At 62.4% G+C, this 57,671-nt stretch carries 53 protein-coding genes and 1 other RNA gene (2 of these 54 only partly in view); 16 read left to right on the plus strand and 38 right to left on the minus strand.

The genetic code is table 11. The features are described 5' to 3' along the window. A protein-coding gene (locus C5P05_RS12080) for a hypothetical protein (RefSeq protein WP_114970081.1) crosses the window boundary here: on the minus strand, positions 1-204 show its 5' end (the start). Its footprint begins 390 nt before the window's first position; the window shows 204 of its 594 coding nt (coding positions 1-204); it begins with the start codon at positions 202-204; the stop codon falls past the left edge of the window. A 56-nt stretch (positions 205-260) separates the two neighbouring features. Between C5P05_RS12080 and mpl the strand changes: the two genes are divergently transcribed. Next, complete coding sequence (gene mpl / locus C5P05_RS12085; protein WP_114970082.1) at positions 261-1,661, plus strand: UDP-N-acetylmuramate:L-alanyl-gamma-D-glutamyl-meso-diaminopimelate ligase; 1,401 nt, start codon at positions 261-263, stop codon at positions 1,659-1,661. 58 nt (positions 1,662-1,719) lie between these two features. Here the strand turns inward: mpl and C5P05_RS12090 are convergent, their stop codons facing one another. The 6 genes from C5P05_RS12090 to C5P05_RS12115 all read right to left on the minus strand — a co-directional run bounded on the left by C5P05_RS12090 (position 1,720) and on the right by C5P05_RS12115 (position 8,728). Beyond that, positions 1,720-2,859, minus strand: a complete 1,140-nt coding sequence (locus tag C5P05_RS12090) for a 3-deoxy-7-phosphoheptulonate synthase (protein ID WP_114970083.1) — start codon at positions 2,857-2,859, stop codon at positions 1,720-1,722. A gap of 208 nt (positions 2,860-3,067) precedes the next feature. Next, positions 3,068-4,528: a metalloprotease TldD gene (tldD, locus tag C5P05_RS12095; protein ID WP_114970084.1), complete on the minus strand. Its 1,461-nt coding sequence runs from the start codon at positions 4,526-4,528 to the stop codon at positions 3,068-3,070. 50 nt (positions 4,529-4,578) lie between these two features. Next, entirely contained in the window at positions 4,579-5,520 is a 942-nt protein-coding gene (locus C5P05_RS12100) for an NAD(P)-dependent oxidoreductase (RefSeq protein ID WP_114970085.1), read from the minus strand. Beyond that, on the minus strand, positions 5,520-6,674 hold the full coding sequence (gene rodA / locus C5P05_RS12105; protein ID WP_114970086.1) for a rod shape-determining protein RodA: 1,155 nt from the start codon (positions 6,672-6,674) through the stop codon (positions 5,520-5,522). The genes C5P05_RS12100 and rodA overlap by 1 nt, the downstream gene beginning before the upstream one ends. Positions 6,675-6,683: 9 nt before the next feature. Then, positions 6,684-7,907 (minus strand): sensor histidine kinase, encoded by a 1,224-nt coding sequence (locus tag C5P05_RS12110; RefSeq protein WP_114970087.1) that lies wholly within the window; start codon positions 7,905-7,907, stop codon positions 6,684-6,686. A gap of 128 nt (positions 7,908-8,035) precedes the next feature. Continuing rightward, positions 8,036-8,728: a response regulator transcription factor gene (locus C5P05_RS12115; RefSeq protein WP_232834465.1), complete on the minus strand. Its 693-nt coding sequence runs from the start codon at positions 8,726-8,728 to the stop codon at positions 8,036-8,038. A 227-nt stretch (positions 8,729-8,955) separates the two neighbouring features. Here C5P05_RS12115 and C5P05_RS12120 point away from each other — a divergent pair, with 227 nt between their 5' ends. The 10 genes from C5P05_RS12120 to C5P05_RS34470 all read left to right on the plus strand — a co-directional run bounded on the left by C5P05_RS12120 (position 8,956) and on the right by C5P05_RS34470 (position 18,664). Continuing rightward, the gene (locus C5P05_RS12120; RefSeq protein WP_114970089.1) at positions 8,956-10,455 is read left to right on the plus strand and encodes a hypothetical protein; all 1,500 of its coding nucleotides are present in this window, start codon (positions 8,956-8,958) and stop codon (positions 10,453-10,455) included. Positions 10,456-10,596: 141 nt separating this feature from the next. Continuing rightward, a complete protein-coding gene (locus C5P05_RS12125) occupies positions 10,597-11,193 on the plus strand; it encodes a YqiA/YcfP family alpha/beta fold hydrolase (protein WP_114970090.1) in 597 nt (198 codons plus the stop codon). A gap of 55 nt (positions 11,194-11,248) precedes the next feature. Next, the gene (locus C5P05_RS12130; RefSeq protein ID WP_114970091.1) at positions 11,249-13,321 is read left to right on the plus strand and encodes a ribonuclease catalytic domain-containing protein; all 2,073 of its coding nucleotides are present in this window, start codon (positions 11,249-11,251) and stop codon (positions 13,319-13,321) included. A 2-nt stretch (positions 13,322-13,323) separates the two neighbouring features. Next, positions 13,324-14,175: an energy transducer TonB gene (locus C5P05_RS12135; protein WP_114970199.1), complete on the plus strand. Its 852-nt coding sequence runs from the start codon at positions 13,324-13,326 to the stop codon at positions 14,173-14,175. Between the two features lie 29 nt (positions 14,176-14,204). Further along, positions 14,205-15,038 carry a shikimate dehydrogenase gene (aroE, locus tag C5P05_RS12140; protein WP_114970092.1) on the plus strand — a complete coding sequence of 278 codons (834 nt, stop codon included), beginning with the start codon at positions 14,205-14,207 and terminating at the stop codon, positions 15,036-15,038. A 15-nt stretch (positions 15,039-15,053) separates the two neighbouring features. Further along, a complete protein-coding gene (locus C5P05_RS12145; protein ID WP_114970093.1) occupies positions 15,054-15,821 on the plus strand; it encodes a transglycosylase domain-containing protein in 768 nt (255 codons plus the stop codon). 77 nt (positions 15,822-15,898) lie between these two features. Next, positions 15,899-16,510 carry a lysophospholipid acyltransferase family protein gene (locus C5P05_RS12150; protein ID WP_114970094.1) on the plus strand — a complete coding sequence of 204 codons (612 nt, stop codon included), beginning with the start codon at positions 15,899-15,901 and terminating at the stop codon, positions 16,508-16,510. 17 nt (positions 16,511-16,527) lie between these two features. Next, a complete protein-coding gene (locus C5P05_RS12155) occupies positions 16,528-17,517 on the plus strand; it encodes a phosphatidate cytidylyltransferase (protein WP_114970095.1) in 990 nt (329 codons plus the stop codon). A gap of 42 nt (positions 17,518-17,559) precedes the next feature. After that, positions 17,560-18,108, plus strand: coding sequence for a crossover junction endodeoxyribonuclease RuvC (gene ruvC, locus C5P05_RS12160; RefSeq protein WP_114970096.1), 549 nt, complete (start codon positions 17,560-17,562; stop codon positions 18,106-18,108). 115 nt (positions 18,109-18,223) lie between these two features. Beyond that, positions 18,224-18,664 (plus strand): hypothetical protein, encoded by a 441-nt coding sequence (locus C5P05_RS34470; protein ID WP_232834456.1) that lies wholly within the window; start codon positions 18,224-18,226, stop codon positions 18,662-18,664. 524 nt (positions 18,665-19,188) lie between these two features. Here C5P05_RS34470 and C5P05_RS34030 read toward each other — a convergent pair. The 27 genes from C5P05_RS34030 to dapF all read right to left on the minus strand — a co-directional run bounded on the left by C5P05_RS34030 (position 19,189) and on the right by dapF (position 48,454). Then, a complete protein-coding gene (locus C5P05_RS34030; protein ID WP_198674706.1) occupies positions 19,189-19,365 on the minus strand; it encodes a hypothetical protein in 177 nt (58 codons plus the stop codon). 41 nt (positions 19,366-19,406) lie between these two features. Continuing rightward, positions 19,407-20,330, minus strand: a complete 924-nt coding sequence (gene lpxC / locus C5P05_RS12175; RefSeq protein ID WP_114970201.1) for a UDP-3-O-acyl-N-acetylglucosamine deacetylase — start codon at positions 20,328-20,330, stop codon at positions 19,407-19,409. Positions 20,331-20,361: 31 nt separating this feature from the next. After that, entirely contained in the window at positions 20,362-21,603 is a 1,242-nt protein-coding gene (gene ftsZ / locus C5P05_RS12180; RefSeq protein WP_114970098.1) for a cell division protein FtsZ, read from the minus strand. 140 nt (positions 21,604-21,743) lie between these two features. After that, positions 21,744-22,973 (minus strand): cell division protein FtsA, encoded by a 1,230-nt coding sequence (ftsA, locus tag C5P05_RS12185; protein ID WP_114970099.1) that lies wholly within the window; start codon positions 22,971-22,973, stop codon positions 21,744-21,746. Between the two features lie 44 nt (positions 22,974-23,017). Next, entirely contained in the window at positions 23,018-23,806 is a 789-nt protein-coding gene (locus tag C5P05_RS12190; protein WP_114970100.1) for a cell division protein FtsQ/DivIB, read from the minus strand. Beyond that, a complete protein-coding gene (locus C5P05_RS12195; RefSeq protein ID WP_114970101.1) occupies positions 23,803-24,834 on the minus strand; it encodes a D-alanine--D-alanine ligase in 1,032 nt (343 codons plus the stop codon). The genes C5P05_RS12190 and C5P05_RS12195 overlap by 4 nt, the downstream gene beginning before the upstream one ends. Beyond that, a complete protein-coding gene (gene murC, locus C5P05_RS12200) occupies positions 24,831-26,264 on the minus strand; it encodes a UDP-N-acetylmuramate--L-alanine ligase (RefSeq protein ID WP_114970102.1) in 1,434 nt (477 codons plus the stop codon). Before murC ends, C5P05_RS12195 begins: the two co-directional genes overlap by 4 nt. Beyond that, on the minus strand, positions 26,261-27,316 hold the full coding sequence (gene murG, locus C5P05_RS12205) for an undecaprenyldiphospho-muramoylpentapeptide beta-N-acetylglucosaminyltransferase (RefSeq protein ID WP_232834467.1): 1,056 nt from the start codon (positions 27,314-27,316) through the stop codon (positions 26,261-26,263). Before murG ends, murC begins: the two co-directional genes overlap by 4 nt. Before the next feature lie 107 nt (positions 27,317-27,423). Beyond that, complete coding sequence (gene ftsW / locus C5P05_RS12210; protein WP_114970104.1) at positions 27,424-28,680, minus strand: putative lipid II flippase FtsW; 1,257 nt, start codon at positions 28,678-28,680, stop codon at positions 27,424-27,426. Continuing rightward, entirely contained in the window at positions 28,677-30,194 is a 1,518-nt protein-coding gene (murD, locus tag C5P05_RS12215; RefSeq protein ID WP_114970105.1) for a UDP-N-acetylmuramoyl-L-alanine--D-glutamate ligase, read from the minus strand. Before murD ends, ftsW begins: the two co-directional genes overlap by 4 nt. A gap of 2 nt (positions 30,195-30,196) precedes the next feature. Continuing rightward, a complete protein-coding gene (gene mraY / locus C5P05_RS12220) occupies positions 30,197-31,375 on the minus strand; it encodes a phospho-N-acetylmuramoyl-pentapeptide-transferase (protein WP_114970106.1) in 1,179 nt (392 codons plus the stop codon). 37 nt (positions 31,376-31,412) lie between these two features. Further along, positions 31,413-32,828, minus strand: coding sequence for a UDP-N-acetylmuramoyl-tripeptide--D-alanyl-D-alanine ligase (locus C5P05_RS12225; protein WP_114970202.1), 1,416 nt, complete (start codon positions 32,826-32,828; stop codon positions 31,413-31,415). A gap of 5 nt (positions 32,829-32,833) precedes the next feature. Next, complete coding sequence (locus C5P05_RS12230) at positions 32,834-34,393, minus strand: UDP-N-acetylmuramoyl-L-alanyl-D-glutamate--2,6-diaminopimelate ligase (protein ID WP_114970107.1); 1,560 nt, start codon at positions 34,391-34,393, stop codon at positions 32,834-32,836. Beyond that, a complete protein-coding gene (locus C5P05_RS12235; RefSeq protein ID WP_114970108.1) occupies positions 34,393-36,135 on the minus strand; it encodes a peptidoglycan D,D-transpeptidase FtsI family protein in 1,743 nt (580 codons plus the stop codon). Before C5P05_RS12235 ends, C5P05_RS12230 begins: the two co-directional genes overlap by 1 nt. After that, the gene (ftsL, locus tag C5P05_RS12240; RefSeq protein WP_114970109.1) at positions 36,132-36,473 is read right to left on the minus strand and encodes a cell division protein FtsL; all 342 of its coding nucleotides are present in this window, start codon (positions 36,471-36,473) and stop codon (positions 36,132-36,134) included. The genes C5P05_RS12235 and ftsL overlap by 4 nt, the downstream gene beginning before the upstream one ends. After that, on the minus strand, positions 36,470-37,411 hold the full coding sequence (gene rsmH, locus C5P05_RS12245; protein ID WP_114970110.1) for a 16S rRNA (cytosine(1402)-N(4))-methyltransferase RsmH: 942 nt from the start codon (positions 37,409-37,411) through the stop codon (positions 36,470-36,472). Before rsmH ends, ftsL begins: the two co-directional genes overlap by 4 nt. Before the next feature lie 9 nt (positions 37,412-37,420). Next, positions 37,421-37,849, minus strand: a complete 429-nt coding sequence (gene mraZ / locus C5P05_RS12250; RefSeq protein ID WP_114970111.1) for a division/cell wall cluster transcriptional repressor MraZ — start codon at positions 37,847-37,849, stop codon at positions 37,421-37,423. A 257-nt stretch (positions 37,850-38,106) separates the two neighbouring features. Beyond that, on the minus strand, positions 38,107-39,438 hold the full coding sequence (gene hslU, locus C5P05_RS12255) for an ATP-dependent protease ATPase subunit HslU (RefSeq protein ID WP_114970112.1): 1,332 nt from the start codon (positions 39,436-39,438) through the stop codon (positions 38,107-38,109). An 11-nt stretch (positions 39,439-39,449) separates the two neighbouring features. Continuing rightward, the gene (gene hslV / locus C5P05_RS12260) at positions 39,450-39,995 is read right to left on the minus strand and encodes an ATP-dependent protease subunit HslV (RefSeq protein ID WP_114970113.1); all 546 of its coding nucleotides are present in this window, start codon (positions 39,993-39,995) and stop codon (positions 39,450-39,452) included. Between the two features lie 74 nt (positions 39,996-40,069). Next, a complete protein-coding gene (locus C5P05_RS12265) occupies positions 40,070-41,845 on the minus strand; it encodes an STAS domain-containing protein (protein ID WP_232834457.1) in 1,776 nt (591 codons plus the stop codon). Between the two features lie 40 nt (positions 41,846-41,885). Beyond that, on the minus strand, positions 41,886-42,584 hold the full coding sequence (gene dksA, locus C5P05_RS34475) for an RNA polymerase-binding protein DksA (RefSeq protein ID WP_420130747.1): 699 nt from the start codon (positions 42,582-42,584) through the stop codon (positions 41,886-41,888). Between the two features lie 512 nt (positions 42,585-43,096). Continuing rightward, positions 43,097-44,152: a CobW family GTP-binding protein gene (locus C5P05_RS12275; RefSeq protein WP_114970115.1), complete on the minus strand. Its 1,056-nt coding sequence runs from the start codon at positions 44,150-44,152 to the stop codon at positions 43,097-43,099. Between the two features lie 58 nt (positions 44,153-44,210). Continuing rightward, positions 44,211-45,392, minus strand: a complete 1,182-nt coding sequence (locus C5P05_RS12280; protein WP_114970116.1) for a class I SAM-dependent rRNA methyltransferase — start codon at positions 45,390-45,392, stop codon at positions 44,211-44,213. A 42-nt stretch (positions 45,393-45,434) separates the two neighbouring features. After that, positions 45,435-45,746: a hypothetical protein gene (locus C5P05_RS12285; RefSeq protein ID WP_114970117.1), complete on the minus strand. Its 312-nt coding sequence runs from the start codon at positions 45,744-45,746 to the stop codon at positions 45,435-45,437. A 115-nt stretch (positions 45,747-45,861) separates the two neighbouring features. After that, the gene (locus C5P05_RS12290; RefSeq protein WP_232834469.1) at positions 45,862-46,848 is read right to left on the minus strand and encodes a tyrosine recombinase XerC; all 987 of its coding nucleotides are present in this window, start codon (positions 46,846-46,848) and stop codon (positions 45,862-45,864) included. A 47-nt stretch (positions 46,849-46,895) separates the two neighbouring features. After that, on the minus strand, positions 46,896-47,582 hold the full coding sequence (locus C5P05_RS12295; protein ID WP_114970119.1) for a DUF484 family protein: 687 nt from the start codon (positions 47,580-47,582) through the stop codon (positions 46,896-46,898). Continuing rightward, entirely contained in the window at positions 47,579-48,454 is an 876-nt protein-coding gene (gene dapF, locus C5P05_RS12300; RefSeq protein WP_114970120.1) for a diaminopimelate epimerase, read from the minus strand. Before dapF ends, C5P05_RS12295 begins: the two co-directional genes overlap by 4 nt. Before the next feature lie 127 nt (positions 48,455-48,581). On the opposite strand from dapF, the gene C5P05_RS12305 reads away from it, so the two are divergent. From C5P05_RS12305 to C5P05_RS12315, 3 genes are all read left to right on the plus strand, one after another. Beyond that, a complete protein-coding gene (locus tag C5P05_RS12305; RefSeq protein WP_114970121.1) occupies positions 48,582-50,261 on the plus strand; it encodes an MBL fold metallo-hydrolase in 1,680 nt (559 codons plus the stop codon). Positions 50,262-50,373: 112 nt separating this feature from the next. Beyond that, complete coding sequence (locus C5P05_RS12310) at positions 50,374-51,192, plus strand: zinc-dependent peptidase (RefSeq protein ID WP_114970122.1); 819 nt, start codon at positions 50,374-50,376, stop codon at positions 51,190-51,192. A 28-nt stretch (positions 51,193-51,220) separates the two neighbouring features. Further along, positions 51,221-52,009 (plus strand): RNA pseudouridine synthase, encoded by a 789-nt coding sequence (locus C5P05_RS12315; protein WP_114970123.1) that lies wholly within the window; start codon positions 51,221-51,223, stop codon positions 52,007-52,009. A 33-nt stretch (positions 52,010-52,042) separates the two neighbouring features. Here C5P05_RS12315 and nhaR read toward each other — a convergent pair whose 3' ends face one another. Further along, positions 52,043-52,939: a transcriptional activator NhaR gene (nhaR, locus tag C5P05_RS12320; RefSeq protein WP_114970124.1), complete on the minus strand. Its 897-nt coding sequence runs from the start codon at positions 52,937-52,939 to the stop codon at positions 52,043-52,045. Between the two features lie 234 nt (positions 52,940-53,173). Here nhaR and C5P05_RS12325 point away from each other — a divergent pair, with 234 nt between their 5' ends. Then, complete coding sequence (locus tag C5P05_RS12325; protein WP_114970125.1) at positions 53,174-53,710, plus strand: Rrf2 family transcriptional regulator; 537 nt, start codon at positions 53,174-53,176, stop codon at positions 53,708-53,710. A gap of 10 nt (positions 53,711-53,720) precedes the next feature. Here the strand turns inward: C5P05_RS12325 and C5P05_RS12330 are convergent, their stop codons facing one another. Next, a complete protein-coding gene (locus C5P05_RS12330) occupies positions 53,721-54,494 on the minus strand; it encodes a M14 family zinc carboxypeptidase (RefSeq protein WP_232834470.1) in 774 nt (257 codons plus the stop codon). A gap of 165 nt (positions 54,495-54,659) precedes the next feature. Then, positions 54,660-55,013: RNase P RNA component class A (gene rnpB, locus C5P05_RS12335), an RNA gene on the minus strand. A gap of 107 nt (positions 55,014-55,120) precedes the next feature. Here rnpB and cysK point away from each other — a divergent pair. Continuing rightward, positions 55,121-56,038: a cysteine synthase A gene (cysK, locus tag C5P05_RS12340; RefSeq protein WP_114970127.1), complete on the plus strand. Its 918-nt coding sequence runs from the start codon at positions 55,121-55,123 to the stop codon at positions 56,036-56,038. Here the strand turns inward: cysK and C5P05_RS12345 are convergent. Next, positions 56,027-57,671, minus strand: partial view of an EAL domain-containing protein gene (locus C5P05_RS12345; RefSeq protein ID WP_114970128.1) — the 3' portion only. 695 nt of this gene lie beyond the right edge of the window; the window shows 1,645 of its 2,340 coding nt (coding positions 696-2,340); its start codon lies off the right edge, out of view; it ends in the stop codon at positions 56,027-56,029. The genes cysK and C5P05_RS12345 overlap by 12 nt on opposite strands.

Consider the following 57,671-nt stretch of genomic DNA (forward strand, 5'->3'; position numbering starts at 1 on the left):
CAATTCACCCGGTTGCGACTCGGTACAGAAAACTGAGATGTACGCCATCACCGCGTCTTCTACCTCATCATTGCCAGGCAAGGCGGTGCGCCCCGGCAAACCCAATTGCTTGAGCGCGCGGCGCTTGGCCGGGCCGTATTCAAGTCCATCCTCCACGACCATGCGCGCGGCGACGGTAGAAATTTCTGATCTCAGGGTATCCATAAGCCTGCCATTTTGCCCGCGTTTCTGTCTCAAATGCCGCCGCCTAAAATCCAGCCATGCATATTCATATTCTTGGTATTTGTGGCACCTTCATGGGCGGCTTGGCCGCACTGGCACGCGAAGCCGGCCACAAGGTCACCGGTTGCGATGCCGGCGTCTATCCCCCCATGAGCGACCAGTTACGCGCCCTCGGCATTGAGCTGATGGAGGGCTTTGGCGCTGACCAGTTGACACTCCAGCCCGACATGTTCGTCGTGGGCAACGTGGTCAGCAGGGCCCACCTGGCCGATGGCACGCCGAAATTTCCCTTGATGGAAGCCATTCTGGACGCCGGCTTGCCTTACACCAGCGGCCCGCAATGGCTGGCAGAACATGTGTTGCAAGGCCGCCATGTCATCGCCATCGCGGGCACCCACGGCAAGACGACGACCACCGCCATGACCGCGTGGATACTGGACTACGCCGGGCTACAACCCGGTTTTCTGGTGGGTGGCGTGCCCATGAATTTTGAGGTGTCGGCGCGATTGGGAAAAGGAAAAACCTTCGTCATCGAAGCCGACGAATATGACACGGCTTTTTTCGACAAACGCAGCAAGTTTGTGCACTACCGCCCGCGCACCGCCGTGCTCAACAACCTCGAATTCGACCACGCCGACATCTTTGATGATCTGGCGGCCATCGAGCGCCAGTTTCATCATCTGGTGCGCACCGTGCCGGGCACAGGGCCGCATGGCACGGGCCGGGTGGTGGTGAACGGCCTGGAAGAAAGTCTCGCCCGCGTCCTGCATGCGGGCTGCTGGAGCGAGGTGCGCAGCTTTGGCGCGGCCGTGAGCGACTTCATGGCCGCGGGCGAGCCGCACGAATTTGACGTGCTGTACCAGGGCAAAACGGTGGGCCATGTGAAGTGGGCACTGACCGGGGTGCACAACCAGCTCAACGCATTGGCGGCCATCGCCGCCGCTGAACACGTTGGCGTGGCACCCGAGCTCGCCGCCACTGCCTTGGCCAGCTTTGAGAACGTGAAACGGCGCATGGAAGTGCGCGGCACCGTGACACGGCCGGGCGGCAGCATCACGGTGTACGACGACTTTGCCCATCACCCCACGGCCATCCGCACCACCGTGGATGGGCTCAAGCGCCGCCTCAAACCGGCTGAGCGCATCCTGGCGGTGTTCGAGCCGCGCTCCAACACCATGAAACTCGGCGCCATGAAAGCGCAACTGCCCTGGAGCCTGGAGCAAACCGACCTGGCCTTTTGCCACAGCGGCGGTCTGGGCTGGGACGCGCGCGAGGCGCTGGCCCCGATGGGCGAGCGGGCGCGGGTGGCCGATAGCATTGACGACTTGGTGACACTGGTGGTCGCCAGCGCCCGCCCCGGCGACCACATTGTCTGCATGAGCAATGGCGGCTTTGGCGGCATCCACCTGAAGTTGCTACAGGCGCTACAAAATAAATAGCTACTCACGCAGACAGTGCGAGAGCTAGAGGCCTAAAAGACCCCTAACCCTCGGCAAATCACGCTGCCCGCCGTGCCTTGACAGCCGCCGACAGCACCTCCAGCGACTCGCACGAATCATCCCAACCCAGGCAGGCGTCGGTGATGCTCTTGCCGTATTCCAGCTTCGTCGAGTCGTCCTTGCCCGGAGTGAACTTCTGGGCTCCAGCATGCAGATGGCTTTCCACCATCACGCCGAACACGCTTTTGGAACCACTGGCAATTTGGGCTGCAATGTCACGCGCCACGTCCAGCTGCTTCTCATACTGCTTGCTGCTGTTGGCGTGGCTGCAGTCCACCATCAGCGTGGCCGGCAGCTTGGCTTTTTCCAGGTCTTTGCAGGCGGCCGCCACGCTGGCGGCGTCGTAGTTGGGCGCCTTGCCTCCGCGCAGGATGACGTGGCAGTCCGGGTTGCCATTGGTTTGCACGATCGCCACCTGGCCATTTTTGTGCACCGACAAGAAGTGGTGTCCACCCGCGGCGGCCTGAATCGCGTCGGTGGCGATCTTGATGTTGCCGTCCGTGCCATTCTTGAAGCCGATTGGCGCCGACAGGCCGGACGCCAGTTCACGGTGCACCTGGCTCTCGGTGGTGCGCGCGCCAATCGCGCCCCAGGAGATCAAATCGCCCAGGTACTGGGGAGAAATTACGTCCAGAAATTCGCTGCCGGCGGGCAGGCCCAGGCGGTTGATTTCGATCAGCAACTGGCGCGCGATGCGCAGGCCTTCGTCAATGCGGAAGCTTTCATCCAGGTAGGGGTCGTTGATCAGGCCTTTCCAGCCGACCGTGGTGCGTGGCTTCTCGAAATACACGCGCATCACGATCTCCAGCGTATCGGCGTATTTCTCGCGCTGCACCTTGAGCTGGCGGGCATAGTCCAGCGCGGCAGCCGGGTCGTGGATGGAGCACGGGCCAATCACGACCAGCAGGCGATCGTCCTTGCCCGCCATGATGTCGTGCACACGGTGGCGGGTGGCACTGATCAGCGACTCCACGGCCGTGCCGCGAATCGGAAAGAAACGGATTAAGTGCTCGGGAGGGGGTAACACGGTGATGTCCTTGATGCGTTCGTCGTCGGTCTGGCTGGTGCGGTCGGTGGGGAGGGCGACGGGGTTCGCATACCAGGCATCGGGACTGGCGACAGTGGCTTTCGCATTCATGGTGAGGCTCCTAAGTCAAAGTAATAAAGTCAAAAGGACATAAAAAAAACCGCCGGGGGTGCCGGCGGTTTTTGGAAGATCAGGACGTTTTTTTCAGGTACGTTCAGAACTCTCTACCGCCGCAGGCGCTTGAGAACCAAAAATAGCTAAAGAAAAAACGGGCCGAATTCATGGTTCGAAATGTAGCACAGTCACACTTGGCGCACGCTTACGCCGTACCGCCGACGGTCAGGCCATCGATGCGCAGGGTGGGTTGACCCACGCCCACCGGCACGCTCTGGCCTTCCTTGCCGCAGGTGCCGACGCCGCTGTCGAGCTTCATGTCCGTGCCGATCATGCTCACATGCTTGAGACACTCCGGGCCGCTGCCGACAAGGGTGGCGCCCTTGACGGGGTACAGAATCTTGCCGTTCTCCACCCAATACGCCTGGCTGGCCGAGAACACAAACTTGCCCGAGGTGATGTCCACCTGACCCCCGCCGAAGTTGGTGGCGTACAGGCCCTTCTTGATGCTGGCCACGATCTCCTCCGGCGACTTGTCGCCCGCCAGCATGTAGGTGTTGGTCATGCGCGGCATCGGCACATGGGCATAGCTCTCACGGCGTCCATTGCCCGTGGGCGGTACACCCATCAGGCGGGCATTCATGGCGTCCTGGATATAGCCTTTGAGAATGCCGTCCTCGATCAGCACATTGCGCTGGCTGGTATTGCCTTCGTCATCCACATTGAGCGAGCCACGGCGGTCAGCCAGGGTGCCATCGTCCAGCACCGTGACGCCTTTGGCGGCCACGCGTTGTCCGATGCGTCCGCTGAAGGCGCTGGAGCCCTTGCGGTTGAAATCGCCTTCCAGCCCGTGACCGATGGCCTCGTGCAACAAAATGCCGGGCCAGCCGGGGCCGAGCACCACGGTCATGACGCCGGCGGGCGCCGGACGCGCGTCCAGGTTGGTGAGCGCCGCCTTGACGGCCTCATCGACGTATTGCTCGATCACGGCGTCGTCAAAATAAGCCAGCCCGAAACGCCCGCCGCCACCGGCCGATCCGACTTCACGGCGGCCTTTTTGTTCGGCGATGACGGTCACGCTCAGGCGCACCAGCGGCCGAACATCGGCGGCCAGCGTGCCATCGGCGCGCGCCACCATCACCACATCGTATTCACTGGCCAGTCCGGCCATGACCTGCGCCACGCGCGGATCTTTGGCCCGCGCCAACTGCTCGACCTTTTCCAGCAGCTTGACCTTGGTCGTGCTGTCCAATGTCGCAATCGGGTCCACCCCCTGGTACAGCGAGCGCGCAGACGCTATCTTTTTAGAAGCTGCCTTCGTCCGTCCTGCCTGCGCCACGGACGAGATGGACCGAACCGTGCGGGCCGCGTCCAGCAGCGAGGCCTCGGAGATGTCGTCCGAGTAGGCAAACGCCGTTTTCTCGCCGCTGACCGCGCGCACGCCGACGCCCTGGTCGATGCTGAAGGAGCCGGTTTTGACAATGCCCTCTTCCAGGCTCCAGCCCTCAGAGCGCGTGTACTGGAAGTACAGGTCCGCCTCGTCGACCCGGTGCGCCTTGATTTCATTCAGGGCGCGGCTCAGGTGGGATTCATCCAGCCCAAACGGGGTGAGCAACAGGGACTTGGCAATGGCCAAGCGTTCAAGTGTGGGTTCGCGAGAGATCATGAAGGCATTTTAGGCGTGTCCTAATGTCCCCCGTGCCCACAAGCCCACCGTCAGGCCGAGCGGCCCAGCCAGTCGAACAGGGCGGCGTCATCAAGCCCGTCCAGGCCAGCGGCACTGGCGCTGGCAAACACGTCGCGCGCCGCCGCACCCAGAGGCCCGGCAAATCCCGCGTCGCGGGCCGCCGCCACGGCGAGCCGCGTGTCTTTTTCCAGCAAGGTCATGTGGGCTCGCGGCGCATAGTCCTGGGCAATGGCCCGGCGCATGCGGTCGGACCCGATCCAGCTTTGCCCGCTGGACTGCTCGATCACGTCCAGCGTGCGCCCCAGGTCCAGCCCCATGCGTTGGGCCATCACCATGACTTCGGCGGCACCGACCAGGTTGATGCCGGCCAGCAGGTTGTTGACCAGCTTGGTACGCGCCGCGTCGCCGGCGCGTTCGCTGATGCGAAATACCTTGTTTGAGAGCGCCGCGACGAGCGCCCCAAAGCGCTCAAACACCGCATCGGGGCAGGCCAGCATCAGACTCATGGAGCCGTCACGCGCGCGCGCCGGTCCGCCGGACATCGGTGCATCAATGGTGTGGATGCCCCGCTCGCCCAGGCGCCGGGCGAAATCTTCGGTGTTCTCCGGCGCGATAGTCGGGCATAGCATCACCACCTGTCCCGGTTGCACCGTCTGGGCCACGCCCTGCTCGCCAAACAAGACTGTCTCCGTCTGCGGCGCATCCACCACGCACACGATAATCGCTACTGAATCAATAGCAGCTTGCGCAGGTGTTTCGAGGGCTAGAGCCCCAAAAGCTTCAAAACTTCGGGCTTTGGCCCGGTCCAGATCGCACACCCGCACCGGCCAGCCCTGCGCCAGCAGATGCGCGGTCATGGCGCCGCCCATATTGCCCACGCCGATGAAGGCGACCTGGAATGGGGCCCCCACGCTTGCCACTTCCCCGCGATCGGCCTTGGCCGATAACGCATGTACTGTGCGGCCCACCATCACGACTGCACCAGCCGTTTCGACTTGGCGATCGACATCAATATTCCCAGCCCCATGCCCAGCGTCACCATGGCGGTGCCGCCATAGCTGATGAAGGGCAGCGGCACGCCCACCACCGGCAAAATGCCGCTGACCATGCCCATGTTGACGAAGGCGTACGAGAAGAAAATCATGGCCACCGCGCCGGCCAGCAGGCGCGAGAACACGGTGGGCGCCTCCAGCGCAATGGTGATCGCACGCAGCACCAGAAAGATGAAGCCGGCGATCAGCAGCAGATTGCCAAACAGGCCAAATTCCTCGGAAAATGCGGCAAAAATAAAGTCGGTGGTGCGCTCGGGAATGAACTCCAGATGCGTCTGGGTTCCCTGCATGAAGCCCTTGCCCCAGAACCCTCCCGAACCAATGGCAATCATGCCCTGGATGATGTGAAAGCCCTTGCCCAGCGGGTCGCGCGACGGGTCGAGCAAGGTGCAGATACGCTGCTGCTGATAGTCGTGCAAGACCGGCCAGCGCACGCCGTCCGCACACAGCTGCGGCTCGAAAACAACCACCAGGACCACCGCCACCACACCGATCAGCACCGGCGGCAGAATCAGCTTCCATGACAGGCCGGCGAAAAAAATGACGGACATCCCGGCCGTCAGCACCAAGATGGCGGTCCCCAGGTCCGGCTGTTTCACGATCAGGCCAATCGGCATTGCCAGCAACAGACCCGCCACCGCGAAGTCCAGGGGACGCAGCTGTCCCTCGCGCTTCTGGAACCACCAGGCCAGCATCAGCGGCATGGCGATCTTGAGGGTTTCGCTGGGCTGGATGGTGATACCCACATTGAGCCAGCGCTGGGCGCCTTTCTTGGTGACGCCAAAAACCGCCACCGCAATCAGCAGGCCGACGCCCAGCACGTACAGCGGTACCGCCAGCGCCATCAGCCGCTGCGGCGGAATCTGGGCCACGACGAACATGATGGCACCGGCCAGCAACATGTTGCGGCCGTGGTCCTCAAAGCGCGTGCCATGGTCAAAGCCCGAGGAATACATGGTCAGCAAGCCCGCGCAGGCGAGCAGGAAGACGGCAAATGCCAGCGGGCCGTCAAAGCCGCGAAACCAGGGAATGATGCGGCGCCAGGGCGGTGGATTTTCAAATACGACGGACATGGGGCAAGATTATCCCGCGACTGATCCATCCAGCACGATTTCCACCGCTGTATTGCCAGGGACGCTCGCAATCACAAGGCTCGCATCGATGGCTGCAGCCCGCTCGCGCAGTGAACTCAAGCCCCTGCGCCTCGCGCGCTCCGGCTCAAACCCGCAACCGTTGTCGATTAACAGCAGTCGCGCGCCACCTCTGGGCGTGGCGCGCAACTCGATGCGCAGCACACTGGCGCGCGCGTGCTGCAACACATTGGACAGCGCCTCAAACACCATGAATTGCAGGTGCCGCATGGCTTTGTCATCGAGCCGGGCCAGCGTTGGGAGCAGGTCAACATCCCACTGCAACTCAATGTCTGACGTCTTAAAGCGCGGCTCCAGCCGGTAGCGCAGATTGGCCAACAAGGCTGTGATGTCGCCCGGCAGCAGGTTCATGGCATCGATCGAGAGCTTGAGCTGGTCCAGCGAATCGCGCAGGGTCAGCAGCACTTCGCCGTGGCTTGCCCGTCCGGACTCCAGCTGCCGGATGGCCGTGCTGATGTGCGAGCCCACGCCGTCGTGCATGTCACGCAGGATGCGGGTGCGGGCCTGTGCTGCCTCGCTTTCGCGAATGCGGACCTGCGCACGCGCGAGCTCTTGCGACTGCAAAAAAAGCTGCCGCCGTTGGCGCTCGGCCAGATAGCCAGCGGTGCCACCGATCAGATTGGCTGAGATGAGGAAGAAATCGTGCCCCAGGAGTTCCCGTGCCGGGTAGGGAAACAGGAAGCCGAAAACCACGTTGTACACCGCCAGTAGCGCCAGGTCGACACCGAGTGCGTAGATGAAGCGCGCCCCGACAAAGTTGTAGGTGTAAAACGCCACTTCCACGATCAGCGGGTAAAACGCCACTGCATGCTGCTCCGCCACCTGGGTTTGCATGACAATGAGGCCCCAGCCGGCTGCAAACCCGACCGACGACAGCCCCAGGTGGCAGTACGGGGCGAACCACCGCGTGCGACACGCCACCAACACCAGCGCGGGAACCAACATGGCAGTCCATCGCATGCCCCACAAACCACCGAACGGTTGTGCGGACGCCAGCGCGGGCGACTGCCAGTCCAACAAGAGGCCATGCGTCACATAGACCAGCATGCCCATCCACACCGCGATCTGGCCCTGACGCAGTACCCGCGGCAAGAGCGACTCTGCAAACACGCGTTCCAGGCCGGAATCCAAAAATCGCAGGGTCAGCCAATGCATGGGGTGAGGATACCTATTTGCCAGATTTCATAAGCATTGCCCAGCCGCGCAATTTAGAGGGAAAACTTCATCATGGCGCGCATCTTAGCGATCCGGTCGGGCACTCAGCGCGGGCTCATCCCTTCGATTCAGTCATGCCGGGACAACAGACCCATGCGTGTGGCTTCAAATACCGCCTCGCTTTTGGAATGCACGGACAGCTTTCCATAGAGATTCTTGATGTGCGTCTGCACGGTGTGCACGCTTATTTCCTGCAAGCGCGCAATCTCCCCGTAGGAAAAGCCGCGTGCGATCAAGCCCAGCACATCGAGTTCGCGCGGTGACAGCAGGCCATGCTGCGCACCGTCTCCAGCGCCATCAAGCGCTATTTTTTTAATAGCTTGTTCCGCTTTCTTCACGGGGGCCACGGCCATATTTTGCTTATTAAACTGATCGGACCGGTATTTGGACAGCACCCGCCGCGCGATCATGGGCGAAATAGGCGACTCCCCGGCCCGCATGGCCAGGATCGTCTGGGCGATGTCGTCGGGCGTCGAATCTTTATGGATATAACCTAGCGCACCGGCTTCGATACTGGCGAGCACATTGTCTTCGTCGCCGAACATCGAGATGACCAGTGGTTCACACCGAGGATGCAGGCGAATGGCATGGCGGATGACGTCCAGCCCGCTGCCATCGGGCAAACCCAGATCGGTCAGTAGCACGTCAACCTTGTTCGCATCGTCATCCAACCAGGCTTTTGCATCCGCCACGGTGCCCAAGCTGGCAGCCAGCAGCAACCCGGGGCAACGCGCAACGCTGCCCGAAAAAAAATCCCGCATCTGCGGGTCGTCTTCAACCACCAGTACTCGCCACACTCGCCCTCCCCGCTTTTTTATCCGGTTTGGCACTAGCTTAGCCCGTGAGGCCTGGCTTGGCTATCCCGATTCATCCCATATTCATGGGATGGCGCCAACACATCCGCCCGATAACACTCCTGACGCAGGAAAAAAGCACGGCGCAATATCTGTGAAGCACCTGTTTCATCAACCACTTTCTCAGGGGTCTCATGCAAAGCACGCTAAAAACACTCTCATTTGCCATCGCCAGCGCGGGCATGCTCACCATTTACGGCTGCGGAGGCAGCGATGGGGGGACCGCAGCGCAACCCACAACGCCTGCGCCCGCCGTCGTGGTCGCACCCACGCCGCTGGCGCAAGCGACAGAGTTCCTGGCACTTGTTGACGCCAGCATGGCAACCACCGCGCCCGCGTCCGGCAGCGCAAACGCGGCTTTCCTGGATGCTTGTTACCTGGGAGACGGCGCGACCAAGCCCGGGCTCATCGCCAGCTTCGATGCGGATGCGGCACAGGCCGTTGAGTCGCGAAAATCCAATATCGGTTCGACCCGAACCAATGTGCAGGTTTTGGCGGAGCGCACCACGACGAACACAGATGGCTCCAGCCGACGGGAGCTCGATATTCAATACCAGGTCAACTATGCGGATGGCACGGTCGACAAGGCGACCACGGAAACCTTGATTTCAGGCAGCTCATCCGGCTCGGCCATGGGACCCGGGGCGACTTGCACCACACCGGAGACCGCCAGCAATTTGCGCATTTACGGCAATCGCGCGGTTGTGAGCGCATCGCTACGAGCAGTGAATCAACGCAGCGAACGTTACAGCCTGGCCACGGGCGCGCCGCTGGCCAGCGCGGTGGATTACAACAAAGTCATTCAATTTCGCATCTCCGATCCCGGCAATTTCGCGAAATATGCGGTGGTAACGGGTCCAGGCTTGCCGAGCTCAGGGGTCAAGATGGTGTCGCCGCGCCTTCAACGCGACGACCCCTTGTTTGCGGGCAAGCGCGGCAACAATGTGGACTGGCAAGACACGGACAACTTCGCCTTCTGTCGCGTGGACGCCACCACGGGCAACTTGGCCGCGAACGCGGCGGACTGTGCGACGCAAGGCGCTGCTGGAAGCAACGTCGGCTCATCCAACAAGACCGCGGCAGTGGCGGACACCGGCTTTGACGCCTTGGGTTTTGTGGCGGGGGGAAGCTACAGCGTGGCCGTGTATAACGACGACGGCTGGAAAACGGTCAATGGTCAAGCCACTCAAACACCTATCGCGACCTACACCCGGACTTTAAACAAGTTGCCGTACGGTGCCGTGGCGCTGGCGGGGTCGGGCGTGACGAGCGATGTATTTCCTCGCGTGACCACCTCCTTGTCGGCAGTTCAGTTAGCGACCAACATCAGGAACAAGGTCTCAACCACCATGGACATGAGTTGGACGGCACTCGGGACCATGCCTGATGCCGCCAAGTTTGGCTGGGGTAACGTCAGTGCATTTGTGTCAGGCAGAGCCACCGCAACGGCCGCGACCTGGCCCGGCAGCCGCCAGAGCGCTACCAGCTACCCTGCGGCCGGTGCGACCAGCATCACCAACTACACGGTGCCAGCGCCATCCAGCCAGTTGGTGACACCGACCTACGGCGAACACAGTGTTTATTTGGTTAATCGCAATGGCGCGGCCATTTCAAGCGTGGTGACATTCGAATAAATTTCAACGGATAAATCAGGTCTTTTACGGCCTCTAGGCCAGACTGCGCGTCTGGTTCAGAGGCCGTTTTTCCATGGCTCACTTGGGCATTCTCCAGTCAATTGCCTTCGGCTGTGGATACGTCGTTCTATCATCTTGCCCATGAGCAACCCGCCTCCCCTCACCCATCTCCTCTACCTACACGGCTTTCGCTCATCACCCCAGTCGTTGAAAGCCCGCACCATGGCGCAGCACATGACGACACAGCACCCGGAGCTGCACTGGTGGTGTCCGCAACTGCCGCCGTCGCCCAGCGAGGCCATGGCCTTGCTGCTACACGGCATCGCCGACTGGCCGCGCGACACCATGGCCGTGGTCGGCTCCTCCTTGGGCGGTTTTTATGCCACGTATGTCGCCGAACACACCGGCTGCAAGGCCGTGCTGCTCAACCCGGCGGTCGATCCGGCCCGCGATTTGACAGCCTACATCGGCGAGCAAACCAGCTGGCACGACCCGCAAGAGCACTTTTTCTTCAAACCGGAATTTGTTGACGAATTGCGGGCGCTGCAATGTCAGGGTCTGACACGGCCCGACAACTACCTGGCCATCATCGCCAAGGGTGACGAAGTACTGGACTGGCGTGAAATGCAGGCCCGCTACGCTGGCGCCCACATCCGCCTGCTGGAAGGCGGCGACCATGCCCTCAGCGACTTTGAGGTCCACTTGCCAGCGGTGTTGGCGTTTTTGGGCCTGAACTGAAGCACAAAACCGGGCGGCCGGAGCCCGGCCCGGTTTTGCTGGGACAATCGCCCCCATGTTTTTATTGTTTGAAGAAGCCGGAAAATTCATGGCCGGTCGGGTGCTGTCGGAGGCGGAGTCCTCTGCGCAGGTGGAGTTGGACAGCGGCAAGCGGGTCAAGGTCAAGGCGGCCAACTACCTGCTGAAGTTCGAAAAACCGGCACCGGCAGCTTTGCTGGCGTCGGCACAGGCGGTCAGCCAGAGCATCGAGCTGGAGCTGGCCTGGGAGTTTTCGCCGGAGGAAGAATTCGGTTTTGCCGACCTGGCGCGCGAATATTTCAGCGCCAACGCCACGCTGGAGCAGCAAGCCGGCACGCTGGTGCGCCTGTTCGAGTCGCCGCATTACTTTCGCCGCGCCGGCAAGGGGCGCTTTCGCAAGGCCCCGGCCGACATCATCGCGCTGGCCCTGGCCGCCATTGAGAAGAAAAAACAGATCGCGTTGCAAACCGAGCAGTGGGTGAAGGACCTGAGCCAGGGTGAATGCCCGCAGCCGATTCGCGACCAGCTGTACAAAATCCTGTTCAAGCCCGACAAAAATGCGCCTGAATACAAGGCGGTGGTCGAAGCCTCGCGCGCCACGCACCTGGGGCCGCTGGAGCTGCTGATCAAGGCCGGTGCCATTGATTCGCCCTACCAGTTCCACTGGCGCCGCTTCCTGCTGGAAAACTTCCCCAAGGGCACGGCCTTCCCCAAGCTCGAGGCCCCGGCCATCAAGGACGAGCTGCCCTTGTCCACGGCGCGCGCCTTCTCCATCGACGACTCGGCCACCACCGAGATCGACGACGCGCTCTCGGTGCAAGGCCTGGGCAGCGGTACCGTGCTGCTGGGCATTCACATTGCCGCGCCGGGCCTGGCCGTCTTGCCGGGCAGCCCGATTGACCAGCTCGGCCGCAACCGCCTGTCCACGGTCTACATGCCGGGCTACAAGATCACCATGCTGCCCGACGACGTGGTGCAGGCCTACACGCTGATGGAGGGCCGCGACTGCCCGGCCCTGTCCTTGTACGTCACGCTGGACGAAGCCACGCTGGAAATCAAGAGCAGCGAAACCAAGCTGGAGCGCGTGCACATTGGCGCCAATCTGCGCCACGACCAGCTCGACGCCGTCGTCACCACCGACTGGCTGGAAAATCCGGCTTTCAACCATGAAAATGACCCCCAGCGCTTATCGCACAAGCGTGAGCAGCTATCATTTTTGCATCGACTGGCAAAAGACCTGAAGGCCAAGCGCGAAATCGTGCGCGGCAAGCCCGAGAACTTCAACCGGCCGGATTACAACTTCAGACTAGTCGGCAACGAAGGCCGCGAGCCGCAAGGCGATGAGCAGGTGCTGATCAGCGTGCGCCAGCGCGGCGCGCCGCTGGACCTGATCGTGTCGGAGGCCATGATTCTGGCCAACAGCACCTGGGGCAGCTGGATGGCCGAGCTCGGCGTACCCGGCATCTACCGCAGCCAGGCCTCGATGTTGCCGGGCGTCAAGGTGCGCATGGGCACCAAGGCGCTGCCGCATGCCGGCATCGGCGTGAAAAGCTATGCCTGGAGCAGCTCGCCGCTGCGCCGCTACACCGACCTAGTGAATCAGTGGCAAATCATTGCCTGTGCCCGCCACGGCAAAACGGCGGCGCTGGTAGCACCGTTCAAGCCCAAGGACGCGGACCTGTTTTCAATCATCTCCAGCTTCGATTCGGCCTATTTCGCCTACAACAGCTACCAGAATGCGATCGAACGCTTCTGGACGCTCAAGTACGTGCAGCAAAACGGCGTGACCGAGATCGAGGCCACGGTGTTCAAGGAGAACATGGTGCGCGCCGACGACCTGCCGCTGGTGCTGCCGGTGATGGGCGCCAGCGGTTTGCCGCGGGGTGCGCGGGTGCGGGTCAAGCTCGGTGACATTGACGAGGTGACGCTGGACATCCACGGCACGGTGGTGGAGCGACTCGACACCGTCACCGAGACCGCTGACGCGGCGCAGGACGACGCCGAAGACGACGACGAAGATGCCGGCGCCGGCCCGATCGCGATCGCCGTGGACATGAGCGAGAGTGAGGCCGAAACCACGGCCGCCGCCAGCGATAATCCTGCCCCGTGAACCTGAAGTCCTTCAGCATTCTCCAGCTGGCGCTGGGTGCCTCGATCGCCGTGCACGCCGTCTTGTTGACGGTGCGCTTTGTCGATCCTGAGGCCTTCAACCGCGTGTTTGAAGACACGCCGCTGGAGGTCATTCTGGTCAATGCGCGCACCACCGAGCGGCCCGACAAGGCGCGGGCCATTGCGCAAGCGTCCATGGCCGGCGGTGGCGATGCCGACAAAGGCCGCGCCACCAGCCCCTTGCCGCCGGCCCTGGTGTCTGAAATCGGTGACAGCGCCGAGGAGGCGGCCCTGCGCCAGCTGCAAAACCTGCAGGAACAGCAAAGCCTGATGCTGACCCAGGTCAAAAACATGCTGGCCGCCCTGCCGCCACCCGACCCCAAGCAGCCCCATGCTTCACCGGATCAGCTGGAGCGTGAAGAAAAACGCCGCCGCCTGATCAAGCTGCTGGCCGAGATCGAGCGGCGTATCAACCAAGAAAATGCGCGGCCCAAGAAGCGTTACATCAGCCCGGCTACCCGGGAAGAGGTGTACGCCGTGTACTACGACCATTTGCGCCGCGCCATCGAAGACAAGGGCACGGAGAACTTTCCCGAAGCCGCCGGCAAAAAACTGTATGGCGAACTGACCATCATCGTGAGCGTCAATTTTGATGGCCGGGTGCTCAACATCGAGATCGTGGAAAGCTCCGGCAACCGCACGCTGGACCGCCGCGCCGAGGCCATTGCCCGAAGTGCCGGACCTTTTGGCCACTTCAACGCCGCCATGCGCCGCCAGGCCGACCAGATTGCCGTGGTGTCACGCTTCAAGTTCACCCGCGACGAAACGCTGGAAACCAAGCTCACGTCCAAGTGACGGACCTCCCAACAACTCACAAGTCAACTATGTCTCTGGATCTCTATTGCGTCATGGGCAACCCGGTGGAACACAGCAAGTCGCCGTGGATTCACGCCCGATTTGCTGAACTTACCGGCCAGACCCTGCACTACGGCAAACGCCAGATTGCGCTGGACGGTTTTGCCGGCGCCGTGCACGCCTTCATTGCCGAAGGCGGCCGCGGCTGCAACATCACCGTGCCCTTCAAGTTTGAAGCTGCCGCGCTGGCCACCCAGACCAGCGCGCGCGCCACGCTGGCCCAGGCCTCCAACATCCTGAGCTTCAAGGACGGCGCCATCCTCGCCGACAACACCGATGGCGCCGGCCTGGTCAACGACATCCAGCGCAACGCCGGTCTGGATCTGAGCGGCCGCCAGGTGCTGCTGATCGGAGCCGGCGGGGCCGCCGCCGGCGTGTTAGGCCCGCTGCTGCAGGCGCGTCCGGCCCGCATCACCGTGGCCAACCGCACCGTGAGCAAGGCGGCGACCTTGGTGACGCGCCATGCGGCGCTTGCCTTGCTACAAAATACAGAGCTGTCTGCGCAGGACCTGCAAGGGCTTCAGGGCAATTTCGATGTTGTCATCAACGCCAGCGCCAGCAGCCTGAGCGGCGCCGGCGTGCCGGTCGCGGCCAGCACCCTCAAGCCCGGCGCCCTGGCCTACGACATGATGTACGGCCCCACCGCGCAAGGCTTCATGACCTGGGCGCACGAGCACGGCGCCAGCCCGCGTGACGGACTGGGCATGCTGGTGGAGCAGGCGGCCGAGGCGTTTTTGATCTGGCGCGGCGTGCTGCCACCCTCGCAACAGGTGTTGACCGAGTTGCGGGCCCTCATGGTCTAGGCGGACGCGCATCCCATGAAGGCCTTCCTGCGCTGGGTCGGTTTGGTGCTCGCCGCCGTGCTGGCGCTGCAGCTCTTCTTTGTGGCGCGCATTGCCGCCACGGCGGTGCTGGACCCGCAATCCACCGCGTTCGAGCGCTCCGAGGCGTGGCGCGTCTTGAGCGAAAAAGGCACGTTGCGCTGGCGCCAGCAATGGGTGGCCTACCCGGAGATTTCCGACTATCTCAAGCGCGCCGTGATCGCCAGCGAAGACGACGGCTTCGCCTACCACGATGGCGTGGACTGGGACGCGCTGGAAAAAGCCTGGCAAAAGAATGCCAAGGCCGAAGCCCAAGTCGCCAAATTCCAGGCCACCCAAACACAGAACAGCAAAAAAACCGTGGCGGCCAGGAACAAACCCGGGGTCCGCCAGCCCAAGATCGTGGGCGGCTCCACCATCACCCAGCAATTGGCGAAAAACCTGCTTCTGTCGGGCGAGCGCACCCTGCTGCGCAAGGGCCAGGAATTTGTGCTGACGCTGTTGCTGGAAGGCTTGCTCAGCAAGCAGCGCATCCTGGAGATCTACCTCAACAATGTGGAATGGGGCGAAGGCGTGTTTGGCGCCGAGGCCGCCGCCCAGCACTACTTTCGCAAGCCGGCCAGCCGGCTGAGCGCCTATGAAGCCGCCCGGTTGGCGGTGATGTTGCCGCGCCCCAAGTACTTCGAAAAAATACCCAACTCCAGCTACATCGCGGGACGCGCCAGCGTGATTGCCAGCCGCCTGTCCAACGCCGAATTACCCTGAGCATTGCGTCGCTGCGTCGTTGCGAGGAGCGTAGCGACGCGGCAATCCAGTCACCTGCGCTCTGTATCATCGCCTGCATGCTTGCAAAGCTCATGAGTTACTTCCTACTGGGCCTGATCCGCGTCCTGACCGGGGCGCAGGCACGCTGGTACGGCTGCCCGCCCAAGGCGGAACAGCGCATTTACTTCGCCAACCACCAAAGCCACGCCGACCTGATGATGATCTGGGCGGCGCTGCCCAAGGAGCTACGCGTGCGCACCCGCGCCATCGCGGCCAAGGATTACTGGACCAAAACCCCGTTCCGGCAATGGCTCACCACGGCCGTGTTCAACGTCATCTACGTGGCCCGCGACCGCAGCGCCGAGGAAGATCCGCTGGAGCCCCTGTTTGAAGCACTGGACCACGGCGACTCCATCATTTTGTTTCCCGAAGGCACGCGCGGCAACGCAGAGGAGCCGCAGCCCTTCAAGGCCGGGCTGTACAACCTGGCGCTCAAGTTTCCCAACGTCGAGCTGGTGCCGGCGTGGATCAACAATGTGCAGCGCGTCATGCCCAAGGGCGAAGTCGTGCCGGTGCCGGTGCTGTGTTCGGTGACTTTCGGGGCGCCCCTGCATCTGCAGGCCGATGAGGAGCGCCGCGCCTTTCTGGACCGGGCACGCCAGGCCGTCATCGCCCTGCGCGACGTCTGAGCCAGACATCCAAGACCATGTACTACTACCTGAAAAACCTCAACGCCACCGAGCAAGTCGGCGCGCTGTTCATCATCGTGTTTGGCATCCTGATGTTGGCCAGCATCGTCGCCGTGTTGCTGTCGCTGCGCGAATTCGGCGACGACGCGAACGCGGTGCAACGCCGCAATGATTTGCACAATTTTGAAGGCGTGCTCAGAACCAGCTGGTTCATGGTGTTCGTGTTCTGGATCGGCTGGCTGGCCGGCGACTGGGTGGCGCTGGGGCTGTTCGGGCTGGTGTCTTTTTTTGCGTTGCGCGAGTTCATGACCCTGTCGCCGACCCGCCGCGGCGACCACCGCAGCCTGGTGCTGGCATTCTTTGTGGTGCTGCCCCTGCAATACTGGCTGGTCGGCAGCGAGCACTTCGACCTGTTCACCGTCTTCATTCCGGTCTATGTGTTTCTGGCCCTGCCCGTGGCCAGCGCGCTGGCCAATGACCCGCAGCGCTTTCTGGAGCGCAACGCCAAGCTGCAATGGGGCATCATGGTCTGCATCTACGGCATGAGCCATGTGCCGGCCCTGCTGCTGCTGGATTTTCCCCACTACAACAGCAAGAGCGCCTTCCTGGTGTTCTTTCTGGTGCTGGTGGTACAGAGCTGCATGCTGGCCCAGCACCTGGCCTCGCGCAGACTGCAAAAAGCCCCCGCCGCTCCCAACATCAGCCAGAGCTTCAACTGGCCCAGCTGGTGGATCGGCATTGCCGTCGGCAGCGCCCTGGGCACCCTGCTGGCGGGCATCACGCCCTTCGTGCCGGGCCAGGCCTTCGCCATGGCCCTGGTCGCCTGCGTTGCCGGCTCCTTGGGCCATCTGGTGATGAAAGCACTCAAACGCGACCGCGGCATTCCGATCTGGCGCGGCCAGGGCTCGGCCGTGACCGGCGCCGGCGGCCTGCTGGACCGGGTCGACGCCCTGTGTTTTGCCGCCCCCGTCTTCTTTCATTCAGTTAGATGGTATTTTGGCCTCTAGCTCCCGTATTCATTGCGCAATACGCTACTAATTTAATAGCATATGCGAATTCTTGGCATTGACCCCGGCCTGCGCACCACCGGATTTGGCGTGATCGACGTGGACGGCGCCGAGCTCACCTACGTGGCCAGCGGCACCATCAGCACTTTGCACCTGGACAAAGCGCACTTGCCGGCGCGGCTGAAGGTCTTGTTTGACGGCATCCGCGAAGTGGTCGGCCGCTACGAGCCCGACGCGGCCTCGGTCGAAATCGTGTTCGTCAACGTCAACCCGCAATCCACCTTGTTGCTCGGTCAGGCCCGCGGCGCCTGCGTCACAGCGCTGGTGTTCTCCGATTTGCCGGTGGCCGAATACACCGCGCTGCAGATGAAGCAGGCCGTGGTCGGCTACGGCCGGGCCGAGAAAACCCAAGTTCAGGAAATGGTGCGCCGCCTGCTGACCCTGCCCGGCCTGCCCGGGCCGGATGCCGCCGATGCGCTCGGCCTGGCCATCACGCATGCCCATGCGGCCAAAGCCATGGCGCGGTTGGCGCAAGCGGATGGCGTGCTGGGCGCGGGGAGTGGGAAATACAAGGCGGGGCGGAGTCGGTGATTGTTTTTGCCGGCGGATTGTTGTCAAAGGGTGCCGGCGTTCGTCGGCTGGGTGCCTATTGCTGGCAGTCGAAGTGCTCCTCCAATTTCAAAATTGGCTTGTGTAAAGCCTAGAATTGAAAAAGAACAATCTGCCGGGTTTGTCGGAATTTTTATATCTGCAAAAAATCCGAAAAAACCACGGAAACCAAGGCTACAAGCCACGCTCAGGGGGAATTCATGATCAGTATGTGGAGCAAGGTCCAGTATATAGAGCAGGTTTTGCTCTGGACATTGCGCTAGGCGTCGTGGAAGAATTTCTCACGCTTATTGCATGGTTCGTCGTTGAAGTCGTGCTCATTCAAACGGGGAGGGCCGCGGTATGGTCCGCCTCACTAGGCCGTTGGCGCGGTGAAAAAATTTCCGAGAAAGAGGGGCGCATATACGGACCGGCCGGTGCGCTTTCGTTTCTGCGGGAAGGCCGTAGAGTAGTTACTGCTAACGGTATGCTCTTTGCTGGAATCCTTGTCTATGTCGCACTTGCGTTTTCCCTGCTCGCTTGTGCCGGCTCAGCCTAACTGGTTGGCCCCAGTAAGCCAGCGAACAATGCAATCCGCTCAACTTATTCATCGAGGCGAAGAGTTTCAGTTCGTAGACCGCGGCAGCCGCTACGAGGGAACTTGTCTGTGGTCCTGGGAAGAGGTCCCCGGCGGAACTCCCAGACGAACCGGTCCCATCTACATTTACGCGCACTCAATTCGTAGGACAGGCTTCGCCGGGCTAATCCCACTTGGTATCGCCAAGAAAATTGCCATCGCCCGTCAGACCCAGGTTCTACTGAAGACAAGGGACTCGGGTCTGGATTTCGTGGTCGTCGAAGACATGCCAAAAGCTGCCGCCCAGAGGCGAGGGGCTTAGGGCCGACCGTGGAACTCTCGCTTCACCATGCAGCCGCCTAATCAGTAGGATGGACACCCCTACCTCTAGGCCTTCTCCCAAGCGGATGTGTAAAGTCGCCTTGCGCCAGCTCATTCGTAATTTGTGCGGGTGGCAAGCGCTACGGGGAGAGGAACTAACAACCGGTGGAACGGTTTCGCACACCTCAGGCAATCCGCTCCAATATCAGCACCGCAAAGAATCCAAACCCCGCAATCAAGGCCCACTTGAGCGTGAGCAGACCGTAGCGCCTGTAGCGAAGCTGGCCGGTAGCAGCATAAAAAACGAAGGACACCACGGCACCCAGCAGCAGCAAGAGAATGAGCCAGCGAAACAGCAACATGGTTGAGCAGTCCTGGGCCTGTGTGGGTCGAACCTGCTGAATTACCAGGCGCGCGCCAGCTGGGCAAAGCCCTTGGGGGCGCGCTTTTCGTCTTCAAAGGTCACCACGTCCCAGGCATCGGTGCGTGCCAGCAGTTCGCGCAGCAGCAGGTTGTTGAGCGCGTGGCCGGAGCGAAAGGCGCTGTAGCTGGCCAGCAAGGGTTTGCCGACCAGGTAGAGATCGCCCATGGCGTCGAGGATTTTGTGCTTGACGAACTCGTCGTCGTAGCGCAGGCCGTCGGAATTCAAGACCTTGTAGTCGTCCATCACGATGGCATTGTCCAGCCCGCCACCCAAGGCCAGGCCGTTGGCGCGCATCACCTCGAAGTCCTTGCTGAAGCCGAAGGTGCGAGCCCGGGCAATGTCCTTGGAATACGAGCCGGTGCTCATGTCAAACACCACGCGCTGGCCGGTGGCGTCCACCGCCGGGTGGTCAAAGTCGATCTCGAAACTGAGCTTGTAGCCCTGGTAAGGCTCCAGGCGTGCCCACTTCTCGGACGCACCCTGGCCTTCGCGCACTTCCACCGGCTTGTTCAGCTGGATGAAGCGCCGCGGCGCATTCTGCAACTCGATCCCGGCGCTTTGCAGCAAATAGACAAACGAGGCGGCGGAGCCGTCCAGAATCGGGACTTCTTCGGCCGTGATGTCCACGTACATATTGTCCACACCCAGGCCGGCACAGGCCGACATCAGGTGCTCCACCGTCAGCACCTTGACGTTGCCGCTGGACAGGGTGGACGCCATGCGGGTGTCGGTCACGGCAAAGGCCGATACCGGAATGTCCACGGGCTGCGGCAAATCGACCCGCCTGAACACGATGCCGGTGTCAGGCTGCGCCGGGCGCAACGTGATCTCGACACGCTGGCCGCTATGCAGGCCGACGCCGACGGCTCGGGTCAGGGATTTGAGGGTTCGTTGTTGTAGCACACCGCGATTGTAAAAGGCCATCGCTGACCGATCAGTCGGCCTGCTTTCTCAGGAAGGCAGGAATCTCGAAATCATCCATGCCGCCCGAAGCGAGCGCGTCCACCTTCGCCGCCGCCTGGGTCCGGTCGCGGGTGCGCCAGACGCTGGGGGTCGCCATGCTCTGGTAGTCAGGCTGGCTCAGGCCGGTCGGTGCGCTCATGATGCCGGAGGCCATGGCGCCGCCTGCGGTCGTGTTGAGCGTAGGCACATGAAAAGGCACATTGTCGGTACCGGTACGCAGCACCTGCAACTGCGGCTTGGCGCGGCTGGCACCCAGACGACTCAGACCCGTGGCCACCACGGTGACACGGATTTCATCGCCCAACTCGTCGTCGTAGGCGGTGCCGTAGATCACATGGGCATCGGGCGACGCATAGGCACGAATGGTGTTCATGGCCAGCTTGGACTCGCTCAATTTGAGCGAGCCCTTGGCGGCGGTGATCAGCACCAGCACACCCTTGGCGCCGGAGAGGTCAATACCTTCGAGCAGGGGGCAGGCCACGGCATGTTCGGCGGCGATGCGGGCGCGGTCCGGGCCGGCGGCGACGGCGGTGCCCATCATGGCTTTGCCGGGCTCACCCATGACGGTACGCACGTCTTCAAAGTCGACGTTGACATGGCCGGGCACGTTGATGATTTCGGCAATGCCGCCGACCGCGTTCTTCAGTACATCGTTGGCATGGGCAAACGCCTGGTCCTGTGTGACGTCGTCGCCCAGCACATCGAGCAGTTTCTCGTTGAGCACCACGATCAGCGAGTCCACATTGGCTTCCAGCTCGGCCAGGCCGGTGTCGGCATTGGTCATGCGGCGACCGCCTTCAAACTCGAACGGCTTGGTGACCACGCCCACGGTCAGAATGCCCATTTCACGCGCCACGCGGGCGATGACCGGGGCGGCACCGGTGCCGGTACCACCGCCCATGCCGGCTGTGATGAACAGCATGTGTGCGCCTTCGATCGCGGCGCGGATGTCGTCCACCGCCAGTTCCGCGGCTTCGCGGCCCCGGTCGGGCTTGCTGCCGGCGCCCAGGCCGCTGGTGCCGAGCTGGATGCTTTTGTGGGCGTCGCTGCGGCTCAGGGCCTGCGCGTCGGTATTGGCGCAGATGAATTCCACGCCCTGCACGCCGCAGCCGATCATGTGGCCTACCGCGTTGCCGCCGCCGCCGCCGACGCCAATCACCTTGATCTGGGTGCCTTGGTTGAACACGCCTTCTTCAATCATTTCGATAGACATTTTTCTCTCCTTCAGTTTCAAATATTTAGCAGTTGCCGACTTGGATACGTATCTTTTTGTTCATGGTTTGGTGGGCGGATCCATGCATCGCCATCGCCAATGCGGGCTTTCCCGCGCGAGCCAGAGTTTGGATTGCATGGTTAAAAGTTCCCCACAAACCAGTCCTTGACCTGACTGAGCGCGGTTTTCATGGAGCCATTTTTTTGCGCCACCTTGAAGCCGCGCAGGCGCGCCATGCGGGCTTCTTCCAGCAAGCCCATGACGGTGGCGGCGCGCGGCTGCGCCACCATGTCGGACAAGGCTTTTGAATACTTGGGAATACCGCGGCGCACCGGCTTCAGGAAGATGTCTTCGCCCAGCTCCACCATGCCGGGCATGATGCAGCTGCCACCGGTGAGCACGATGCCGCTGGAAAGCATTTCCTCAAAGCCGGACTCGCGCATGACCTGGTGCACCAGCGAGAAAATCTCTTCCACACGCGGCTCGATGACGCCCGCCAGCGCCTGGCGGCTCAGCATGCGCGGACCGCGGTCGCCCAGACCGGGGACCTCGACCTGGGCATCCGGGTCGGCCAGCATCTGTTTGGCGTAACCGTTTTCCACCTTGATTTCTTCGGCGTCCTTGGTCGGCGTGCGCAGCGCCATGGCTATGTCGCTGGTGATCAGGTCGCCGGCAATCGGAATGACGGCGGTGTGGCGAATGGCGCCGTTGGTGAAGATGGCCACATCGGTGGTGCCGGCGCCAATGTCGACCAGGGCCACGCCCAGCTCCCGTTCGTCTTCGGTCAGCACCGACAGACTGGAGGCGAGCGGATTGAGCATGAGCTGCTCGACTTCCAGACCGCAGCGGCGCACACACTTGATGATGTTCTCGGCCGCGCTTTGCGCGCCGGTCACGATGTGCACCTTGGCTTCCAGCCGGATGCCGCTCATGCCGATCGGCTCCTTCACGTCCTGGCCGTCGATGATGAATTCCTGCGGCTCCACCAGCAGCAGGCGCTGGTCGGTCGAGATGTTGATGGCCTTGGCAGTTTCCACCACGCGCGCCACGTCGGCGGCGGTGACTTCGCGGTCCTTGATCGCCACCATGCCGTGCGAATTGATGCCGCGAATATGGCTGCCGGTGATGCCGGTGTAGACCCGGGTGATCTTGCAGTCGGCCATCAGCTCGGCCTCTTTCAGCGCCTGCTGGATGCTTTGCACCGTGGCGTCGATGTTCACCACGACACCGCGCTTGAGGCCGTTGCTGGGCGCCACGCCCAGACCGGCGAGCTTGAGCTCACCGTTGGGCAGCACTTCGGCCACCACCACCATCACCTTGGCGGTGCCAATGTCCAGCCCTACGACCAGATCTTTGTATTCTTTCGCCATATATTCACCTGTTGCTTGTGTTGCCGCTCATGCCGTTATTGCCGTTACTTCTTCTTCTGCGCATCCGCTGCCAGCGTGGTCACGCCGCGCAGCCGGATGGCATAACCGTCTTGATGCCGTAAATCGGCTGTCTCCAGCGCCTCCGGCATGCGCCCGTAGCGAGACGTCACCTGGGTCAGCGTCTGAAGGAAGCGTTGCGTGCGCGCCAGCACCTCTGCCGCTGTTCCGCTGCCGAGCTCGATCTGCGCGCCGGTGTCGAGCTTGGCCCGCCAGCCACCATGCCCGGTCAGCTCGATCTGCTCCAGCGCCAGATCCATCGGATCGAACACCGGCTCCAGCGTCTGGTACATGGCCAGCACCTGCGCCGCCTGGCCGTCCGGGCCGTTCAGGCGCGGCAAGGCGTCTTGCTCCACCTCGTCGACATTCGCTTCAAATACTTCGCCAAAGCTGTTGACCAACCTGGACTCGCCTTCCGCGCCCCAGTAAGCCGCGGCATGATGCTCCTGCAACAGCACCTTGAGGCGGTTGGGGAACTCGCGCCGCACCACCGCCTGGCGCACCCAGGGCACGGCTTCGAACGCCAGTCGCGCCGCGGCGAGGTCCATCGTTAAAAACGTACCTTTCAGCCGGGGCGCCACATTGGCGCGCAAGGTCAAGGCGCTGTTGTGCGTGACCTCACCGCTCACCGCGATGCCCCGTATCGCAAAGTTGGGGTGCCGCGAGACCCATCCCGCCAGCGCGCCCACGACCATCAAGGCAAACACCAGGAACAGGACGGAAGCCGTCATGTTCATCAGCTTCACATCCATGGGCACAGGCAGGTTTTTTGTCATGGCGCGTAGTCCAGCGTGGCATGGCGCAAGATCTCGACGCACAGCGCCGGGTAACTGATGCCGGCCGCTTTGGCCGACATCGGCACCAGCGAGTGCCCGGTCATGCCGGGCGAGGTATTGATCTCCAGCAGATAGGGCTTGCGCGTGCGGGCATCGATCATCACGTCGGCGCGCGCCCAGCCGCGGCAGCCCAGCACCTGGTAAGCCTGCAGCACCAGTTGCTGGATATGCAGTTCCTCGCCCTCGGGCAGACCACAGGGCACCAGATACTGCGTGGTGTCGGTGAAATACTTGTTCTGGTAGTCGTAGTTGCCGTCGGCCGCCACGATGCGGATCACCGGCAGGGCCTGGGCGGCGGCGCCCGAGCCGAGCACGGGAATGGTCACCTCGTCACCGCTGATGAACTGTTCGCACAGCACCTCGGTGTCATGCTGGGCCGCCAACCCATAAGCGGCCGCGCACTGCGCCGCCGTGGTGACCTTGGTCAGGCCGATGGTGGAGCCTTCGCGGCCGGGTTTGACAATCATCGGGCTGCCTAAAGCGGCAAAGGCCTGCTCCGTGGCCAGGGCGCTGTCCACCCGCTGCCACGCCGGCGTCGGCAGCCCCTCACTGCGCCAGATGCGCTTGGTCATGACCTTGTCGATGGCGATTGCCGATGCCATGACACCCGAGCCGGTGTAGGGGATTCCCAGCAATTCGAGCGCGCCCTGCACCGTGCCGTCTTCACCAAAGCGGCCATGCAAGGCGATGAAGCAGCGCGCAAAGCCCTCCGTCTTCAGCTCGGCCAGATCGCGTTCAGTCGGATCGAAGGCATGGGCGTCCACGCCCTGCGAGATCAAGGCCTGCAACACGCCCTGCCCCGACATCAGGGAGACTTCGCGCTCGGCCGAGGCACCGCCCATGAGCACCGCCACTTTCCCGAAACTAGCCCCCACGCTTGCCACTTCGTGTGCTGCGCTGCCCCCCGAGGGGGCCTTCGCGCCTAGGGGCGGCCCGTCGACGCTCAAATTTACATCTAACTGGCTCATAGCCCTCGTCCTTCCTGCGCAAGCAGCTCTGAATTTTGTAGCATATCAACCACTTTCGCGGGCACGGCGGCAATTGAGCCGGCGCCCATGCACAGCACCACATCCCCATCGCGGGCGTTGTCCACAATGGCTTGCGGCATGTCGGCGATGTTGTCAACAAACACCGGCTCGATACGGCCGGCCACGCGCAGCGCGCGTGCCAGGCTGCGGCCGTCGGCGGCCACAATCGGCGCTTCGCCAGCGGCATACACCTCAGACAGCAAAACGGCATCGGCCTGGGCAATCACCTTGATGAAATCCTCGAAACAGTCACGCGTGCGGGTATAGCGATGCGGCTGAAACGCCAGTACCAGCCGCCGATCCGGAAACGCCCCGCGTGCCGCCGCCAGGGTGGCCGCCATTTCCACCGGGTGGTGACCGTAGTCGTCGACCAGGGTAAACACACCGCCGTCGCGCGCATTGACCTCGCCATAGCGCTGGAAGCGCCGGCCCACACCCTTGAACTCCGCGAGGGCTTTTTGCACGGCGGCGTCCGGCACGTTGAGCTCCACCGCCACGGCAATCGCCGACAAGGCATTGAGCACGTTGTGGTGGCCCGGCAGGTTCAGCACCACCTCCAGGTCCGGCAGCACGACGCCATTGCGGCGCTGCACCGTGAAATGCATTTGCCCTGCCACCGCTCGCACGTCGATGGCGCGCACTTCCGCATCTTCGTTAAAGCCGTAGCTGGTGACCGGGCAGGTGACCTGCGACACGATGTCGCGCACAGCCGGATCGTCAGTGCACAAAATGGCCGTGCCGTAGAAGGGCATGCGGTGCAGGAAATCAACAAACGCCTGCTTGAGACGGGCAAAGTCGTGGCCGTAGGTCTCCATGTGATCGGCATCGATATTGGTGACCACCGCCATCACCGGCGACAGATTCAGGAACGAGGCATCCGACTCGTCGGCCTCCACCACGATGTAGTCGCCCTGCCCCAGCCGGGCATTGGCGCCGGCGCTGTTGAGGCGTCCGCCGATGACAAATGTCGGGTCCAGTCCGGCCTCGCCCAGCACGCTGGCGACCAGGCTGGTGGTGGTGGTCTTGCCGTGCGTGCCGGCGATGGCGATGCCGCTTTTCAGCCGCATCAGTTCGGCCAGCATCAGCGCGCGCGGCACCACCGGAATGCGCTTCTCGCGCGCGGCGAGCACTTCGGGGTTGTCGGCCTGCACGGCGGTGGAGGTGACCACGGCATCGGCGCCGGCCACGTTGTCGGCACTGTGGCCGACGTAGGTCTGGATGCCCAGGCCACCGAGGCGCTTCAAGGTGGCGCTGTCGGCCAGGTCAGAGCCCGAAATCGTGTAGCCCAGGTTGAACAGCACCTCGGCGATGCCGGACATGCCAACGCCGCCGAGGCCAACGAAGTGAATATGACGAACAGCATGTTTCATGCGCTTAACTCCTCGCAGGCTGCCACGATCTTCGCGGCAGCATCAATTTTTTCTAATTTTTTGGCCTGTAGCGCGCATGCAAGCAGCGCAGGACGCTCTGTTTTTTGTAGCATCTCGGCCAACCATTCGGGGCTCAGCTCGGGCTGCGGCACCAGCCAACCGGCGCCCTGATCCACCAGGAAGCGGGCGTTGTGGGTTTGGTGGTCGTCCACGGCGAACGGGAAAGGCACGAACAAGGCCGCCGCACCCACGGCCGCCAGCTCGGTCACGGTGCTGGCACCGGCACGGCAAATCACCAGATCAGCCTCGGCAAAGGCTTGCGCGGTGTCGTCGATAAAGGGCGTGAGTTGCGCCTGCACACCGCATTGGGCGTAGTTGGCGCGCAGCGCGTCAATCTGGGCGGCGCCGCTTTGGTGAATGACCAGCGGGCGCTGATCGGCTGGAATCAGGGCCAGCGCACGCGGCACGATGTCGTTCAAGGCGCGCGCGCCCAGACTGCCGCCCACCACCAGCAAGCGCAGCGGCCCGCTGCGCCCGGCAAAACGGGTCGCCGGATCGGCACCGCCAATGAAGGCTGGCCGCAAGGGATTGCCCACCCAGCGACCTTGTTTCATGACGTCGGGAAAAGCGGTGAAGACACGTTGCGCCACCCGTGCCAGCACTTTGTTGGCCATGCCGGCCACCGAATTCTGTTCATGCAGCACCAGGGGTTTGCCCAGCAGGACACTCATCAGCCCGGCCGGCAGGGTGATGTAGCCGCCCAGGCCCACCACCACGTCGGGCTTGACGCGGCGCAGCACCTGGAGGCTCTGCCAGCACGCGCGCAACAGACGCCAAGGCAGGCGGACCAGGGTCAACAGCCCTTTGCCGCGCACACCCGAAAAATCCAGTGTCTCGAACGGAAAACCTTGGGGCGGCACCAGCCGGCTTTCCATGCTCGGCTGGGTCGCACTGCCGGCGCCCCCCAGCCAGTGCACACGCCAGCCGCGTTCGCGCAAGGCCTGCGCCACGGCCAGACCCGGAAAGATGTGGCCGCCGGTACCCCCGGCCATGACCAATGCAACCCCCGCGCTGGTCGCTTCGCGTACAGCGCTGCCTCCCGAGGGGGTCGTGCCTTGCTGGGGGCGGCCCGGCGCTGCGGCGTTCAATTCGCGCTGGCTCATACCCGCCCTCCGTGCATCAGTATCCGGTTTTCATGGTCGATGCGCAGCACCACGGCCAGCGCCACCAGGTTGACCAGGATGGCCGAGCCGCCGTAACTCATCAGCGGCAGGGTCAGGCCCTTGGTCGGCAAGGCGCCCAGGTTCACGCCCATGTTGATGAAAGCCTGAAACCCCATCCAGATCGCCACGCCCTGCGCCACCAGGCCGGCAAACACCCGGTCCAGCGCAATGGCCTGGCGTCCGATGTGCATCATGCGGCGGGTCAGCCACAGAAACAGGCCCAGCACACAAATCACGCCCACCAGACCAAATTCCTCGCCAATCACGGCCAGCAGAAAGTCGGTGTGGGCTTCGGGCAGCCAGTGCAGTTTTTCGACGCTGCCACCCAGGCCCACGCCAAAAATTTCGCCGCGCCCGATGGCAATCAGGGAATGGGTGAGCTGGTAGCCCTTGGCCAGTGCGTTCTTCTCGCTCCAGGGGTCGAGGTAGGCAAAAATGCGTTCGCGCCGCCATTCGCTGGAGGCGATCATCAGCCCGAAGGCCACCACCAGCACGGCCGCGATCAGAAAGAACATGCGGGCATTGACGCCGCCCAGGAACAGGATGCCCATGGCGATCACGGCGATCACCATGAAGGCGCCCATGTCGGGCTCGGCCAGCAGCAAAATGCCGACCACCGCGACCGCCGCCACCATCGGCAGCACGGCGCGGAAGAAGCGCTCCTTGACCTCCATCTTGCGCACCATGTAATCGGCCGCGTACAGCAAGACGGCAAACTTGGCCAGCTCCGAGGGCTGAAAACTCAAGGGCCCCAGGGAAATCCAGCGGCGTGCGCCATAGACCACTTTGCCGACATGCGGAATCAGCACCGCAACCAGCAGCACCAGAGACGCGATGAACAGCCAGGGTGCCGCCTTCTCCCAGGTGGCCACCGGAATCTGAAACGCCAGCAGCGCCGCGACGAAGGAGATGGCCAGCCACATCACATGGCGCGTCAGGAAATAGGTGTGGGTGTAGTTGGCGAAGCGCGGGTTTTCCGGCATGGCGATGGACGCGGAGTAGACCATCACCAGCCCCCAGGCCAGCAGCGCCACGGTCACCCAGACCAGCGCCTGGTCGAAGCCCAGTTCGCGTGTCGGCGCGCTGCCGGTGGCGGCGCGCCGTGTCGCACCCAGGCGCACCGGCAGGACGTCACCCGCCGGTTTGGCCAGACCGGTGAACCAGCCGGAAAGGCGCTGGGCCATGCCGCTCATGCGCCGCCCTCCATCTGCACGCCTGCGGCGCTGGCGATGTCGCTCACCGCCGCCACAAAGGCGCGGGCGCGGTGCTCGTAATTGTCGAACATGTCGAAGCTGGCGCAGGCCGGCGACATCAGCACGGCATCGCCCGCATGGGCTTTGCCATTCGCCTGCGCCACGGCCTGCGCCATGGAGTCAGCGTCGATGAGCGGCACGCCGGTGTGCTCCAGCGCGGCCCGAATCAGCGGCGCGTCGCGGCCGATCAGCACCACGGCGCGGGCGTACCGCGCCACCGGCTCGGCCAGCGGCGAGAAGTCCTGCCCCTTGCCTTCGCCGCCCAGGATGGCGATGACTTTGCGATCGGCGCCCAGACCGCTCAAGGCGGCCACGGTGGCGCCGACGTTGGTGCCTTTGCTGTCGTCAAAGAATTCGACTTCGTTGAAGAGGCCGATCGATTCCACCCGGTGCGGCTCACCCCGGTATTCGCGCAGGCCATACAGCATCGGACCCAGGGCGCAACCGGCCGCCGAGGCCAGTGCCAGCGCCGCCAGAGCGTTGACCGCGTTGTGCCGGCCGCGAATGCGCAAGGCGTCGGCCGGCATCAGGCGCTGGATGTGAATTTCTTCGGCCGCCTCGCTGCGTTTGCGCCGGGTTTCATCGGCTTCGAGCGCGCGCACCAGCCATACCATGCCGTTGACCTCCTCAATGCCAAAGTCGCCGGGCCGCTGGGGCATGTCGCCACCAAAGGTGACATGGGCGCGCACTTGCGGGCGCTGCAGCTTGACCCGTACCGGTTGCGGCAGCATCGCCATGACCGCGGGGTCTTCACGGTTGAGCAGCATCAGGCCCTGCTGGCCGAAGACATGGGTCTTGGCCGCGACGTAAGCCGCCATGCTGCCGTGCCAGTCCAGGTGGTCTTGCGTGATGTTGAGCACCGCAGCGGCGCTGGGCTCGAAGCTGGTTTCACCGTCGAGCTGAAAGCTCGACAACTCGATCACCCACACCTCGGGCAACGTGTCGGCATCCAGGTGGGCGGACAAAGTGTCCAGCAAGGTCGGGCCGATATTGCCGGCCACCGCCACGGTTTTTCCGGCGCGGCTGACCAGTTGCCCGGTGAGCGAGGTCACGGTGGTCTTGCCGTTGGTACCGGTCACGGCCAGTACTTTGGGCTGGTAGTCGCGCGCGGCCTTCAAATCAGCCAAGGCTTGAGAAAACAAGCCTAATTCACCTGCAGCCCAAACACCTAAAGCGTGAGCAGCTCCTGAAACAGGAGCAACTTCCAAGGGCGTCAAGCCCGGGCTCTTGAAGACGGCACGGATGTCCGTGCCTTCAACCAGCGCCGCATCAAAAGCGCCGCTGACAAAGCGGGCGCTCGGCACCTCGCGCCGCAAGGCGTCCAGCTGCGGCGGGGCGCTGCGGGTGTCGGTTACCGTCACCTGCGCGCCACAGCGCGCGCACCAGCGCGCCATCGCTAAGCCGGACGCACCCAGGCCCAGAATCAGAACGTGTTGGTCTGTGAGTGGGTGCATGGTTACCTGAGCTTCAGGGTTGACAGGCCGACCAGGCACAGCAGCATGGTGATGATCCAAAAGCGCACCACGACCTGGGTCTCTTTCCAGCCGCTTTTCTCGAAATGGTGGTGCAGGGGCGCCATCTTCAGAATGCGCCGGCCCTGGCCGTGCCGCTTTTTGGTGTACTTGAACCAGCTCACCTGCATCATCACGGACAGCGCCTCGACCACAAAAATGCCGCCCATGATGGCCAGCACGATTTCCTGGCGCACGATCACCGCAACCGTGCCCAAGGCCGCGCCCAGTGCCAGGGCGCCGACGTCGCCCATGAAGACCTGGGCCGGGTGGGTGTTGAACCACAGGAAGGCCAGACCGGCGCCGGCCATGGCGGAGCAGAAAATCAGCAATTCACCGGCGCCCGGAATATGCGGGAAAAACAGGTATTTGGAGTAGACCGCGCTACCGGTCACATACGCAAAAATGCCAAGGGAGGAGCCGACCAGCACCACCGGCATGATGGCCAGGCCGTCCAGGCCGTCGGTCAAATTGACCGCGTTGCTGGAGCCCACAATCACGAGGTAGGTCAGGATGACGAAGCCCAGTACACCGAGTGGATAGCTGATTTCCTTGAAGAACGGCAGCATCAGGCCGGCTTTGGGCGGCAGGCTCAAATCAAAACCTGACTGCACCCATCTGAAGAAAAGCTCCAGCACGCGCCAATTGGAATTCTCGGAAATGCTGAACACCAGATAGAGCGCCGCCACCAGACCAATCAGCGATTGCCAGAAATATTTTTCACGCGAACGCATGCCTTCGGGGTCCTTGTTGACCACCTTACGCCAGTCGTCCACCCAGCCAATCGCGCCAAAGCCCAGCGTCACCATCAACACGATCCAGACAAAGCGGTTGCTCAGGTCCATCCACAAGATCGTGGAGATGCTGATGCACAACAAAATCAGCACGCCGCCCATGGTGGGCGTGCCGCTCTTGCTCAGATGCGAATCCATGCCGTAGCCGCGAATCGGCTGGCCAATCTTGAGCTCGGTGAGGCGGCGAATCACATAGGGGCCGGCCACCAGGCCCATCAACAGGGCCGTCAATGCGGCCATCACGGCACGCAAAGTCAGGTACTGGAAAACGCGGAAAAATCCGAATTCTGGTGACAGGGACTGCAGCCACTGTGCGAGGCTCAAGAGCATTGCAGACTCCGGGTCTCGAAACTAAACAGCATGAATTTCATTCCTTCTCTTGTTGGGTGCGGGCGGCAATGGCTTGCACCACCCGCTCCATCTTCATGAAACGCGAACCTTTGACCAGCACGCTGCCCATGGCGGGCAGCGCCGCCAGCACGGCCGCTTGCAGGGATTGCATATCGGCAAAATGACGTCCCGCGCCGAAACGGGTCGAAGCCGCCGTGGACAACTCCCCCAGGGTGAACAGCGCGTCAATGCCGAGCGTGCGGGCGAGTTGCCCGGCTTCGGCGTGAAACTGCAGGCCCTGATCGCCCACCTCGCCCATGTCGCCCAGCACCAGCAAGCGCGGCCCCGGCAGCGCCGCCAGCACTTCAATGGCGGCCTGCACCGAGTCGGGGTTGGCGTTGTAGGTATCGTCCACCAGCGTGATGGCGCGGCCGGCCAGCTGCAGCACCTGCGCACGCGAGCGGCCTTTGACCGGTTCGAACGCCGCCAGGCCGCGTTCAATCGCCTCCAGCGGGACGCCTGCAACCAGGGTGCAAGCGACCGCCGCGAGGGAGTTCTTGACGTTGTGCAAGCCGGCAATATGCAAGGCATAGTGCAGCGGCCCGGCCGGCGTGATGACCTCCACCTGCCAGGCGTCACCGGACCACTGCGCCAGGGTGGCACGCACATCGACCAGGCTGGCAGCTTCGTCTGAAACACAAAATCGCACGACCGCACGTTGCCCGGCCTTGTCCATCCACATCTCGCTGTAAAGGTCATCGCTGGGAAAAACCGCCACACCGTGTTCGGGCAGCGCTTCGATGACCGCGCCATTTTCCTGCGCGACCGCTTCCACGGTGGCCATGAATTCAAGATGCTCGCGCTGGGCGTTGTTGACCAGGGCCACGGTGGGCTGGGCTATGGCGGCCAGGGCGGCAATTTCGCCCGGATGGTTCATACCCATCTCAATCACCGCCACCTCGTGGTGGCTGCGCAAACGCAGCACGCTCAGCGGGACACCAATGTCGTTGTTGAGATTGCCCTGCGTGGCCAGGAAGGCCTGCGGCTTGAACGCCCGCAGGATGGATGCGATCATCTGCGTCACGGTGGTCTTGCCGTTGCTGCCGGTCACGGCCATCAGGGGCAGTTTGAACTGCGCACGCCAGCCGGTGGCAAGCGCGGCCAGCGCCAGCTTGGCGTCCGCCACCACCACGCCGGGCAGGCCGGCCACGCGCAGCCGCTCATCCGCATCGTCGCCCTGACAGATGGCGGCGACCGCACCTTTGGCCTTGGCCTCGGCCAGAAACTCATTGGCGTCAAAGCGCTCACCGCGCAGCGCCACAAACAGGTCGCCGGGCTCGATCGTGCGGGTGTCGGTGTGCACGCGCCGAAAGCTCACGGCGCCACCGTCCGCACCGTTGTCTATCAGGCGCGCCTGGTCCAGCCAGGGCAATATCTGCTGCAAGGTCATCATGTCAGTCATGGGGACGGCTCCTGCCCGGCCGTCGGCGCCACCCAAGCGGCCAGGGCGCGGCGCACATGGTCAATATCGGAAAACGGCAAGCGCTGGCCCGCCACTTCCTGATAGTCCTCATGCCCTTTGCCAGCGATCAACAGCACATCGCTGGCCGTCGCCTGGGCCAGCGCCTGTGCAATCGCCAGCGCACGGTCAGGCTGCACGGTCAGCGCGGCGTGACCGGTCAGGCCCAGCAAGATCTGACTGATGATGACTTCCGGCTTTTCGCTGCGCGGGTTGTCGCTGGTCACGACAACGCGGTCAGCATGACAGGCGGCCATGGCCCCCATGAGCGGGCGCTTGGCCGCGTCGCGGTCGCCGCCACAACCAAACACACACCAGAGCTGCCCACCGCGCTGATCGGCCAAGGAACGCAGCGCCACCAGCGCCTTGCCCAGGGCGTCCGGCGTATGGGCATAGTCCACGGCAGCCAGCGGCTGTCCCGGCCCACCCACGCATTCCATGCGGCCAGGCACGGGGGTCAAGTCACCGCAGGACTCGACAACCGCCGCCAGCGGCACGCCGATCGAGCGCATGGCGGCCATCACACCCAGCAGGTTGGAAACGTTGTAGGTGCCGATCAGCTGGGTCTGCAGCACATGGCGCTCCTCGCCTTCGCACACGGCAAAACGCAAACCCTGCACGTCGTAACGGATGTCGCGTGCCTGCAAGCGTGCCGGTTCGGTGCACGACACCGTCCACACCTCAGGGACTTTGCCGCTCAATTCAAGCGCCAGTACGGCACCCTGAACATCGTCAATATTGATCACTGCCGCCTGCAGGCCCGGCCACTGAAACAGGGGCGCCTTGGCTTGCCAGTAGGCCTCCATCGTGTCGTGGTAGTCCAGGTGGTCTTGCGTGAAATTGGTAAAAATCGCGGTGCGGATGCAGGTGCCAGCCAGACGCTGTTCTTCGATGCCAATGGAAGACGCTTCGATGGCACAGGCTTTCAGGCCGGCATCGACAAAACGCCTGAAGGCTTGCTGCAGCAGAACCGGGTCGGGCGTCGTCAGGCCGGTCGTCACGATCCCGGCCACTGCGTCAGACGCTGTCGTCGCGCCGTGATCGCTCCGATCAGGCGAAGGCGGTCGACCTATACCCAAAGTACCCACCAGCCCGCACGGAATGGGCGCAACCTGCTTTAAATTCGATAGCGCCTGGGCCAGCCACCAGGCGGTGGACGTCTTGCCGTTGGTGCCGGTCACCGCCAGCACGTCCAGCCGTTCCGTGGGTTGCCCGAAATACGCCGCGGCAATCGGGCCGCTGGCCGCCTTGAGCTGGGTGTAGCCGGAGACGCTGTCACCACTGAAAGCAAAGCGCTCAACCCCGTCCAGCTCCACCAGGCAGGCTTGGGCGCCACCCGCCAGGGCGGCGGCCACATGCTGGCGCGCATCGGTGGCAGCGCCGGGCCAGGCGATAAAACCGTCGCCCGGCTGCACCTGGCGACTGTCGGTGCAAATCGTCCCAGTCACGCGGCTGCGCAACCACTGGGCTGCTTCCTGGGGCGTATGGAATTCAAGCATCACAGGCTCTCCTCTTCCGCCTCGGCCACGATCTGGGGCTTGACCGCCATGTCCGGCTGCACGCCCATCATGCGCAGGGTCTGTTGCGCCACTTCGCTGAACACGGGGGCGGCCACCGCTCCGCCGTAATACTGTCCGGCGCCGGGTTCATCAATCATCACGCCAATGATGATGCGCGGCTTCTCGATCGGCGCCATGCCGACGAACCAGCCCCGGTATTTGCGATTGCCGGCGCTGCCATAGCCCTTGCCGACCTGCTTGTAGGCCGTGCCGGATTTGCCGCCCACCGAGTAACCGATGGTCTGCGCTTTTTGCCCGGTGCCGCCCGGGCCCGCCGCCAGCTGCAGCATCTTGCGCACCTGGCCTGCCGTACGCGCCGAGAAGACCGGCACGCCCACGGCCGGCTCGCTGTTCTTGAGCATGGTCACCGGAATGATCTGGCCATCGTTCGAAAAAACCGTGTACGACCGGGCCATCTGGAACAGCGAGGCCGACAGGCCGTAGCCATACGACATGGTGGCCTGCTCGATCGGTCGCCAGGTCTTGTAAGGGCGCAGCCGACCCGACACAGCGCCGGGGAAGCTGATCTGCGGCTTTTGCCCAAAACCGGCCTGGGAAAAGGTCTCCCACATTTCGCGCGGCTGCATCTGCATGGCAATCTTGGTGGTGCCGATATTGCTTGATTTTTGAATCACGCCTTCCACGGTCAGCACGCCATTGGGGTGCGAGTCAGAAATCGTCGAGCCCGTGATGGTCAACCTGCCCGCGCCGGTGTCAATCGGGGTCTGCGGCGTCACACGACCGGTCTCCAGTGCCAGCCCAATCGTGAACGGCTTCATCACCGAGCCGGGCTCAAAAGTATCCGTCAGCGCCCGGTTGCGCAACTGGGCGCCGCTCAGGTTGTGGCGCTTCATGGGCGAGTAGCTCGGATAGTTGGCCAGTGCCAGCACTTCGCCGGTCACGACATCCAGCACCACCACGCTGCCGGCCTTGGCTTTGTGCAGCAACACGGCATCACGCAACTTCTGGTAGGCAAAGAACTGGACCTTGCTGTCCACGCTGAGCTGCAAATCATGCCCGTCGGCAGGCGCCACCGTCTCGCCCACAGCCTCCACCACCCGGCCCAGCCGGTCCTTGATTACCCGGCGGGAGCCGTTGCGCCCGGCGAGCTCCTTGTTGAACGCGAGCTCAATGCCTTCCTGGCCCTTGTCTTCGACGTTGGTGAAGCCCACCACATGCGCCGCCGCTTCGCCTTCGGGGTACTGGCGCCTGTACTCCATGCGCTGGTAGATGCCCTTGAGCCCCAAGGCCGTGATCTGTTGCGCCACCGACTCATCGACCTGGCGCTTGAGCCAGACAAAGCTCTTGTCCTCATCTTCCAGGCGCTTGTTGAGGTCAGCGAGCGGCATATCGAGCAATTTGGCAAGCTTTTGCATCTGGGCCTTGTCCCGCTCGACGTCTTCCGGAATGGCCCAGATGCTGGGGGCCGGCACGCTGGAGGCCAGGATCAAACCATTGCGGTCCAGGATGCGGCCCCGGTTGGACGGCAGTTCCAGTGTGCGCGCAAAACGCACTTCGCCTTGCTTCTGGAAAAAGTCATTCGCAATCACCTGGATGTAGGCGGCACGCGCGGCAAGGCCGACAAAGCCGAGCGCAATGGCGGCCACAATAAACTTGCTGCGCCAGACCGGGGTCCGGCTGGCGAGCAGGGGGCTGGAGGTGTAGGCGATGCTGCGGCTCATGGGGCCCGACCTGCTGCGCGAGGGTCACCCTGCGGCGCAGCCTTTTCACCCGAACTCGCCACGGTGGCAGACTCGGTGTTGTCCCTGACATAGTGCGTGATCGCCGGCGTGACGGTGCGCATCTGCAGCCGCTCTTGAGCCAGTTTCTCCACACGAAGTGGTGTGGCCTGAGCCCGCTTTTCCACCTGCAAGCGCTCGTTATCCGCCTCAAGCCGGCGCGCGGTAGAGCGGGCCTTGTCAAGGTCGGAAAACAGGCGGCGTGAGTCGTACTGCACGCTTACAAGGTACAAAGCACTGGCCAACACCGCCAGCAGAAGCACGAGGTTGATCCGAATCATGACCCGGTCCTCTGCGCCACGCGCATGATGGCGCTGCGCGAGCGCGGATTGGCGGCGACCTCGGCGGCGCTGGGCTTGACGCGGTCCAACGCCTTGAGCTGCATGATTTTGGGCGCCGCAAATGGCGCACGACGGTCGTACTCGTCGCGCGAGTGCTTGGCAATAAACTGCTTGACGATGCGGTCTTCCAGCGAATGGAAGCTGATCACGACCAGCCGCCCGCCAGGGGCCAACACCTGCAGGCTGGCCTCTAGGGCCTGCTGCAGTTCTTCAAGCTCGGCATTGATGAAAATCCGAAGAGCCTGAAATGTGCGCGTTGCAGGGTTTTGCCCCTTCTCGCGGGTTTTGACCGTGTCAGCCACGAGCTGGGCCAGCTCGGTGGTAGTTGTAATTGGGCCATGCGCCTCTCGGCGAGCAACAATCGCCTTTGCAATGGGGCTAGCAAACCGTTCTTCACCATAGTCACGAATCACCTCCGCTATTTTGTCGACCTCGGCATCGGCCAGCCACTGCGCCACGCTGATCCCGCGCGTCGTGTCCATGCGCATGTCCAACGGGCCCTCGAACCTGAAGCTGAAACCCCGTTCCGGGTTGTCCACTTGCGGCGAGCTGATGCCCAGATCGAGCAAGACCCCGGCCACACTCGCTGGGGCCAGTTCGCCCAGGTGACGAAAACCCTGGTGCCGAATGGAAAAACGTGGATCGTCGATGGTGGCGGCCTCGGCCAGCGCATCCAGATCCTTGTCGAAGGCGATCAGACGCCCTTGCGGCGCCAGCCGGGAGAGAATGAGGCGGGCGTGACCACCCCGGCCAAAGGTGGCATCCACATAAGTGTGCATGCCAGCGCGGAAATCGCCTGGCTCGTCATCCGGATTGTTGAGAAGCGCCGCAACGGCTTCTTTCAACAAAACGGTGGTATGTGTCCATGTGGTATCCACCGCCAGCCTTCAGAAAGAGAAGTCTTTGAAGACGTCGGGCATATCGCCCTGCATCGCCTTGGCCTCTTGCGCATCGTAGGTACTTTTGTCCCACAATTCAAAGTGGTTGCCCATGCCCAGCAGCAAGGTGTCCCTGGCAATGCCGGCGGCCTCACGCAGTTCGGGCGACACCAGTATGCGACCCGTGCCATCCATCTCGACATCCATGGCATTGCCCAGAAAAATCCGCTTCCACCACTGGGCCGACATCGGCAAGGCGGCAATGCGTTCGCGGAACATTTCCCACTCAGGGCGCGGGAAAATCATCAGACAGCCGTGCGGATGCTTGGTGATGGTGAGCTGACCCGCAGCCGTGGCACTCAAGACGTCACGATGCCGGGTCGGCACAGACAGCCGCCCCTTGGCATCCAGACTTAATGACGAAGCCCCTTGAAACACGACAGCCCACCCTCTTTTGATAGATCTACAAACAAGTGGAAGCGCAAAGACACTTTTCACCACTTAATTGCACTTTTTTGCACTGTATCAGCAAAAGCAATCTTCGCAAGCGGGCTTGCAACAATTTTTTCAATGAAATCAAGGACTTAGATACGCTTTTAGATGCACCAAAACAGCAAAACCTGTTCTGAATTAAGCACTTAGCGCACACTGTGAAAGTGATGCTTGAAGGCGAGCCCACTTCCGGGCATCAACACTTACAGGATGTAACGCGACAGGTCCTCATCCCGGCTCAGCTCACCCAGTCGCGCATCCACATACGCCGCATCGATCTGAATGGTCTGTCCGCTGAGATTGGCGGCATCAAAACTCACCTCATCGAGCAGCCGCTCCATGACAGTGGACAGACGTCGCGCGCCAATATTTTCGGTACGCTCATTGACGTCAAACGCAATGTTCGCCAGCCGCGTAATGCCCGCCTCCCGAAACTCGACGGTGACATCTTCCGTGGCCAGCAAGGCCTGGTATTGCTTGACCAGTGAGGCATGCGTTTGCGTCAGGATGGCCACGAAGTCCTGCACCGACAAGGACTGCAGCTCCACGCGGATCGGAAAACGCCCCTGCAACTCGGGAATCAGATCACTGGGCTTGCTCAGGTGGAAAGCGCCCGAGGCGATGAACAGGATATGGTCGGTCTTGACCATGCCGTATTTGGTGGACACGGTCGTGCCCTCGACCAGCGGCAACAAATCGCGCTGCACGCCCTGGCGCGACACGTCGGCACCGCTGCCCTCGGAGCGCGAGGTAACTTTGTCAATTTCGTCGATGAACACAATGCCGTTTTGCTCCAGCATGTGCAAGGCCTGCGTCTTGATTTCTTCTTCATTGACCAGTTTGGCTGCCTCTTCGTCGACCAACAACTTAAGGGCCTCTGGAATCTTGAGTTTGCGCGTCTGGCGCTTTGACTGCCCCATCTGACCGAACATGCCGCGCAGCTGCTCGGTCATTTCCTCCATGCCGGCCGGGCCCATGATCTCCAGCTGTGGCGCTGACTGCGCCACATCGATCTCGATCTCCCGGTCTGCCAGCTGGCCCTCACGCAGTTTCTTGCGAAAGGTCTGGCGTGCCGTACTCTCCGTCTCGACGCTCGACACGACGCCAAAATCACCCCGTGGCGGTGGAATCAGAATGTCCAGCACCCGATCCTCGGCGGCATCTTCAGCACGCGTGCGCACCTTTTTCATTTCGGCCACGCGCGTTTGTTTGACCGCAATATCGGCCAGATCGCGAATGATGGCGTCCACATCCTTGCCAACGTAGCCCACCTCGGTGAACTTGGTGGCCTCAACCTTGATAAAAGGGGCATCCGCGAGCCGGGCAAGGCGCCGGGCGATTTCAGTCTTCCCCACACCCGTGGGGCCGATCATCAGAATGTTCTTCGGCGTGATCTCCGCGCGCAGGCCGGGTTCGACCTGCTGGCGCCGCCAGCGGTTGCGCAAGGCAATCGCCACGGCGCGCTTGGCCTGATGCTGGCCAACGATGTGTTTATCGAGTTCAGCAACGATTTCCTGGGGGGTCATAGAGGACATAAATAAAATCTTCAGAGCGTCTCAATCGTGTGATTCATGTTGGTGTAGATGCATATCTCACCCGCAATTTCCAACGATTTCTTGACAATTTCCGGCGCCGACAACTCGGTGTTATTGAGCATGGCGATGGCCGCCGCTTGCGCATAAGCGCCACCCGAACCAATCGTCACAATGCCGTTTTCAGGCTCCAGCACATCGCCATTACCGGTGATGATGAGAGACGCCTCGCTGTCCGCCACGGCCAGCATGGCCTCCAGGCGGCGCAACACGCGGTCGGTTCGCCAGTCCTTGGTGAGTTCAATGGCAGCGCGCACCAAGTGCCCCTGATGCTTCTCCAGCTTGGCTTCAAAACGTTCAAACAAGGTGAAGGCATCGGCGGTGGCACCGGCAAAACCGGCCAAGACCTTGCCGTGATAGAGCTTGCGTACTTTGCGGGCGGTGCCTTTGACAACAATATTGCCCAGGGTCACCTGCCCATCGCCGCCAATGGCCACAGAGTAGCCTTCAGGGGTCTTGCGCCGCACACTGATGATGGTGGTTCCGTGAAATTGTTCCATGCTTTTTCTAAATTAGGTCATCCAGCTCAAAAAAACAAGCCTGGAGGGAGTCGCGCTTTGCAAGAAATCCCAGGTTAACTGGTGCGCAATGCGACACGGGCATGTTCGTTGATGCCGATCACGTTAAAAAAGGCTGCCACCAGACTCGGTACATCGTGAAACTGAACATGGCACCCCTCGGATTCGCGCACGGCAACCCAGTTCAGAATGCTTCCTGCCGCCGAGAAATCGACCCGAATCAGCCGGGCGCAGGAGACAACAAGGCGATCTGCCCCGTTCAATCCGGCCTGCAGCTTATTCAGTGCCTCTGCCGCATCACCCAGCACTTCTCCGCTCAATTCAACCACGGCCACCGGCAGCATGTCGAAGCCCATGGGCTGCGTAAGGGCATGGCCTATTTCAGTATCAACCGTTGCGGCTTCGTAGACCGGGTCGCCGGCATACTCAAGCGGCGTTGTTGAAGACACCCCGTCAAAGGCAAAATCACACCGGGCGTCTACCCAAGGCGGTGGAGAAACTTCATAGGTCACACAATAATCAAGTGCGGCCAATTCGAACTCATCCTGCAAGCGCAATATGCGCAATGCATCAAGGCGAAGCCACCACCAGAAGGACTCGATCCGTTTGTCACCCGAAGGGGTCAAGGATCTCAGGGTTTTTTCAAGTACATCGGAACCGCTGAACTGCAATTGCACCGGTTGCAGACACCATTCGGCAAACAGAGCGGCCAGCGCCTTCGCCGCCTCTGGCGTGATGGCGTTAAACCGACGCCAGTCCAGGCACCAAGGCTCAGCCTCGTGGTGCAAAGTTGCACGAAGTGCCTGCAAGGACTGAAGATCAAGTTCCTCAGGGCACGTCCAAACGACCTCACTGCCGTGCTTCGACGCCATCAGGTGGCTCAACGGTACCGGCGACGATTTGCGGCCCAATAAATCGGGCGTTGAGAACCATGCCGGCGCAGAACGTCCGAAACGCTGGGCGTAGTCAATGGCAACGCGATCAAAACTGGCCTGCTGCCCGGTTGCTCGATAAAGGTCGAACAAGGCAGCGGCCCACCCATCGGCGGAATCCGGAGGCACGTCATCTCCCTGCAGCGCGGCCAAAAGACCTGTTTCGGCGCCTGCATCATCGCCGTTGGCGAAGCGGATGGCCGCCTCCTCCAGGTCGGGGTCGGACAAGCCATCACTCAATTCGGTGGAAAATAATTTGGACGGTGAAAATTCGCTGATACCCGTATCAAAGCTCCTGCTGGTCTTGCTCCGGGAGGCCATCGCCTGCGGCGAACCCGCTGCGGGGACGAGTTCGTCAGGCCCAGACAGGCCCATTTGCGTGGACTCGTAATCCGCACCCTGCATCGAGTCGAATTCCTCCGGGCTCAGCGCGGACGCCTGGGTAGGCGCAAAAGTCATCGAAGCGCTTTCGCTCGCCGCCTGGGGCGGGTTGGCAACCACGGGCACTACGCGCGCAACAATCAGCGCCTCATCCTGCTTGCCCTTCCACCACTGCTTGGACATCTGGGCTTCAATTTCATCAATCTTTTTGAGCGTCGTCGCCCGCTCGTCCGGATTGGATGCCAGACTGCTCTGGAAGAATGAAGGGCGGTCAGCGAGTTCGGGGCTGATGGATGGCCCGTTGCGACGTAATTTGCGCAGATAGTCAAACTCGCGCCGGCGTACAAAATCGTTTTGCCGCTTGCGCTCAATCATCTCCTTGAGCGCCTGTTTGCTGTAGCCACTCTCCTGCTCTGACTCGGGCACGGGCTTATCCAGATCAGACCAGTCTTTCGTCGGATTGCGGACGAACCTGGCCATCTTCGACAGCAAACCGGCCCTACTGTCTTTGGTCACCATAGAACGGGAAAGCAGGATAAAAAACCACTAAAACCAATCCTCAATCCCCAAACATTTTCTGCCTGAGTTCCCGCCGCTGTTGCGCCTCGAGCGACAGGTTGGCCGTGGGGCGCGCGAGCAGACGACCCACTCCAATGGGTTCACCCGTTTCATCGCAATAGCCGTACTCACCCGCATCTATGCGCACAATCGATTGCTCGATCTTCTTCAAAAGCTTGCGCTCCCGGTCACGGGTACGCAACTCCAGTGCATGCTCTTCTTCAATGGTGGCCCGATCGGTCGGATCAGGCACCACCACGGTTTCCTCGCGCAGATGTTCCGTGGTTTCACCCGCATTGTTCAGGATGTCCTTTTTAAGCAATGACAGCTTCAGGCGAAAGAATGCCAGTTGCGTGTCATTCATGTACTCATCATCCGGCATGGCGATCACATCGGCATCCGTCAACTGCTCAACCGGCTTCAACTTCCAGTTGTTGACAAGCTTGGGATCTTTCTTGATGGCCGAAGCAAGCGGTGGTGCAATGATCGGACTTGAGGCGCTTTGTGTAAAGCTGGCCTTGGCAGCGGTAGAGGCTACCGACTGTGCCATGGACGGCACCGTGAGCTGCGCAAGCCGCGACGAAGGTCGGCCCGCTCTGGCGGGCACGGACGAGACTTCGACCTGAATGGGTGCAGCCGCCATGGGTTTGGCCGGCATAGCGGCTTTTGCAATGGTGCCGGGCTTCACAGAATGCGTCACTTTGGGTTTGGATACCACCACTTCGGGGTTGCTAGCTTTCGCAGTCGTCGTTTTCACAGAATCCTTTACTTGAACTTTAACTTTGGCTGCCGGCTTGACGGCCTTTGCAGGGACTTTGACCGGTGAGGCCTTTGCAACAACCGGTGGTTTGGCTTTGGCGGCCGGTTTGGGTGTGGCCTGGGCCGCTGGCTTGGCAATGGTTTTCACAATGGGCTTGTCCTTGGCGACCGCATTGGTCCCTTTGGACGCCTCTTTGGGTTTCCCGGATTGAGTTTTCACTTCTTGCCTCCTCGCAGAATTGGCCTGCGCATGTACGACGCCATTGGACGTCAGCTTTGTATTTGCAGCGGGGTCCGAAGCCTTTGACGTTATACCCTCAATGCGAGCTTTTGAGGGCTGGCCTTGCGCAACTTCTTTGGCGCGCGAGTTTACAGGTTTAGCTGTTGAAAAATCCATCAGTTGCAAAAGCGAGACAAACATTTGATTTTCGGCTCAATATATGCAGATACAGATCAAACAAGACTTTGCTCCATGCCCTGCAGGAAGATGTCCTTGGGCAGGTCAATGCCGATGAACACCATTTTGCTGGAACGCGGCTCACCCTCTGCCCATGCCGGCCCCAAGTCACTGCCCATCAACTGGTGCACACCTTGGAAAATCACCTTGCGGTCAGTGCCCTGCATGAACAGGACACCTTTGTAGCGCAACATGCGCGGACCGTAGATGTTGACAATCGCGCCCAGAAAGTCTTCCAGTTTGGCCGGATCAAAGGCGCGATCTGACTTGAAGACAAAGCTCTTCACGTCATCATCGTGATGATGGTGATGTCCACCACCCTCGCTGTGCGAGGGATGGTCGCAATGTTCGCCGGGGGCATGATCGTGGTGCTCATGCCCTTCGTGCTCTTCCTCCTCCTTGAGGAAATCCGGGTCGATATCCAGTTTGGAATTGAGGTTGAAGCCACGCAGGTCAAACACCTCCGACAGGGCCACCTCGCCAAAATGAACGGCTTTTTGCGGCGCGCGCGGGTTCATGTGCTTCAAGCGGTGGATCAGCGCGTCGACCTCGTCCTTGGCCACCAGATCGGTCTTGCTGATGAAGATCTGATCCGCAAAACCGACCTGCCGACGCGCTTCCTGGCGTTCATCCAACTGCGTTTGCGCATGCTTGGCGTCCACCAGCGTCAGGATCGAGTCCAGCAGATAACTCTCGGCGATTTCATCGTCCATGAAGAAGGTTTGCGCTACCGGGCCGGGGTCGGCCAGACCGGTGGTTTCGATCACGACCCGGTCAAAGTCCAGCTCGCCCTTGCGTTTTTTCTCGGCCAGATCGCGCAGGGTAGCGCGCAAATCCTCGCGGATGGTGCAGCAAATGCAGCCATTGCTCATCTGGATGATCTGCTCGGTGGTGTCGGACACCAGGATGTCGCTGTCGATGTTTTCTTCGCCGAACTCGTTCTCAATGACGGCGATTTTCTGGCCGTGGGCCTCTTGAAGCACGCGCTTGAGCAGCGTGGTTTTGCCCGAGCCGAGAAAGCCCGTCAGAATGGTTGCAGGAATGAGGCTCATCGTATTGTCTCTGTGGGAATGGCGAAACCGGGGAGTGTAGCGGGCAACGGCTTGACCCTTATTTGCGCATGATCACCAAACCCTTGAGGTATTCACCTTCGGGGAAATTGATCGTCATCGGGTGGTCCGGCGCCCCGCCCATGCGTTCACTGATATAACCGTCCACGCCAGCGTCGATACCGGCGGAAGCGACAATTTTGTGAAACAGGTCGGCGCTGATGCCGCCCGAGCAGGAATAAGTGAACAAGACCCCGCCCGGCGCCAGCAGCTTGAAGGCCAGGCGGTTGATGTCCTTGTAGGCCCGCGCCGCCCGTTCGGCATGCGTCACCGTGGGCGCGAACTTGGGCGGATCGAGCACGATGGCGTCAAAGGTCTTGCCCTCGGCACCAAACTGGCGCAGCGAGGCATTCACATCGGCGTCCATGAAGGTGGTGCGCTCCGCCGCAAAACCATTCAGGGCCACATTCGCCGCCGCCTTTTCCAGCGCCGGGCCGGAGGAGTCAATCGAGGTGACATGGGCCGCGCCGCCGGTCAGGGCGGCCACGGTGAAGCCGCCGGTATAGCAATAGCAGTTGAGCACGCGCTCAAACTTCAGGCGGCGCGCATAGGCGGCGAACTTCTGGCGGCTGTCGCGTTGGTCCAGGTAGAAACCGGTTTTGTGGCCGGTGGCGATATTGACGCCGAGTTGCCAGTCATGCTCGCGCAGCACCAGCTCGGTCGGCCCCTCACCGCGCAACCAACCGCTGACCTCGGGCAAACCCTCCAGGGCGCGGCCGCTGGCGTCGGAGCGTTCATACAGCTTGCTCAGGCCGGTGGCGGCCAGTAACGCGTCGGCCAGCACGTCTTTCCAGCGCTCGGCCCCAGCGGAGAGAAACTGGGCTACCAGCGTGTCGCCGTAGCGGTCCACGATCAACCCCGGCAGTCCGTCGGACTCGCCGTGGACCAGCCGCATGCTGTCACTATTTATATCAAATCGGTCTCTAGCCCCCACAGAACGTGCGACAGCAGCTATTAAAAACGCAGCATCAACGCGTTGCGCCTCGTCAAAACTCCAGACCCGGGCGCGGATTTTGGAAGCCGGACTGAAGGCCGCCCAGGCCAGAAACTGCCCCTCATGGGACTCTACCCGCACGGTTTCGCCGGGATCGGCGCTGCCCTTGGCCATCGCGGACTCGAATAGCCACGGGTGGCGGCGCAGAAGCGAGCGCTCCTTGCCAGCTCTAAGTTGAATCGTTTTCATGGGGCCGATTGTGGGGCCTAACGAAAGTCGCCTAAACGTCGCCTAATAGGTGACCGCCATCGCCGGCACATCCACCCGAATCACGGGTTTTGCCAGCGCCGCATGCACGGCCTGAACATAGTCGGCCGCCCATTTTTCATCCGCAAACAGGGCCGCACCGGCCGCTTCGGTCACTCGCAACACCTTGTCTGCGGTCAGGACCTTGCCACTGGCCCGCAGGGGCTCGCAGTCCAGGGCGGTGAACTGGGCGTCGAGCCAGTTGCGGGCAATATCGGGGGCCATGGATGCGGCCTCATCCACATTGAAATGAAACTCAAGCCCTTTGTCCAAAATGACGGCGATTTGACTGCGCATGACATACCTTTCTGATGATGATTGACGGTGTTGTGGAACTGCATCTTATAAATCATGAGACCGGTTCCGAAACTTACCTCAAGCAAACCCAAGCTGCCGTTTATTTCGCCGCAGCCTACTTCGGGCCCGGGGACTTGATTTTGGCGCGCGGATGCGCCGCGTCGTAGGCCTTGGCCAAATGCTGGAAATCCAGCCGGGTATAGACCTGCGTGGTGGTGATGCTGGCGTGGCCCAGCAACTCCTGCACCGCCCGCAAATCACTGCTGGACTGCAGCAGGTGGCTGGCAAACGAGTGCCGCAGCATGTGCGGGTGCACGGGCGTGGCCAGGCCCGCTTGCTGGCTACGGCGCTTCACACGCTGCCAGATTGATTGCGCGGTCAGGCGCGTGCCGTTGCGGCCGATGAACAGGGCGGCCTGGACGGTCTGGGGGGAGGTGCCCGGCCCCGGCTGGCCTGGGGCGTCCACGCCCAGGGCCTGATTCCGCAGCGCCAGCCAGCGCGTCAATGCGTCGACCGCCTTGGCGCCCACCGGCACGGTGCGGCGCTTGGCGCCCTTGCCCAGCACATGGGCCTCTCCGGCTGGCAAGTCAATCCAGCCGCGAGCGGCCGGACCAGCCACCGCGTCCAGCCCGGTCAACTCACCCACGCGCAGGCCGCCGCCATAGAGCAGCTCGACGATGGCGGCGTCGCGCGCTTCCAGCCAGGGGTCGTTGCTGTCACTGCTGAAACTGGCCAGCTGCACGGAGTCGTCCACGCTCAGGGCTTTGGGCAAAGGCTTGCCGGCCTTGGGCGCGCGCACGTCCTGCACCGGATTGCTGGCCACCAGGCCTTCGCGCCCCAGCCAGACGTAGAAACCGCGCCAGCCCGACAGAATCAGGGCAATGCCGCGGCCGCTGCGGCCCGCGCCATGCATGTGCGCGACCCAGCGCCGGATATGGGTGTTTTGCACCTGAAGGAGTTCGACTTGCGCCTGCGCGGCGTAGTCGCTTAACTTCTGGAGGTCCAGCGCATACAGCTCGACGGTGCGCTGCGCCAGGCGTTTTTCGACACGCACATGCTCCAAATAGCGCTCTGTCAAATGGGGTGCCCCCACGCTTGCCACTTCGTGTGCTGCGCTGCCCCCCGAGGGGTCCGTGCCTTGCCCCACGCCTACCTCAGGCGCGACAGCGCGGCGCTGGCCAATTCGGCCAGGCGCGCCAGAAAATCGGTGCCCATGGTGCTATTGAAACGCTGGGCGTCGGGCGAGGCCAGCACCAGCAGGCCAAAGGCCGGGCCGGTGCTGCCAACCGGCCCGGCACGCAAGGGCAAAATTGCCAGCGAGGTGGCCGCCAGCGGATCGGGCAGCCAGCTCACCGCCTCAAACCCGGTGTTGACGCCACAAAACGGTTCCCTCAGCGAGGTGGCAAACAGCTTGGCGTCCTCAGAGACCCCTTGGGCAAAGTCGGCGTGGGCAAAGTGCGGCGCCACGCCCCACATCTTGATGCCCACCTGCGGCACGACAAACTGCTCGGCAATCTCGCCCGCCATCTGGCCCGGCAAGGCCAGCGGGTCGGCCACCAGGAACAGGGTGCGCGCCCAGCCCAGGAGCTTGTCGGACAGCAGCACGTTTTCGTTGCCGTTACGGATCATGTCCATGATGCGATGTTCCAGCACCTTGATCTTCTCGCGCAGCATGCCGGCCTGGCGCTCTTGCAGACTCACGGCGCGCTGGCTGTGGGGACTGGTGAGCTGCACTGCCGCCAGCAGATCGGCGTGGCGCTCGAAAAAGTCGGGGGTATTGGCCAGGTAATTGGCGATGTCGTCTTCGGTGATGGGATTGGTGAAAGAGGTAGTCATAGGATGTCCGGTAGGTCGATTTCGCCGTGAAAAACAGTCGTGGCCGGTCCGGTCATCATCACCGGTGATGCCGCGCCGGCCCAGGAAATAGTCAGAATGCCGCCGTGCGTCTGCACGTCCACCGTGTCGTCGAGCAGCCCCAGCCGGATGCCACTCACCACGGCCGCGCAGGCGCCGGAGCCGCAGGCCAGGGTTTCGCCGGCGCCGCGCTCGAACACCCGCAGGCGAATGTGGCGTCTGTCCACGACCTGCATGAATCCGGCATTCACCCGATTCGGGAAACGGGCGTGGTGCTCGATCAGCGGGCCCTGCAGCAGCACGGGCGCCGTGTCCACATCCTCCACCACTTGCACCGCGTGCGGATTGCCCATCGACACCACCGCTACAAAAACAGGAGCTGTCAGCGCACTGTCCACGAGGGCCAGAGGCCATTTTCGCCATGAACCGCTGATTTGCGGCTGCAGACCGATCGCATCGAACGGGATGTCGGCCGGCTCGAACACAGGGGTTCCCATGTTCACCGTGACCCGGCCATCGGGGCTGAGCAGCGGCTCGATCACGCCGCCCTTGGTTTGCACCCGGATGGCGTCCTTATGCGTCAGGCCCTGGTCGCGCACGAAGCGGGCAAAGCAGCGCGCGCCGTTGCCGCACTGCTCGACCTCGGCGCCATCGGCGTTGTGGATCAGGTACTCGAAGTCGATGCCGGCGGCGGGGGACGGGCGCACCGTCAAGATCTGGTCGGCGCCGACGCCGAAATGGCGGTCGCCCAGCAAGCGGTACTGCGCGGTGGACAGGCCGAGCCGCCTTTCGGTCTCGTCGAGCACCACAAAGTCGTTGCCGGCGCCCTGCATTTTGGTGAATGAAATTCGCATGGGGGAATTATCCCTGTTGTTTTCCCCCACGCCCGCCCGTAAGCCTCCCGCCCCTAGGGCCGCCAGAGCGCTTGGGGGAATGCGTCGCCGGAAAAATCGACTTCACAATTCGTTGCAAAATCAGCCCATGCCACGCCCCACCCAACTCCTGCACCCGGCGCGCGAACCCGCAGCCACCCGGCCAGCCGCCACCGTATTGCTGTTACGCGACAGCGACCAAGGCATTGAAGTACTGATGACGCGCCGCGCCATGACCGCCAGTTTCGCCCCCGGCGCCTATGTGTTCCCCGGCGGCGGCGTGGACGCATCCGACGCCAGCGGCCACGCCCAGGCGACACGGCGGGCCACGCAAAGCGATTTGCACCTGACGCAGGCCATCGCCGCCATCCGCGAAAGTTTTGAGGAGCTGGGCGTGCTGCTGGCGCGCCGCGCCGACGGCGCACCGGCCGACAACAGCGACATTGCGGCACTTAACCGCAGCGCGCCTTTCACCGAACAATGCCAGACCCTCGGCCTGACCCTGGCCGCCGACGAGGTGTTTGTGCTGGCCCACTGGATCACCGACCGCGACCTGCCGCGCCGTTTTGACGTGCCGTTTCTGGTCGCCCGCATGCCCGAGGACCAGACGCCGGTGGCCGACGAGACCGAGCAGTTCGAGCCGGTGTGGGTGCGCCCGGCGGACGCGCTGGCGCAACATCAGGCGGGCGGGTTTTTCATGATTTTCCCGACCATCCGCACACTGGAGCGGCTGCAGAACCACGCCACGGTCGACGCGGTGCTGCAGGCCTGTGCCGCGACCGAACAGCCGCTGTGGACCAGTTGCCCGCGCGCCGGTCTGCTGGCCGGCCGCGAAGCCCGCTTCATGGAGCATGAGCATCCGTACGGCGAACTGGCGCTGGTCTGCCCGGACGGGCAAATCGTGCACCCGCTGGACTGGCAGTCCGAGCAGCCGGTGGCGCTGCTGAAAAACGTGATGCGCCTGACTGCGCCCAATCCTGGCGCCATGACCGGCCCCGGCACCAATAGCTACCTGGTGGGCGACCCGGCCACCGGCTATATCGCCATCGACCCCGGCCCGGCCGACCCGGACCACATCGAGAAGTTGTGGCGCGCCGCCAGCGGCGATATCGTCATGATTGTGTGCACCCATTCGCACCCGGATCACTCGCCCGGCGCCCTGCCCTTGCAAGCGCTGTGCGAACGGCACGGCCAGCCGCGCCCGCCCATTCTGGGTCTGCCGTCCGCGCCCACGGCGCGCGCGCACAGCGCCTTCACACCCGATCGACTACTATCAAATAATGAGCTACTTGCGCTTATTCCACGAGGGCTAGAGGCTGATTTTGCTTATAAATCCAGCCACACGCTGAAAATCATCCACACCCCAGGCCACGCCGCCAACCACCTGTGCCTGGTGTTGCTGGAAGACGGCCTGCTGTTCAGCGGTGACCACATCCTGAACGGCAGCACCACGGTGATCGACCCGCCCGATGGCGACATGACGGCCTACCTCGACTCGCTCGACCTTTTGAGCGCCGCCTGTGTAGAGCACCACATCGAGTTCATCCTGCCGGCGCATGGCTACGTCATCGGCGGTTACACCGGCGAGGCGGCCGGCGCCATCGCGCACCTGAAAGCGCACCGATTGAGGCGCGAAGCCAAGATTCTCAAAGTGATGCAGGCGCAGCCGCTAGCCTCGCTGGACGACTGGGTGCGAGAGGCCTACGACGACGTGCCGCCGCGCATGTGGCCGGTGGCCAAACGCTCGCTGATGGCGCATGTGGCGCGCATTGAAGCCGCGCTGTCCTGAGCGCGGGCGACCGCCTGCGTCCTGGCGCTTGAAACGGAAGCTGGCACCGCTTGAAATCGGCCCGCCTCGGGCCCAGCTACAGGCCTGTTGAACTTTCACCCGGGAACAGACCTTGCCAGCCCTCATCATTTCCTGTCTGGCCTTGCTGTTTGTCCTCTGGTTGCTGGGCGAGCCCTACCTGATCGAGCGCAAACGCCAACGGATTCGCGCCCGGCCGTTTCCCGCCGCCTGGCGCGACATCCTAAAACGGCGCGTGCCCTATGTGCGCGCCATGCCGGTCGATTTGCAGCTGCAGCTCAAGCAGCACATCCAGGTCTTCTTGGCCGAGAAAGCGTTCATTGGTTGTGATGGTCTGGAGATGACAGACGACATACGGGTGACGATCGCCGCGCAAGCCTGCCTGTTGATTCTCAACCGCCCGCGCGACTACTACCCTAACCTGCGCCAGATCCTGGTCTACCCCGGCAGCTTTGTGGTCGAGCGCGCCCACACCGACGGCATTGGGGTGGCCCACCACGCCCGCCAGGTGCTATCCGGGGAATCGTGGTCGGAAGGGCAGGTGATCCTGTCCTGGCACGACACCCTGGAGGGCGCCGCCATTCCCAACGATGGCCAGAACGTGGTGATCCATGAATTTGCCCACCAGCTCGACCAGGAAACCGGCATTGCCAACGGCGCGCCGGTGCTGGCGCGGCGCGATCATTACAGGCGCTGGTCGCGGGTGCTCGGGGCTGAATTCCGCTTGCTGCAAAGGCGCACAGCGCTGGGAGTGGACACCTTGTTCAGCGACTACGGCGCCACCGACCCGGCTGAATTTTTCGCAGTCATCTCCGAGGTCTTCTTCGAGCAGCCGCAGCGCATGGCCGCTGAGCACCCGGCGCTATACGACGAGCTGACACGGCTGTACCGGCTCGATCCGCTGAGCTGGTGAGAGCGCCCGCGCGGTTAACATCCTGCCAATGATTCCGAACAAAAAACCTGCCCCCCGCGTTCCCCGCACGGACGAACGCCTGGCCAAGCGTGTCGCCGAAATGGTGCCCTGCTCGCGCCGCGAGGCCGAGCAATACATTGAAGGTGGCTGGGTCAGCGTCAACGGGCAGGTGGTGGAGGAGCCGATGTTCCGGGTGTCTGACCACAAGGTGGAAATCGACCGCAACGCCAGCCTGATGGAACTGGCCGATGTAACAATTTTGCTGCACAAGCCGCCGGGCTTTGACGCCATGGCCGAGCCGGGCGAGGCCAATCGCAAGGTCAAGCCGGCGCAGCAATTGCTGAGCGCCGCCACCCATGCCGCCGATGACGCCTCGGACGTGCGCCTGCTCAAGCGCCACTTTGCCCACCTCACCGCGGCCGTAGAGCTGGAGACGGGCGCCAGCGGCCTGGTCGTCTTCACGCAGGACTGGCGCGTGCTGCGCAAGCTGGAGGAAGACGCGGGGGTGATCGAGCAGGAAATCATCGTCGAAGTCAGCGGCGAGGTCGCGCCCGGGATTCTGGACCGGCTCAACCACGGACTCGCCTCCGACGGCCATCCACTGCCGCCGGTCAAAGTCAGCCTCAACAGCACGAGTGACAGCACCTCCAAGCTGCGTTTTGCGGTCAAGGGCTCGCATCCCGGCCTGATCGCCTATCTGTGCGAGCGCGTCGGACTGCAGATTGTGAGTATGAAGCGCATTCGCGTGGGCCGGGTTTCCATGACCCAGCTGCCCTCCGGGCAGTGGCGCTACCTGCAGACGCACGAGCGTTTCTAGAATGGGCCACGGGGCGCCGGACGCGCCCCCGTCTCAGTGGCTGAAAAGCTGCTTGCGCGCGGTTTCGGTGATGGCCACAACGCAGGGGTGCGTGATGCGGCGCTCCACCGACACCGCAAAAAACTCCTCCACCAGCTCGTCGGTGCGACCGATCACCGCCACGCCGAACTGCGCAGCCGTTTCAGCCTCCAGCACCGTGGGGGCCATGAATATACCGCTGCCTTCGCGGCCAAAGGCCTTCATCAACGCGACGTCGTCAAACTCCCCGATGATGCGGGGGTGAATGTCATGGCGGGTCAACCAGCTCTCCAACTGGGGCCGCACCGACGCCGAGGCACCCGGGACCAGCATCGGCATGTCGTTCAGGCACTGGGGGAAATCGCCGTGTAGTTGGGCTTGAAGATTCGGCGCACAGAAAAAACTCATCGCCGTGCTGCCCAGCGGATGGTTGAAGGCCTTGACGCTGATGCGTCTGGGCATGGGTTCATCCGCAATCACCAAGTCCAGCCGGTGCAAGGCCAGTTGCGCCAGCAGGTCGGGGAATTTGCCTTCGCTACAGATCAGCCGCACCGGCTCGGCGATTGAAAAAGCCGGCTCCAGCAGCCGGTAGACCACCGACTTGGCCACGGAATCGGCAACGCCGACCCGGAAGTCCAGCACGCGCTGACCATCCCGCGCCTGGCGCAAGGCGACTTCCAGCTCGGCGCCCAGCGTGAAAATCTGTTCGGCATAACCCAGGGCCAGCCGGCCGTCGTCGGTCAGCGCCAGCTGGCGGCCACTTTTGCGAAACAACTTGCGGCCGAGCCAATCTTCCAGCAGCTTGATCTGCCCGGACAGGGTTTGCGGCGTGGTGTGCAGCTGCTCGCCCGCGCGCATCACGCCCCCGGCCTTGGCGGTGACCCAAAAATAGTGCAAGTGCTTGAAATTCATGTGAACGTTTCTATAAATCCGCTATCGGAGGTAGGGCACGGCACGCCAGACGGTTGTACCGGTCTTTGAGAGGGGTGCAAGCGATGCGGCAACACCGCCTGCAGCCTCGTGATGGCAACAGTCTATTCGGTTTTTTCGAAGTTAAATTGTTACAAATTCGAATTTACGCGAAGTGATTTGCACCTTATAGTGAACTCAGTCACACACCTCGTGACGCTGACAGGAGATAAAAACATGCGATTAAGTACCAAAGGGCGATTCGCCGTCACCGCGATGATTGACGTCGCGCTTCGCGAAGGTTCGGGCCCGGTCCCGCTGTCCGACATTGCGGTGCGTCACCAGATTTCACTGTCCTACCTGGAGCAGATGTTCAGCAAATTGCGCCAGCATGGCCTGGTGGAGAGCACCCGTGGCCCGGGCGGCGGCTACGCGCTGGGTCACCGCGCCGAAAGCATCACGGTCGCCGACATCATCGGCGCCGTCGAAGGCAGCCCACCACACGGCAGCGCCATCGCAGGCCAGCAGAGCGAAGGGCTGGCCCAGGACATGACGCAAGATTTGTGGGACGCTCTGCGCTCCAAAATGGAGGACTACATGCAGTCCATCACCTTGCGCAGCCTGGCCGCCGGTCAACGCGCCAAAGGCGTTCAGGTAGAAGAACGCAAAGTGGTCAACCGCGGCGTGTTCAAGAAACCCAAGGCCGAACCCGTGCGGGCCAACACGCCAAATTCCGTGTTTGCGCTGGGACGGGTGTCCCTGGCCCGAGGCTAGACCAGGCGCGTCAGGGTAGTTTTGGCGGGAAACCGCCGGTGCTGCCCGTTTCGATGGCGACGTCTCGCCCCGCGCCCAAGCGCTCGTTCGTCCAGCGCAACAAGTCCTGCCACATCTGGCGCATCTCGGCGTCCAGCGGCGTTCGGGTTGAATTGGGCAATTCGACGGTGACCACCGGCACGCCTTTGTGCACACCGCCATAGTTGCCCAGAGAGCCGGGGAAAACGCCGACCTGATCGAGGTAGAGGCGCCCCAGCCGGGACGGCGGCACCGAGGGTCCATCAAAATCCAATACCCCGTAGGGCGCATGAATGCTGACAATCAGGTGCGGTTTAAAACCGCGCATCTGGTTATGCAAGAACTGTGATTCCGGCTCGGACAACGGCTGGGGACCGGGCCAGCGGCGAGGGTCTTTGCCGGTCCGTTTTTCCCAGTACACCTTGGCGTCGCGCGCCCAGTTGGGCGTGGGAAAGTTGCGGTTCAAATCCACGCCACGGGCATTGACGCGTTGCGGCGACGCGCTGAAGACGCCGTCCGGATTCAGCACCGGCACAAAGCGCCAGTGAATCCCATGTCGTGTGTCGACGGGCATCTGCCCTGCCAGTTTGATCCAGTGCAAGGCTACCGCCGCGGAAGACAGCTCATCACCATGAATGGCGCCCACCACCAGCACACGCAAGGTGGCTTGGTCCGGCTTGATATCCCGCGCCCACAGCGTTCGCCCTTTCACCGAGCGGGCGACGGTTGGCTGGAGTTGCGCTGCCTCGCACAAGGCGCGCTGCACATTCGGCAATTTCGCTGAAAAATCAACGCAAGGCCCCGCCGAATGGGCGTTGAAAGCTACCAAAAATATAGCAATGAGAGTGAGCGTGAAGCGATGAACTGACATACCCGCAAGTTTAACGGCCGGTACCGGAAAATGCGCTGCGCCCGGAGCGGCGCCATAAAAGTGTGAAGCCCACCGATAAGCCGGATTCTGTGCAACTGCCTACCCTTGCGGGCCTGCAGAAGTGACTGTCATTAATCTGGGCTGTTGGTCACCCAACAGCTCGGTGCTACCTACCCGCCAACTCTGGGGGCCCCATCAACGTTGGCCTACTTGGTATTGCTGCGCGTAGAGATTGCCCGTTTCACCCGAACTTAATCGGCTCGTCTCTGTTGCTCTAATCCTCACCTTATACCTCCCGCTTGCGCGAGGGGCTTTCAGTGGACAGCCGTTAGCTGCTACGCTGCCCTATGCAGTCCGGACGTTCCTCCAGTGCCTGGTTTCCCAGATTGCACCAGCGACAGTCTGGCGGGCTTCACACCCCGATTATCGCGGCTATCCATAACGATATATCGAAAACCGTTGATGAAGTAGTTGAAAATGACAAGTTCCACCCGTCAGCAAACCTACCACCGGAGCCGTCCATGAAAGCCGACAACATCCTGCAAACCATTGGCAACACGCCGCACGTCCGCATCAACCGCCTGTTTGGCAACAGCCACAAGGTGTGGATCAAGTCCGAGCGCAGCAACCCTGGGGGCTCGATCAAGGACCGTATTGCACTGTCCATGGTGGAGGCCGCTGAGAAAGCCGGCATCCTCAAACCCGGCGCCACCATCATCGAGCCGACCTCCGGCAACACCGGTGTCGGCCTGGCCATGGTGGCAGCGGTCAAGGGCTACAAGCTGATACTGGTCATGCCCGACAGCATGTCGGTGGAGCGGCGCCGCCTGATGCTGGCCTACGGCGCCACCTTCGACCTGACACCACGCGAAAAAGGCATGAAAGGTTCAATCGCCCGCGCCATGGAATTGGTGGAAGCGACGCCCAATTCCTGGATGCCGCAGCAGTTTGAAAATCCGGCCAATATTGACGCCCATGTGAACACCACGGCGCAGGAAATCCTGGCCGACTTCCCCGACGGCATCGACGTCCTGATCACAGGTGTGGGCACGGGTGGACACATCACCGGCTGCGCCCAGGTGCTCAAGGCGAAATGGCCCCATCTGAAGGTCTACGCGGTGGAGCCGGTGGCTTCCCCCGTCATTTCAGGCGGAGCCCCCGCACCGCACCCGATTCAGGGCATTGGCGCCGGCTTTATCCCGAAGAATCTGAACATGGACTTGCTCGATGGCGTGATTCAGGTGGACGCCGAACCGTCCCGTGAAATGGCGCGCCGTTGCGCCTGCGAAGAAGGCATTCTGGTCGGCATCTCCAGTGGCGCCACGCTGGCCGCCATTGCGCAGAAGCTACCCGACCTGCCCGCCGGTGCCACCGTGCTGGGATTCAACTACGACACCGGTGAGCGTTACCTGTCGATTGAAGGTTTCTTACCGGCTTGAAGCCAACATCCGCACCGCCTGCTCACGCTGATGCGCGAGCAGGCGGGCGAACTCGTCAGCCGGCACCGGCTTGCTGTAGAAATAGCCCTGTATCTCATCGCACTGGTGTTCGCGCAGAAAGTCGAGCTGGCCCTGGGTTTCCACGCCCTCGGCGATGGTCCGAAACCCCAGTCCCTTGGCCAGGCCAATGATGGCGGTGACGATGGCTGCGTCATCTGGATCGCTATGGAGGTCGCGGATGAAGGACTGGTCGATCTTGAGCTTGTCGATTTTGAAGCGCTTGAGGTAACTGAGCGAGGAATAACCGGTGCCAAAATCGTCGATGGACAGCGCGATTCCCAGCGCATGCAGGCGCGCCACCGTGTCGATCGTGAAGCTGGAGTCGTCCATGGCGATGCTTTCCGTGAGCTCCAGCTCAACCATGGCCGGCTCGAGCCCGCTCACGCGCAGGGCCTCAACCACGTTGTCGCACAGGGCCGCATCCCTGAACTGCACCACGGACAGGTTGATGGCGACCGGCACGATCGGCAAACCGGCGGCTTGCCAGTCGGCGTTCTGCTGCACCGCGGAATACAAAACCCAGCTGCCAATCTCGCGAATCTGGCCGCTCTCTTCGGCAATGGGGATGAAGCGCATGGGCGACACCATGCCCCATTCGGGATGCTGCCAACGTATCAAGGCTTCGACACCGACAATTTTCAGCGTCGTGACATCGACCTGCGGCTGGTAATAAAGCAGCAACTCCTTGTTTTCCAGCGCCCGGCGCAAGTCATTCTCGATGCGCAAGACTTCGTTTGCCTGCTCATGCATCTGCTGGGCAAAGAACTGGAAGTTGCTGCGCCCCTGCTGTTTGGCCCGAAACAGTGCGGAATCGGCACACTGTGACAGTCTGGCCAGATCGGCGCCATTGTCGGGGAACAGCGCAATGCCGATGCTGGCGGTCAAGCTCAGGCGCTGGCCGTCGATGGTGAAGGGCTCGGCAATGACGGCCAACGTTCTTTGCGCCACGTGCGCTGCGCCCTGGTAGTCCGTGTTCGGGAGCAGGAGAATGAACTCGTCCCCGCCCGGGCGGCAAATCGTGTCATCCTGATGAAGATGAATCGTCAAGCGCGTGGCCAGTTCCTGCAACAGTCGGTCGCCAACGGCGTGGCCCAGCGAGTCATTGATGTTCTTGAACCGGTCCAGATCCACATACATCAGGGCCACCTTGGCCTGCGCACGCTGCGCCGCGGCCAGCGCCACCTGGGCCCGATCGTGGAGTAAGGCACGGTTGGGCAACTGGGTCAGGGGATCGTAGTTGGACAGCAAACGGATTTGCTCCTCGGCATCCTTGCGGTGCGAAAGGTCCGTCAGGATGCCGATGTGCTGCATGATCTGGCCGGCCGGATTGCGGATGGCACTGATGGAAAGCCATTCGGGGTAGAGGTCGCCATTCTTGCGGCGGTTCCACACCTCGCCCTGCCAGCGCCCCTCCAATTGGATGGCACGCCACATGGCTTCGTAAAAAGCGGGGTCCTGCCGGCCAGAGGCCAGCAGACTCGGGTTGCGCCCCACGACTTCTTCCTTGGTATAGCCGGTGATTTCCGTGAACGCCCGATTGACCGAGAGGAAACAGTTGTCAGCATCCGTGATG

The sequence above is a fragment of the Rhodoferax ferrireducens genome, assembly GCF_003347515.1.
Classification (GTDB): Bacteria; Pseudomonadota; Gammaproteobacteria; order Burkholderiales; family Burkholderiaceae_C; genus Rhodoferax.

Bases quoted from the DNA above. Each gene is read 5' to 3' on its own strand.
- ftsW (WP_114970104.1), bottom strand. From the start codon at position 28,680: ATGAGCGGCATGGCCCAGCGCCTTTCCGGCTGGTTCACCGGTCTGGCC.
- C5P05_RS12315 (WP_114970123.1), top strand. From the start codon at position 51,221: ATGATTCCGAACAAAAAACCTGCCCCCCGCGTTCCCCGCACGGACGAA.
- ftsA (WP_114970099.1), bottom strand. From the start codon at position 22,973: ATGGCGAAAGAATACAAAGATCTGGTCGTAGGGCTGGACATTGGCACC.
- C5P05_RS12295 (WP_114970119.1), bottom strand. From the start codon at position 47,582: ATGACTACCTCTTTCACCAATCCCATCACCGAAGACGACATCGCCAAT.
- tldD (WP_114970084.1), bottom strand. From the start codon at position 4,528: ATGATCTCTCGCGAACCCACACTTGAACGCTTGGCCATTGCCAAGTCC.
- ruvC (WP_114970096.1), top strand. From the start codon at position 17,560: ATGCGAATTCTTGGCATTGACCCCGGCCTGCGCACCACCGGATTTGGC.
- C5P05_RS12265 (WP_232834457.1), bottom strand. From the start codon at position 41,845: ATGGTGACCAAAGACAGTAGGGCCGGTTTGCTGTCGAAGATGGCCAGG.
- C5P05_RS12145 (WP_114970093.1), top strand. From the start codon at position 15,054: ATGAAGGCCTTCCTGCGCTGGGTCGGTTTGGTGCTCGCCGCCGTGCTG.
- C5P05_RS12225 (WP_114970202.1), bottom strand. From the start codon at position 32,828: ATGATGACCTTGCAGCAGATATTGCCCTGGCTGGACCAGGCGCGCCTG.
- mraY (WP_114970106.1), bottom strand. From the start codon at position 31,375: ATGCTCTTGAGCCTCGCACAGTGGCTGCAGTCCCTGTCACCAGAATTC.
- C5P05_RS12110 (WP_114970087.1), bottom strand. From the start codon at position 7,907: ATGCATTGGCTGACCCTGCGATTTTTGGATTCCGGCCTGGAACGCGTG.
- C5P05_RS12230 (WP_114970107.1), bottom strand. From the start codon at position 34,393: ATGCTTGAATTCCATACGCCCCAGGAAGCAGCCCAGTGGTTGCGCAGC.
- C5P05_RS12305 (WP_114970121.1), top strand. From the start codon at position 48,582: ATGCCACGCCCCACCCAACTCCTGCACCCGGCGCGCGAACCCGCAGCC.
- cysK (WP_114970127.1), top strand. From the start codon at position 55,121: ATGAAAGCCGACAACATCCTGCAAACCATTGGCAACACGCCGCACGTC.
- hslV (WP_114970113.1), bottom strand. From the start codon at position 39,995: ATGGAACAATTTCACGGAACCACCATCATCAGTGTGCGGCGCAAGACC.
- nhaR (WP_114970124.1), bottom strand. From the start codon at position 52,939: ATGAATTTCAAGCACTTGCACTATTTTTGGGTCACCGCCAAGGCCGGG.
- C5P05_RS12155 (WP_114970095.1), top strand. From the start codon at position 16,528: ATGTACTACTACCTGAAAAACCTCAACGCCACCGAGCAAGTCGGCGCG.
- murD (WP_114970105.1), bottom strand. From the start codon at position 30,194: ATGCACCCACTCACAGACCAACACGTTCTGATTCTGGGCCTGGGTGCG.
- C5P05_RS12120 (WP_114970089.1), top strand. From the start codon at position 8,956: ATGCAAAGCACGCTAAAAACACTCTCATTTGCCATCGCCAGCGCGGGC.
- C5P05_RS12125 (WP_114970090.1), top strand. From the start codon at position 10,597: ATGAGCAACCCGCCTCCCCTCACCCATCTCCTCTACCTACACGGCTTT.
- hslU (WP_114970112.1), bottom strand. From the start codon at position 39,438: ATGTCCTCTATGACCCCCCAGGAAATCGTTGCTGAACTCGATAAACAC.
- C5P05_RS12195 (WP_114970101.1), bottom strand. From the start codon at position 24,834: ATGAGCCAGTTAGATGTAAATTTGAGCGTCGACGGGCCGCCCCTAGGC.
- dapF (WP_114970120.1), bottom strand. From the start codon at position 48,454: ATGCGAATTTCATTCACCAAAATGCAGGGCGCCGGCAACGACTTTGTG.
- C5P05_RS12130 (WP_114970091.1), top strand. From the start codon at position 11,249: ATGTTTTTATTGTTTGAAGAAGCCGGAAAATTCATGGCCGGTCGGGTG.
- C5P05_RS12090 (WP_114970083.1), bottom strand. From the start codon at position 2,859: ATGAATGCGAAAGCCACTGTCGCCAGTCCCGATGCCTGGTATGCGAAC.
- C5P05_RS12150 (WP_114970094.1), top strand. From the start codon at position 15,899: ATGCTTGCAAAGCTCATGAGTTACTTCCTACTGGGCCTGATCCGCGTC.
- rodA (WP_114970086.1), bottom strand. From the start codon at position 6,674: ATGTCCGTCGTATTTGAAAATCCACCGCCCTGGCGCCGCATCATTCCC.
- C5P05_RS12190 (WP_114970100.1), bottom strand. From the start codon at position 23,806: ATGACAAAAAACCTGCCTGTGCCCATGGATGTGAAGCTGATGAACATG.
- mpl (WP_114970082.1), top strand. From the start codon at position 261: ATGCATATTCATATTCTTGGTATTTGTGGCACCTTCATGGGCGGCTTG.
- ftsZ (WP_114970098.1), bottom strand. From the start codon at position 21,603: ATGTCTATCGAAATGATTGAAGAAGGCGTGTTCAACCAAGGCACCCAG.
- murC (WP_114970102.1), bottom strand. From the start codon at position 26,264: ATGAAACATGCTGTTCGTCATATTCACTTCGTTGGCCTCGGCGGCGTT.
- C5P05_RS12285 (WP_114970117.1), bottom strand. From the start codon at position 45,746: ATGCGCAGTCAAATCGCCGTCATTTTGGACAAAGGGCTTGAGTTTCAT.
- C5P05_RS12100 (WP_114970085.1), bottom strand. From the start codon at position 5,520: ATGGTGGGCCGCACAGTACATGCGTTATCGGCCAAGGCCGATCGCGGG.
- ftsL (WP_114970109.1), bottom strand. From the start codon at position 36,473: ATGATTCGGATCAACCTCGTGCTTCTGCTGGCGGTGTTGGCCAGTGCT.
- aroE (WP_114970092.1), top strand. From the start codon at position 14,205: ATGTCTCTGGATCTCTATTGCGTCATGGGCAACCCGGTGGAACACAGC.
- murG (WP_232834467.1), bottom strand. From the start codon at position 27,316: ATGGCCGGGGGTACCGGCGGCCACATCTTTCCGGGTCTGGCCGTGGCG.
- C5P05_RS12280 (WP_114970116.1), bottom strand. From the start codon at position 45,392: ATGAAAACGATTCAACTTAGAGCTGGCAAGGAGCGCTCGCTTCTGCGC.
- C5P05_RS12275 (WP_114970115.1), bottom strand. From the start codon at position 44,152: ATGAGCCTCATTCCTGCAACCATTCTGACGGGCTTTCTCGGCTCGGGC.
- C5P05_RS12325 (WP_114970125.1), top strand. From the start codon at position 53,174: ATGCGATTAAGTACCAAAGGGCGATTCGCCGTCACCGCGATGATTGAC.
- C5P05_RS12115 (WP_232834465.1), bottom strand. From the start codon at position 8,728: ATGCGGGATTTTTTTTCGGGCAGCGTTGCGCGTTGCCCCGGGTTGCTG.
- C5P05_RS34030 (WP_198674706.1), bottom strand. From the start codon at position 19,365: ATGTTGCTGTTTCGCTGGCTCATTCTCTTGCTGCTGCTGGGTGCCGTG.
- C5P05_RS12235 (WP_114970108.1), bottom strand. From the start codon at position 36,135: ATGAGCCGCAGCATCGCCTACACCTCCAGCCCCCTGCTCGCCAGCCGG.